Origin of the sequence: Polyangium sp. 15x6 (assembly GCF_029960785.1) — a bacterium.
Classification (GTDB): domain Bacteria; phylum Myxococcota_A; class Polyangia; order Polyangiales; family Polyangiaceae; genus Polyangium.
The window spans coordinates 57,672-115,342 of record NZ_JASBQE010000024.1; the positions used below are offsets into that span (position 1 = coordinate 57,672).

General features: G+C 69.3%; 43 protein-coding genes (2 of these 43 cut by a window edge). 23 read left to right on the plus strand and 20 right to left on the minus strand.

Annotation, left to right across the window (positions count from 1 at the left end):
* The 4 genes from QHF83_RS19525 to QHF83_RS19540 all read right to left on the minus strand — a co-directional run.
* Positions 1 to 1,622: the 5' portion of an efflux RND transporter permease subunit gene (locus QHF83_RS19525; RefSeq protein WP_282419381.1), read on the minus strand. It extends 1,570 nt beyond the left edge of the window; only the first 1,622 of its 3,192 coding nucleotides appear in the window; it begins with the start codon at positions 1,620 to 1,622; its stop codon lies beyond the left edge, outside the window.
* 2 nt (positions 1,623 to 1,624) lie between these two features.
* Positions 1,625 to 2,857: an efflux RND transporter periplasmic adaptor subunit gene (locus QHF83_RS19530; protein WP_282419382.1), complete on the minus strand. Its 1,233-nt coding sequence runs from the start codon at positions 2,855 to 2,857 to the stop codon at positions 1,625 to 1,627.
* Complete coding sequence (locus QHF83_RS19535) at positions 2,854 to 3,543, minus strand: TetR/AcrR family transcriptional regulator (RefSeq protein WP_282419383.1); 690 nt, start codon at positions 3,541 to 3,543, stop codon at positions 2,854 to 2,856. Before QHF83_RS19535 ends, QHF83_RS19530 begins: the two co-directional genes overlap by 4 nt.
* Positions 3,544 to 3,631: 88 nt before the next feature.
* Positions 3,632 to 4,723: a hypothetical protein gene (locus QHF83_RS19540; RefSeq protein ID WP_282419384.1), complete on the minus strand. Its 1,092-nt coding sequence runs from the start codon at positions 4,721 to 4,723 to the stop codon at positions 3,632 to 3,634.
* Positions 4,724 to 4,835: 112 nt separating this feature from the next.
* On the opposite strand from QHF83_RS19540, the gene QHF83_RS19545 reads away from it, so the two are divergent.
* From QHF83_RS19545 to QHF83_RS19590, 10 genes are all read left to right on the plus strand, one after another.
* Positions 4,836 to 5,531 (plus strand): TetR/AcrR family transcriptional regulator, encoded by a 696-nt coding sequence (locus QHF83_RS19545; RefSeq protein ID WP_272426659.1) that lies wholly within the window; start codon positions 4,836 to 4,838, stop codon positions 5,529 to 5,531.
* A gap of 5 nt (positions 5,532 to 5,536) precedes the next feature.
* A complete protein-coding gene (locus QHF83_RS19550) occupies positions 5,537 to 6,724 on the plus strand; it encodes an efflux RND transporter periplasmic adaptor subunit (RefSeq protein WP_282419385.1) in 1,188 nt (395 codons plus the stop codon).
* Positions 6,725 to 6,758: 34 nt separating this feature from the next.
* Positions 6,759 to 9,857 carry an efflux RND transporter permease subunit gene (locus QHF83_RS19555; RefSeq protein WP_282419386.1) on the plus strand — a complete coding sequence of 1,033 codons (3,099 nt, stop codon included), beginning with the start codon at positions 6,759 to 6,761 and terminating at the stop codon, positions 9,855 to 9,857.
* 98 nt (positions 9,858 to 9,955) lie between these two features.
* Positions 9,956 to 10,429 (plus strand): pyridoxamine 5'-phosphate oxidase family protein, encoded by a 474-nt coding sequence (locus QHF83_RS19560; RefSeq protein ID WP_272426656.1) that lies wholly within the window; start codon positions 9,956 to 9,958, stop codon positions 10,427 to 10,429.
* A gap of 170 nt (positions 10,430 to 10,599) precedes the next feature.
* Positions 10,600 to 13,752, plus strand: a complete 3,153-nt coding sequence (locus tag QHF83_RS19565; protein ID WP_282419387.1) for a lamin tail domain-containing protein — start codon at positions 10,600 to 10,602, stop codon at positions 13,750 to 13,752.
* Positions 13,753 to 13,875: 123 nt separating this feature from the next.
* The gene (locus tag QHF83_RS19570; protein ID WP_282419388.1) at positions 13,876 to 14,889 is read left to right on the plus strand and encodes an SUMF1/EgtB/PvdO family nonheme iron enzyme; all 1,014 of its coding nucleotides are present in this window, start codon (positions 13,876 to 13,878) and stop codon (positions 14,887 to 14,889) included.
* Entirely contained in the window at positions 14,874 to 15,677 is an 804-nt protein-coding gene (locus QHF83_RS19575; protein WP_282419389.1) for an SUMF1/EgtB/PvdO family nonheme iron enzyme, read from the plus strand. Before QHF83_RS19570 ends, QHF83_RS19575 begins: the two co-directional genes overlap by 16 nt.
* Before the next feature lie 185 nt (positions 15,678 to 15,862).
* Complete coding sequence (locus tag QHF83_RS19580; protein WP_282419390.1) at positions 15,863 to 16,666, plus strand: hypothetical protein; 804 nt, start codon at positions 15,863 to 15,865, stop codon at positions 16,664 to 16,666.
* A gap of 82 nt (positions 16,667 to 16,748) precedes the next feature.
* Complete coding sequence (locus QHF83_RS19585) at positions 16,749 to 17,888, plus strand: SUMF1/EgtB/PvdO family nonheme iron enzyme (RefSeq protein ID WP_282419391.1); 1,140 nt, start codon at positions 16,749 to 16,751, stop codon at positions 17,886 to 17,888.
* 27 nt (positions 17,889 to 17,915) lie between these two features.
* Positions 17,916 to 18,605: an SDR family oxidoreductase gene (locus QHF83_RS19590; RefSeq protein WP_282419392.1), complete on the plus strand. Its 690-nt coding sequence runs from the start codon at positions 17,916 to 17,918 to the stop codon at positions 18,603 to 18,605.
* Here QHF83_RS19590 and QHF83_RS19595 read toward each other — a convergent pair whose 3' ends face one another.
* The 4 genes from QHF83_RS19595 to QHF83_RS19610 form a co-directional block, all read right to left on the minus strand.
* A complete protein-coding gene (locus tag QHF83_RS19595) occupies positions 18,606 to 21,485 on the minus strand; it encodes a hypothetical protein (protein WP_282419393.1) in 2,880 nt (959 codons plus the stop codon).
* A 19-nt stretch (positions 21,486 to 21,504) separates the two neighbouring features.
* Positions 21,505 to 22,146: a serine protease gene (locus tag QHF83_RS19600; protein WP_282419394.1), complete on the minus strand. Its 642-nt coding sequence runs from the start codon at positions 22,144 to 22,146 to the stop codon at positions 21,505 to 21,507.
* Positions 22,147 to 22,277: 131 nt separating this feature from the next.
* Positions 22,278 to 23,843, minus strand: coding sequence for a family 1 glycosylhydrolase (locus QHF83_RS19605; protein ID WP_282419395.1), 1,566 nt, complete (start codon positions 23,841 to 23,843; stop codon positions 22,278 to 22,280).
* 84 nt (positions 23,844 to 23,927) lie between these two features.
* Positions 23,928 to 24,665, minus strand: coding sequence for an SDR family oxidoreductase (locus QHF83_RS19610; protein ID WP_282419396.1), 738 nt, complete (start codon positions 24,663 to 24,665; stop codon positions 23,928 to 23,930).
* Positions 24,666 to 24,823: 158 nt separating this feature from the next.
* On the opposite strand from QHF83_RS19610, the gene QHF83_RS19615 reads away from it, so the two are divergent.
* On the plus strand, positions 24,824 to 25,156 hold the full coding sequence (locus QHF83_RS19615; protein ID WP_282419397.1) for an FKBP-type peptidyl-prolyl cis-trans isomerase: 333 nt from the start codon (positions 24,824 to 24,826) through the stop codon (positions 25,154 to 25,156).
* Between the two features lie 337 nt (positions 25,157 to 25,493).
* On the opposite strand, the gene QHF83_RS19620 is transcribed toward QHF83_RS19615, so the two are convergent.
* Genes QHF83_RS19620 through QHF83_RS19630 form a run of 3 tightly spaced genes read right to left on the minus strand, consistent with a single transcriptional unit; the run spans position 25,494 to position 33,592 of the window.
* Positions 25,494 to 30,035, minus strand: a complete 4,542-nt coding sequence (locus QHF83_RS19620) for a protein kinase (RefSeq protein ID WP_282419398.1) — start codon at positions 30,033 to 30,035, stop codon at positions 25,494 to 25,496.
* Between the two features lie 7 nt (positions 30,036 to 30,042).
* Positions 30,043 to 30,285, minus strand: a complete 243-nt coding sequence (locus QHF83_RS19625) for a hypothetical protein (protein ID WP_136927810.1) — start codon at positions 30,283 to 30,285, stop codon at positions 30,043 to 30,045.
* A 25-nt stretch (positions 30,286 to 30,310) separates the two neighbouring features.
* The gene (locus QHF83_RS19630; RefSeq protein WP_282419399.1) at positions 30,311 to 33,592 is read right to left on the minus strand and encodes a serine/threonine-protein kinase; all 3,282 of its coding nucleotides are present in this window, start codon (positions 33,590 to 33,592) and stop codon (positions 30,311 to 30,313) included.
* 228 nt (positions 33,593 to 33,820) lie between these two features.
* Here QHF83_RS19630 and QHF83_RS19635 point away from each other — a divergent pair, with 228 nt between their 5' ends.
* The 6 genes from QHF83_RS19635 (at position 33,821) to QHF83_RS19660 (ending at position 40,438) form a co-directional block, all read left to right on the plus strand.
* Positions 33,821 to 34,132 carry a hypothetical protein gene (locus tag QHF83_RS19635; protein WP_282419400.1) on the plus strand — a complete coding sequence of 104 codons (312 nt, stop codon included), beginning with the start codon at positions 33,821 to 33,823 and terminating at the stop codon, positions 34,130 to 34,132.
* Positions 34,133 to 34,173: 41 nt separating this feature from the next.
* Complete coding sequence (locus tag QHF83_RS19640) at positions 34,174 to 35,394, plus strand: hypothetical protein (RefSeq protein WP_282419401.1); 1,221 nt, start codon at positions 34,174 to 34,176, stop codon at positions 35,392 to 35,394.
* Between the two features lie 34 nt (positions 35,395 to 35,428).
* Positions 35,429 to 37,726: a hypothetical protein gene (locus QHF83_RS19645; RefSeq protein WP_282419402.1), complete on the plus strand. Its 2,298-nt coding sequence runs from the start codon at positions 35,429 to 35,431 to the stop codon at positions 37,724 to 37,726.
* 63 nt (positions 37,727 to 37,789) lie between these two features.
* Complete coding sequence (locus QHF83_RS19650) at positions 37,790 to 39,055, plus strand: serine/threonine-protein kinase (protein WP_282419403.1); 1,266 nt, start codon at positions 37,790 to 37,792, stop codon at positions 39,053 to 39,055.
* A gap of 100 nt (positions 39,056 to 39,155) precedes the next feature.
* Positions 39,156 to 40,067 (plus strand): hypothetical protein, encoded by a 912-nt coding sequence (locus QHF83_RS19655; protein WP_282419404.1) that lies wholly within the window; start codon positions 39,156 to 39,158, stop codon positions 40,065 to 40,067.
* Positions 40,067 to 40,438, plus strand: a complete 372-nt coding sequence (locus QHF83_RS19660) for a hypothetical protein (RefSeq protein WP_282419405.1) — start codon at positions 40,067 to 40,069, stop codon at positions 40,436 to 40,438. The genes QHF83_RS19655 and QHF83_RS19660 overlap by 1 nt, the downstream gene beginning before the upstream one ends.
* Positions 40,439 to 41,045: 607 nt before the next feature.
* Here QHF83_RS19660 and QHF83_RS19665 read toward each other — a convergent pair.
* The 4 genes from QHF83_RS19665 to QHF83_RS19680 form a co-directional block, all read right to left on the minus strand.
* The gene (locus tag QHF83_RS19665) at positions 41,046 to 41,474 is read right to left on the minus strand and encodes a biopolymer transporter ExbD (RefSeq protein ID WP_282419406.1); all 429 of its coding nucleotides are present in this window, start codon (positions 41,472 to 41,474) and stop codon (positions 41,046 to 41,048) included.
* A gap of 41 nt (positions 41,475 to 41,515) precedes the next feature.
* A complete protein-coding gene (locus QHF83_RS19670) occupies positions 41,516 to 41,929 on the minus strand; it encodes a biopolymer transporter ExbD (protein ID WP_282419407.1) in 414 nt (137 codons plus the stop codon).
* An 87-nt stretch (positions 41,930 to 42,016) separates the two neighbouring features.
* A complete protein-coding gene (locus tag QHF83_RS19675) occupies positions 42,017 to 42,730 on the minus strand; it encodes a MotA/TolQ/ExbB proton channel family protein (protein ID WP_282419408.1) in 714 nt (237 codons plus the stop codon).
* A gap of 123 nt (positions 42,731 to 42,853) precedes the next feature.
* Positions 42,854 to 43,609 carry an energy transducer TonB gene (locus QHF83_RS19680; RefSeq protein ID WP_282419409.1) on the minus strand — a complete coding sequence of 252 codons (756 nt, stop codon included), beginning with the start codon at positions 43,607 to 43,609 and terminating at the stop codon, positions 42,854 to 42,856.
* A gap of 483 nt (positions 43,610 to 44,092) precedes the next feature.
* Between QHF83_RS19680 and QHF83_RS19685 the strand changes: the two genes are divergently transcribed.
* Both QHF83_RS19685 and QHF83_RS19690 read left to right on the plus strand, forming a co-directional pair.
* Positions 44,093 to 47,353, plus strand: coding sequence for a TonB-dependent receptor (locus QHF83_RS19685; protein ID WP_282419410.1), 3,261 nt, complete (start codon positions 44,093 to 44,095; stop codon positions 47,351 to 47,353).
* A gap of 26 nt (positions 47,354 to 47,379) precedes the next feature.
* A complete protein-coding gene (locus tag QHF83_RS19690; protein ID WP_282419411.1) occupies positions 47,380 to 48,267 on the plus strand; it encodes a hypothetical protein in 888 nt (295 codons plus the stop codon).
* 115 nt (positions 48,268 to 48,382) lie between these two features.
* On the opposite strand, the gene QHF83_RS19695 is transcribed toward QHF83_RS19690, so the two are convergent.
* Positions 48,383 to 49,861: a thioredoxin family protein gene (locus tag QHF83_RS19695; protein ID WP_282419412.1), complete on the minus strand. Its 1,479-nt coding sequence runs from the start codon at positions 49,859 to 49,861 to the stop codon at positions 48,383 to 48,385.
* Between the two features lie 86 nt (positions 49,862 to 49,947).
* Between QHF83_RS19695 and QHF83_RS19700 the strand changes: the two genes are divergently transcribed.
* Positions 49,948 to 50,637: a hypothetical protein gene (locus QHF83_RS19700; RefSeq protein ID WP_282419413.1), complete on the plus strand. Its 690-nt coding sequence runs from the start codon at positions 49,948 to 49,950 to the stop codon at positions 50,635 to 50,637.
* Between the two features lie 19 nt (positions 50,638 to 50,656).
* The gene (locus QHF83_RS19705) at positions 50,657 to 51,058 is read left to right on the plus strand and encodes a hypothetical protein (RefSeq protein ID WP_282419414.1); all 402 of its coding nucleotides are present in this window, start codon (positions 50,657 to 50,659) and stop codon (positions 51,056 to 51,058) included.
* On the opposite strand, the gene QHF83_RS19710 is transcribed toward QHF83_RS19705, so the two are convergent.
* From QHF83_RS19710 to QHF83_RS19720, 3 genes are all read right to left on the minus strand, one after another.
* Complete coding sequence (locus tag QHF83_RS19710; RefSeq protein WP_282419415.1) at positions 51,048 to 52,295, minus strand: hypothetical protein; 1,248 nt, start codon at positions 52,293 to 52,295, stop codon at positions 51,048 to 51,050. The two genes, QHF83_RS19705 and QHF83_RS19710, sit on opposite strands and share 11 nt — an antisense overlap.
* Positions 52,296 to 52,365: 70 nt before the next feature.
* The gene (locus QHF83_RS19715; RefSeq protein ID WP_282419416.1) at positions 52,366 to 53,463 is read right to left on the minus strand and encodes a matrixin family metalloprotease; all 1,098 of its coding nucleotides are present in this window, start codon (positions 53,461 to 53,463) and stop codon (positions 52,366 to 52,368) included.
* A gap of 1 nt (position 53,464) precedes the next feature.
* Complete coding sequence (locus QHF83_RS19720) at positions 53,465 to 54,013, minus strand: hypothetical protein (RefSeq protein WP_282419417.1); 549 nt, start codon at positions 54,011 to 54,013, stop codon at positions 53,465 to 53,467.
* A 236-nt stretch (positions 54,014 to 54,249) separates the two neighbouring features.
* On the opposite strand from QHF83_RS19720, the gene QHF83_RS19725 reads away from it, so the two are divergent.
* Together QHF83_RS19725 and QHF83_RS19730 are read left to right on the plus strand one after the other, a co-directional pair.
* A complete protein-coding gene (locus QHF83_RS19725; RefSeq protein WP_282419418.1) occupies positions 54,250 to 55,014 on the plus strand; it encodes a hypothetical protein in 765 nt (254 codons plus the stop codon).
* A 202-nt stretch (positions 55,015 to 55,216) separates the two neighbouring features.
* Complete coding sequence (locus QHF83_RS19730) at positions 55,217 to 56,074, plus strand: hypothetical protein (protein ID WP_282419419.1); 858 nt, start codon at positions 55,217 to 55,219, stop codon at positions 56,072 to 56,074.
* A gap of 18 nt (positions 56,075 to 56,092) precedes the next feature.
* On the opposite strand, the gene QHF83_RS19735 is transcribed toward QHF83_RS19730, so the two are convergent.
* Positions 56,093 to 57,671 carry the 3' portion of a hypothetical protein gene (locus tag QHF83_RS19735; protein ID WP_282419420.1) on the minus strand. 83 nt of this gene lie beyond the right edge of the window, so only the last 1,579 of its 1,662 coding nucleotides appear in the window; the start codon falls outside the window, past its right edge; the stop codon is at positions 56,093 to 56,095.

Consider the following 57,671-nt stretch of genomic DNA (forward strand, 5'->3'; position numbering starts at 1 on the left):
GACCAGCGGAGGATCCGCACGTAGGCGCGCTCGATGACCCCGTAGATCCCCTTCGCCTCGCCGTGGCCATGCCCGTGGCCGTGGCCGTGGCCGTGGCTCGGGGCCGCGGCGGCGTTTTCCTTGGCGTCGCTCCCCTTCTTCGCGTGCTTGCGCAGCCACCGCGCGCACATCATCGGCGTCAGGGTGAAGCTCACGACGAGGCTCACCATGATCGAGAACGACATGGTCAAGCCGAACGAGCTCATGAAGCGGCCGACGATGCCGCCCATGAACGCGACCGGGAGGAAGACGGCGACGAGCGAGAGCGTCGTCGCGAGCACGGCGAGGCCGATCTCCTTCGTCCCGTTGATCGCGGCCTGCATGGGCCGCTCGTTGTTCTCCTCGATGCGCTTGAAGATGACCTCGAGGACGACGATGGCGTCGTCGATGACGATGCCGACGGCAAGCGTGAGGGCGAGGAGCGTGATCGAGTTCAGCGTGAAGCCCGCGGCGCGCATGACGCCGAAGGTGCTGATGACGCTCGTGGGGATGGCGACGGCCGCGATGACCGTGGACCGGGCATTGCCGAGGAACGCGAACACGATGAGCGCCGCGCAGATGGCGCCGAGCACGAGGTGCTCCTTCACCGAGTGGATCGAGTTCTCGATGAACTCGGACTGATCACGGGCGATGTCGATCGTGTAGCCCTGGGGCAGGCGCTTGCCGAGCTCGTCGAGGCGCTCCTTGACGGTGTTGACGACCTCGACCGTGTTCGTGCCGCTCTGCTTGCGGACGTTGAGCACGACCGTCGCGCGCTGGCCCTTGAAGCCCACGGACTCGGGCTCGGCCGTGCCGTCCTCGACCTCGCCAATGTCGTTGAGGCGCACGCCGTACCCGTCACGCGTGGCCACCACGATCTCGCCCATCTCCCGGACCGACTCCACGCGGCCGCGCGTGCGGAGCGTGAGCTGGCGGGAGCCCTGCTCGACGCGCCCGCTCGGCAGCTCGATGTTCTGCGTCTTCAGCGCGCGCTCGACCTCGGGGCCCGAGATGCCGTACTTCTGGAGCTTCTCCGGGTCGATCCAGACGTTGATCTGCCGCGGGCGACCGCCGATCAAGGTCACCTGGCCGACGCCGTTGATCGACTCGATCTGCCGGCGCACGACCTTGTCCGCGGTCTCCGTGACGTCACGCACGTTGCCCGGGCCCGAGAGCGCGAGCGTGAGGATCGGCGCGGCGTCCGGATCCATCTTCGCGATGACGGGCTGCTCGATGCCCGGCGGCAGCTCGTTGAGGACCGCGTTCACCTTGTCGCGGACCTCCTGCGAGGCGACGTCGACGTCCTTCTCCAGGACGAAGGTCACGATGACCATGCTCACGCCCTCCGAGGAGGAGCTGCGGAGCTCGTCGATGCCGCTGATCGTGTTGACCGCGCTCTCGATCTTGTCGCTGATCTCGGTCTCGATCTCTTCAGGCGCCGAGCCCGGGAGGATCGTGGTGATCACGACGGCCGGGAAGTCGACCTTCGGGAAGCGATCGAGGCCGAGCTGCGCATAGGAGAACACCCCGACCACGGTCAGGATGAGCACGATCACCGTCGCGAAGACGGGTCGTCGTACACAAATCGCTGCGAGCCATTGCATGGTTACTTCGCTCCGGACGCGGGCGCGACGTTCACGTCGACGCCGTCCTGCAAGAGGTCGACTCGCTCGGTCGCGACCTCGTCCGTCGGGAGGACGTTGCCGCGGATCTCGACCTCGCCGTCGATCTCACGGCCTAGCGTCACGATGCGCTCGACGACGCGGTTGCCCGAACGAACGAAGACACGATTGGCGCTGCCGCTCGATCCGATGGCGGCGCGGGGGACGAAAAGCGCGTTCGTCTCGGTCTCGCCGAGCTCGACGTACGCGCGCGCGAAATAGCCGGGCTTGAGCAGGCCGTCGCCGTTCGCGACCTCGGCCTCGATCGGCAGCGTGCGCGACTGCGCCTTGAGGCTCGCGCCGACGCGCTTGACGAGACCCTTGAAGGTCTTGCCCGGGTGCGCGGAGACGGTGAGCGTCACCTCCTTGCCGATGGTGACCTTCGACGCGTCCGTCTCCGGGACGTCGATGCGCAGCCGCAACGTCTCGTCGCGCACGACGACGGCGATGACCTTGCCCATCGGCGCGAACTCGCCGACCGTGGCGCGGCGCTCGGCAACGGCGCCGTCGAAGGGCGCGCGGATGCTCGTGTCGGCGACCGATTTGCGCGCGAGGTTCGCCTGGGACTGCGCGGCCGCGAGGCCGGCCCAGCCTTGCGCCGCGCCGTTCAGCGCGGCCTCGTACTGGGCGCGCGCTTGTTCGGCGCGGGATCGGGCCTGATCCCACTGGGACGCGGCGACCGATCCGCCCTCGTAGAGCTTCTTCGTCCGGTCGGCCTCGGACACGGCGAGGTCCATGCTCTCCTTCGCGGCGCGGACCTCGGCCACGTTGTTCGGATCGAACTTCTCGCCCTTCTTCACGCCGAGCTTGGCGAGCGCCTGGGCCGCGGAAGCGTCGGCGGCCTGGGCGCGGAGGGCGGGATCGCTGCTGTCGAGCTGCACGAGGATGTCGCCCTTTTTCACGCGCGTTCCCACGTCGATCACGACCTTCGTGACGATGCCGGAGGTCGCGGCGGCGACCTCGCTGGTCTCGTCGGCGGCGAGCGTGCCGGTCAGCTCGAGCGTGGGCGACAGCTTGCGCTCGGTGACCTTCGCGAACTTCACCGCCGGCGCGGGCTCGGCGGTGGCGCTCTCCGCGGGTTTGGCCTTCTGCTCGGCGCTCTTTCGTGCGCACGACGGCGTGAACGAAAGGAGCAGCGCGAGCGCGGCGACGTACGCGGATTGATCAAGACGCATCATCGTTCTCCAAGATCGTTTTCATCACGCGGGCGCCTGGGGCGATCGGCCCGGCCCGCGCCGTTCAAATAGAGGTCCACGAGAAGCGAAGCCTCGGCTTCGAGGTTCGGATGGCTCTGCTCCATGAGCATGCCGATGGAGGAAGAGCGGATCAGGCCGCCGAGCGCGCGCGCGAGGGGCACGGGATCCATCGGCCGAAGCGCGCCCGACTGGAGCCCTTCGTTCACGAGCGCGAGCATCGTGGCGCGGAGTTTTTCGAAGTGCTCCACGGCCTTGTCCTTGAGGATGCTCGACGCCGAGGCCGTGCCCTTCGCGAAGAGCCCGCAGTCGAGGGCCACCTGATGGAAGTCGCGGTGCGTTTCGACGAACTGGAGCGTGCGCATGACGCAGCACGTCAGTTTCTGGTCAAAGGGTTCCGGATCGGTGGGCTGCGGCCGGAGGCTGTCGATCATCTGATCGAGCCGCACCTCGAGCAGCGCGTGGAGCACGTCTTCTTTCTGCTCGAAGTGGTTGTAGACGGTGCCGACGGCGATCCGCGCGTGGTCGGCGATGTCCTGGATCCGCGCGCCGTGGAAGCCCTGCTTGGCGAAGACGTGCTCGGCGGCGTCGAGGATCGCGTTGCGGAAGAGCGCCTTGGCCTCGTCACGGCGACGTGGAAGCGTTGTTCGTCGATCGGACGAGTTGCTCACGGGATGAACCGTCGCTCATCTTTTGAACGTGCGCAACGACCGTTCGTAACAAATGTGGGGATCTCGGGGGATGGCTAACGGGGCGGGGTCACGACGAGGCAGGGCGGCGGCGGCGATTCCGTGAGGCGAACAACATCAGTCCGAGGAGTCCGAGCACCGCGACCCCCGAGCGCGCATCCCCCGGGGCGGAGACCACGCAGGACCCGTCATCGCCGCTGCTTCCGCCGCTGCCACCGCTTCCGCCGGCGCCACCGCTTCCGCCGGCGCCACCACTTCCGCTCCCGCTTCCGCCAGCGCCGCCGCTTCCGCTTCCGCTTCCGCCAGCGCCGCCGCTTCCGCTTTCGTCACAGACTCCGCCGGGGTGGACGTCGGCCGCGGTCCACATCGGCTCGTCGGGGGGCCACTGCGAGGTGCCCGGCGGGTCGACGCGCACGTGGCAGGGCGATGAAACCACCCATGATCCGCCCTTGTTTCCCGCAGCGTCGTGCGTGGTCACGCGGAACTTGAAGGCCGTCGCCGGATCGGCGCCTTGGAGCTCCAGGGCGAGCTTCTGGAACCGGATCGCGCTGCCCGCACGCACGGACCGTTCGAATGCGAGGTCCTGCATCGCCGCATCGCGGAACGCCTCGACGCGCCACACCTCGAGCGCCGCCCCCGCCTCGGGCGCGTCCGCGTCGACGTGCAGAAAATACGCGAGATCACTGTCGATCTGGCAATCGCCGCCGCTCGACTTGAAATCGGGGTAGTCGTAGACGTCGAAGAGCAGGCTCTTCACCGGCGCGGGCGACGTCGTGTCCGGCGCGCTCGTCGTGAACGCAATTGATTTGGGTTCACACGTCACGTCGGGGGTGCAGAAGTTGCCGCTGACCTTCACGACCTGACCGACCGCCGGGGTCGGGTCGATGCGCACGGCGAACCCGCCGAGCGCCGTGAGCGCGACGTCCCCGGTTGGCACGAACGACGCGGGGGTTCCGTCGACCGTGACCGTGACGGCGTCGAGGGAGATCGAATGACCCCAAAAGAATAGTGCAGCGTTCGCGGGGTACGTTGCCCCGCTCTCGGGGATGTGGTTGGAGAGGCCCGGCAAGGGCGGTGGGCAGGCGCGGGCAGGCTGCGGGGCAGCGGAGAACAGCGCGGCGGCCGCCACGAGAGCAAGCGACAAACGGGGGAGCATACGCATGGAGAGCCTCCTCGAAGAAGCAAGGACGCCCCATCGTATCGCGGTCGCGATGGGGGTCCGAGCCCTCTTGACCGGCAAGGGGCATCCCCCCATAGTGACCCACCGGTCAGGAATGCCTCGCATCGCCGATCCACGCGCGCGTATCGACCTCCTCCGAGCTGCCGAAGCGATCTTCGCGGAGAACGGCCTCGCCGCGGCCAAGGTCGAAGACATCACCATCCGAGCAGGCGTGTCGAAGGGCGCCTTCTACCTGCATTTCAAGAGCAAACAGGACTGCTTCCGGCAGATCGTGGAGGGCGTCGTGGCTCGGCTCTCGGCATGCATCGAGGCAGCGCGCTTCGACGAGTGCGCGCCACCCGAGAGCATGGAGGCGCTCTTCGAAGGACGACTCGCGCACGTCGTCGACCTGCTCGAGTTTTGCTGGCAAAATCGCGGGATTTTGGGGATGATCCTCACGGGCGGCGGCGGGACGCCCTACGCGTACCTCATGGACGCGTTCGCGGAGCGCATCGAGCGGCAAGCCGAGACCTGGCTGCGGCACGGCGTGGAGGTGGGGCTTTACCGCGATGACATCGAGCCGGCGATCGTCGCTCGGCTCGTCGCGGGCACGCACGAGCGGCTGGTGCGCGAGATCATCAAGCAGCCGCGGCGCCCAGACATCGAGAGCTGGGCGCGTCAAGCGCAGGATTTGCTCGCGCGCGGGCTCTTTTCCGCCGCGTCGAGCGCGGTTGTTGACCGGACGGTCACGAAGAACCGGGAGCGGGACGAACGTCCGCGAGAACCCAGGGCGAGAGCGAAGACAGGATGAGCACCGTGGCAACGACGGGTACGACGAAGAAGTTTGGCGCGGGCAAGCTGATTGCCCTCGCGATCGTGCTGGGCACCGGGGGTCTGATCGGCGTCCGGGTCAAGGCCAAGATGGACCAGAAAAAGGCCATCGAGGCACAATCGGCCGTCACGGCCGAGCACGCCGCGACGCCGGGAAATGCGGCCGCGCCGCCGAAGGTGACAGCGCACGGCGGCACGCTGCTCGCGAAGCCCGAGCCGATGCGCTGGCAGCCGAGGGTCGCCGTGACGGGCACGCTCGAGCCGATTCAGCAGGCCGACGTGGGCTTCAAAGCAGGCGGGCGGCTGCTCGCGATCAAGGCGAAGATCGGCGACGTCGTGAAGCCGGGGCAGGTCCTCGGCGTGGTCGACGCGTCGGAGTCCTCGGCGCAGGCGAACGTGGCGCAGACGGGCGTACGCGTGGCGGAGATCTCGCTCGAAATGGCGAAGGACGCGCAAAAACGCTCGGATACGCTCTACCAGCAGAGCGCGGTGCCCGAGGCCGAGAAGACGACGGCGACGCAGCGGGCGCTGCTCGCGGCGGCGCAGCTCGAACAGGCGCGCGCGCAGGCGCGGCTCGCGTCGGTGTCGGTGGGCAATGCGACGCTCGCGGCGCCCTTCGGCGGGCTCGTGACGCGCGCGCCGAACGGCATCGGCAAGATCGTCGCGCCGGGCGAGCCGCTCTATCACGTCGAGGACACGTCCGTGCTCAAGCTCTCGGCTTCGGTCTCGGAGAACGACGCGAACGTGTTCGAGGTGGGCGCCGCGGTGTCGATCGACGGCGCGCCGAAGGCCGCGGGCAAGGTGACGGCGGTGCTCGGCTCGCTCGATCCGCAGACGCGCAGGGTCCCGGTGATCGCGGAGATCCCGAACGGGCCCGAGGTGGGGCTGCTCTCCGGGTCGTTCGTCCGCGCGCAGATCGTGGCCGCGGAGACGATCGAGGTGCTCAGGCTCCCTGCTTCGGCGCTTCGGCCCGGGGCGCAGGACGAGATCGTCGTGGTGCAGGACGGCAAGGCGCACATCGTGCGGGTCTCGTTCACGATCGCGCCGGACGGCTCGCTGTACGTGCGCAAGGGGCTCGAGGCCGGGGCGTCCGTCGTGGCAAACCCGAGCCCCGAGGTGAAGGAAGGCGAAGCGCTCGATCTCGGACCCGCGGCGCCGGCGCCCGCGAAGTGATCGGCACCCATTTCAAGGCGAACGAGGACCTCTCATGAACCTCTCGGCGATCGCCATCAAGCGCCCCGTCTTCACGGTGATGGTCGCGGTGGCGCTGCTCGTGCTCGGCATCGTGGGCTACAAGCGCCTCGGCACGGATCTCTTCCCGGACGTCTCTTTCCCCGTCGCCAGCGTCACGATCGTCTATCCGGGCGCGAGCCCGGCGGAGATCGAGACGCAGATCTCGAAGCCCATCGAGGACGCGGTCGTGTCGCTGAACGGTATTGACCGCGTGCGCACGTTCTCGCGGGAAGGCGTGTCGACCACGGTCGTGATCTTCAAGCTCGACGTGGACATCCAGGAGGCCGCGCAGCTCGTCCGCGAGCGCGTGGCGCAAGCCCGCTTCAAGCTGCCCAAGGACATCGAAGAGCCCGTGATCTCGCGCCTCGACACGGGCGCGGCGCCGGTGCTCATCTACACGCTCCGCGGCAAACGATCGCTGAGCCAGATCCGGAATTTTGCCGATGACGTGATCCGGCCGGCCCTCGAACAGGTCGACGGCGTGGCGGCGGTGAACATCCGCGGCGGCGCCGAGCGCGAGGTGAAGGTGCTGCTGGATCGGGCGCGGATCGACGCGCTCGGCGTGCAGCCCGCGCAGATCGTGGCGGCGATCAAGGGCGCGAACCTGACGGTGCCCGCGGGGCGTTACGAGCAGGGGACGCGCGAGATCAGTGTGCGCGCGATGGGCGAGCTCGAAGCGGTGGATACGCTGCGTGATCTCGTGGTGTCGATGGCCCGCGACGGCTCGTCGGTGCGGCTCCGGGACGTGGCCGACGTGCAGGACGGCTTCGAGGACATGCGCACGCGCATCCGCGTGAACAACGAGGAAGCCGTCGCCTTCGAGGTCGTCAAGCAGAGCGGCCGCAACACGGTCGAGATCTGCGAGGGCGTGCGGAAGAAGCTCGCGGCGCTGGAGAAGACGTTCCCCGAGGACCTCAAAACGTCGCTGATCATGGATCAGTCGACGTTCATCGAGGAGAACGCGCACGAGGTGCAGATCGCCATCTGGTTCGGCGGCGCGATGGCGATTCTGATCATCCTGATCTTCATGCTCGATCTGCGCTCGACGCTCATCAGCGCGGTCGCGCTGCCGACGAGCGTCGTGGCGACGTTCTTCCTGATGTACGTGCTCGGCTTCACGCTGAACATGATGACGCTGCTCGGCCTTTCCTTGGCGATCGGCCTGCTCATCGACGACGCGGTCGTGGTGCGCGAGAACATCTTCAAGCACCTGGAGCGCGGCGAACCACCCATGGAAGCCGCGCTGAATGGCACGAAGGAAATCGCGCTCAGCGTGCTCGCGACGACGCTGACGATCGTGGCGGTCTTCGTGCCCGTGGCGTTCATGGGCGGCATCGTGGGCCAGTTCTTCCGCCAATTCGGGCTCACGGTCTCGGGCGCGGTGCTCGTATCGCTCTTCGTGGCCTTCACGCTCGATCCGATGCTCTCGTCGCGATTCTCGAAATCGATCGAGCACGGGGCGAAGGATCCGTTCGCCTGGCTCAAGCGGCCATTCGAGTGGGTCTTCCGCGCGATGGACGATTCCTACCGCGACGTCCTCGGCTGGGTCGTGAAGCACAAGCTCGTGGTCGGGCTCGTCGCGTTCGGCACGTTCATCGGATCGTTCTTTCTCCTGGCGCTCATGGGCTCGGACTTCGTCAACCCGGAGGATCGCGGGGAGATGATGGTCGAGATCGAGCTGCCGGCGGGGACGGCGCTCGACGAGCTCGCCACGCAATCGCTCGAGGCGGAGAAGAAGCTGCTCGCGCACCCGCAGCTCAGGACGCTCTACGTGACGCTCGGGCCGAACGGCGAGGTGAACAAGGCGCACTACCGCATCCTGACGACGAAGAAACACGAGCGGACGGTGCCGCTCGACGCCATCAAGGACGACGTGCGCGCGATTGTGAAGGCCGTGCCCGGAGCGAACGTGGTCATCACGGAGCCCGAGTTCGTGGAGGGCGCGGGCGTACAGGCGCCTATCATGATCAACGTGCGGGGCGAGTCGTACGACGACATCCGCGCGCTGGCCGATCAGGTCGCGGGCGTTCTCAAGACCACGGCGGGCGTGACGGACGTGCAGGTGAAGTTCTCGCCCGGCAGGCCCGAAATGCGCGTGAAGGTGGACCGGCAGCGCGCGGCCGATCAGGGCATCAGCGTGGCGCAGCTCGCGATGACGCTGCGCACCGCAATCGAGGGCGAGGAGGCGAGCAAGCTCCGCCAAGGCAAGGACGAGGTGCCGATCCGGGTGCAGATGCGCGAGGAGGACCGGGCCTCGCCGGCCGAGCTCTCGCGGCTCACGTTGTGGTCGCCGCGGGGCGCGGTCGCGCTCTCGGACATCGCGCGGCTCGAAATGGGCGAGGGCCCGCAGGTGATCGAGCGCGAGGATCGGCAGCGGCAGATCGCCGTGTGGGCGACGCCGCGTGGCCGCTCCCTCGGCGAGATCGTGGGCGAGCTCATGCCGAGGATCGACGCGCTGCAAAAACCGAAGGGCACGTCGCTCAGCTACGACGGGCAGATCGAGCAGATGAACGATACGAACTCGTCGATGGGGACGGCGCTCCTGCTCGCGATCATCTTCATCTACCTCGTGCTCGCGTCGCAGTTCGAGAGCTTCATCCACCCGCTGACGATCATGATGACCCTGCCGCTCGCGCTCGTCGGCGCGATCCTGGGGCTCTTCCTCATGGATACGTCGATGGCCATGGGCTCGCTGATCGGGATCATCCTGCTCATGGGCCTGGTCACGAAGAACGCGATCTTGCTCGTCGACCGGGCGATCGTGCGGGTGCGCGAGAACGGCGAGACGCCCTTGCAGGCCATCCTGGAGGCCGGCCCGGAGCGGCTCCGCCCGATCCTGATGACGAGCGCGGCGATGGTGCTCGGCATGCTGCCGACCGCGCTCTCGAACGGCGAGGGCAGCGAGTTCCGCGCGCCGATGGCCATCGCGGTCATCGGCGGCGTCGTGAGCTCGACGTTGCTATCGCTGGTCGTGATCCCTGCCCTGTACCTCGCCATCGAGAATGCGAAGGCGTGGCTGCGAGCGCGCGGCATCGTGAAGGGCGACGCCGAGCCCGCCCCGGCCGCCGAGTGAGCAGGCGGGGCCCGCGCGGCCCCGCGCGTTGACGTCATTGCCCGAGAGCCCCAAGGAGCCCGCTGCCCTGCCTGCGAGGGGAGGAGGCGCGCGCTCTCATGGTCGGCAAGCTCAGCCCAGACGAGATTGAAAGGGTCCTTGGGACCCAAATGATCGCCCACCTCGGCTGCCACGCGGGCGGCCGGACCTACGTCGTGCCCATCACGTACGCGTACGAAGACGACTACGTCTACAGCCACACGAGTGAGGGCCTGAAGCTCGCGATGATGCGCGAAAACCCGGAGGTCTGCGTCGAGGTCGAGAAGATCGACGGACCCGCGCACTGGCGCAGCGTGATCGCGTGGGGCACGTTCGAGGAGCTCACGGGACGGGACGCCGCGCATGCGCTGCAGGTCCTTCTCGAGCGTTATTTCTCGCGCGAGGCGAGCGAGACGGCGCGCGGCCCGCTCGGCCCGCATCGTCAGGGCGCGGTTCACCCGGACGCACACCTCTATCGCATCCACCTCACCGAAAAAACGGGGCGGTTCGAGGACGGAGCGCGAAAACATCCGCGCCCCACCCTCGTTCGTTAAGTTCGTCACATCAAAACATCGTCAAAACCATGGCTCCGCGCGGGTTTCACCGGGGACATGCGGGGGTTCGTCCTCGTGCATGACATTCGGGTGAAGCCGCCCAGGCCGTCTCTGGTTTTGCGTTCGTCCCGACCGCCCTCCGTGGTAGACGCGGTACGGAGGGACAAAAGATGCGCAGGACCACGAAGCTGACCTTGATGGCATTCGCCATCCTTTCCACCGGTACGGGGTGTGAGATCATCGCGTCGGTGGATCGGAGCCAGATCGACCAGTCGCCGGGCGCCGGCCCGGGAGGGACCGGCGGCGCTGGCGGGATGGGCCCCGGCTCCGGCGGGATGGGCCCCGGCTCCGGTGGCATGGGCGGCGTCGGCGGGATCGGCGGCGCTGGCGGGATCGGCGGCATCGGTGGGATGGGCGGCGCTGGCGGAATGGGCGGCATCGGTGGGATGGGCGGCGCTGGCGGGATCGGCGGCATCGGTGGGATGGGCGGCGCTGGCGGAATGGGCGGCGCCGGCGGAATGGGCGGCGCTGGCGGAATGGGCGGCGCTGGCGGAATGGGCGGCGCCGGCGGAATGGGCGGCGTCGGCGGAATGGGCGGCGCTGGCGGAATGGGCGGCGGCAGCACACAGTGTACCATTCCTGCGGATTGCCCTCCGACGGGGAACGAATGCATCGTCACCACCTGCGACGCGGGGATCTGCGGCACGGCATTCGTGAATTCCGGCACGCAGGTCGCGACCCAGCAGGACGGCAATTGCAAGGTCGATCAGTGTGACGGCGCCGGAAACGTGGTCAGCGTCGACGACGACAGCGACCTGCCCGACGACAAGAACGAGTGCACGAGCGACTCGTGCTCGGACGGCACGCCGACCTACACGAACCTGATGTCCGGCGCGGCATGCGGCGCCAGCATGAACCTGTTCTGCAACGGAATGGGCGCGTGCGTCGGCTGCGTGACCGTGAACGATTGCCAGGGAAACGACACGGCCTGCCAGACCCGCACCTGCACGGAAGGTGTTTGCGGCTTCAACAATGCCGCGCAGGGCACCGCCGCGGGCGATCCGACGGACGGTGATTGCAAGCGCGACGTGTGCGACGGCAATGGCAACATCGTGGCCATGGACGACGCCGCCGACCTGCCGGCCGATGACGGCAATGCGTGCACGGTGGCGGCGTGTGACCCGACGAACGGGCCGGTCCAGAACCCGGTCAACGTCAACGACAACGACGCTTGTACGAGCGACGCGTGTGATCCGGCGACCGGCGTTTCGCATACGCCCGTCAACATCAATGACAACGACGTCTGCACGACGGATGCGTGTGATCCGGCGACCGGCGTTTCGCATACGCCCGTCAACATCAATGACAATGACGCTTGCACGACGGACGCGTGCGATCCGGTGAACGGTCCCTCCCACACGCCCGTCAGCATCGACGACAATACCGTTTGCACCACGGACGCCTGTGATCCGGCGACCGGCGTCTCCCACACGCCCGTCAACATCGACGACAACAATGCTTGCACGGCCGACGCCTGCGATCCGGTGAATGGCGTCTCCCACACGAATCTTCCGTCGGGCACGGATTGCGGCAATGGCAATCAGTGCAATGGCATGGGGCAATGTGTCGGGTGCAGCACGGCCGCGGATTGCCCCGGCCAGGTCACCGAGTGTGGCGCGCCGGTCTGCGATGCCGGCGTCTGCGGCATGACGTACGCGCCGTCGGGCACGCCAGTCGCGACGCAGGTGCCCGGCGATTGCACGGTGGCCGTCTGCAACGGCATGGGCGGCACGGCGACCGCGATCGACAACAACGACCTTCCGATCGACGGCAACGAGTGCACGCTCGACATCTGCGACAACGGAACGCCGACGCACACGCCCCAGAGCGCGGGCACGCCGTGCAGCCAGAATGGGGGCACGCAATGTGACGGCAATGGGATGTGCGTCGGGCCGGCGGCGCCGACGGTCGTCAGCACGACGCCCGCCGACGGGGCGCTCGATGTCCCGATTGGCTCGACGATCGCCGTCACGTTCAGCACCGCCATGAACCCGGCCACGCTGACGGCGACGACCGAGACGGGGGCCTGCACGGGGTCGATCCAGATCTCGACGGACGATTTTGCCTCGTGCCTCGGATTCGCGTCGGCCGCGCCGACGATGAGCATGGGCAACACGGTCGCGACGCTCGTGCCTGCACCGACGCTCTCGTACTTCTCGGCGTACAAGATCCGTGTAACGACGGGGGCACAGAATGCATCGGGCACGCCGCTCGCCGCCGTGTACACGACACCGGACGGGTTCTTGACGGCAGAGCCAACGACGACCTCGTGCACGGGCTCGATCGTGATCAGCCAGGTGTACGGCGGAGGTGGATCCCCGAATGCACCTTATACCCACGATTTCGTGGAGCTCCACAATCGCGGCTCGTCGACCGTGAGCGTCGCGGGCTGGACCGTCCAGTATGCGGCCGCGGCGGGGACGAGCTGGCAAACGGTGGCCCTGACGGGTTCGATCCCCGCGGGTGGCTATTACCTGGTTCAATTCGGATCGAGCGGCGCGGTCGGCAACCCGCTGCCCACGGCCCAGGCGACGAGCGCAACGAACATCGGCCAGAGCGCCGGCAAGGTGGCCCTCGTCAACACGACCACGGCTCTCTCGGGTGCCAATCCGACGGGCGCGCAAATTCAGGACCTCGTAGGTTACGGGACGACCGCGACCGGCTACGAGGGGACGGGGCCGACGCCGGCGCCGTCCGTTTCGCTCGCCGTCGTGCGAGCCGGCGCCGGGTGCACGGACACGAACCAGAATGCGACCGATTTCTCGACGGCCGCGCCTGCGCCCCGCAACTCCGCGACGGCCGCGCTCATCTGCACCTGCCCTCTCGTGGGCGCGATCAACGAGTCGGGCGACGCGGCGGAAATGGATTATTGCGTCGTCCAGTACCCGATGAGCACAACCACGACCGCCGGCCAGATGACCGAGACCATTTACGGCCGCGTCTACGAGTCCGGCTTCACGGATGCGGCCGGCGCGAACGCCGCCATCGTGGCCGAGCTCGGGTTCGGAGCCGCGAACATCAACCCGACCACGCAGAGCGGGTACACGTTCGTCCCGGCGACGTTCAACATCCAGGTGGGCAACGACGACGAATACCAGGCATCCTTCAGCGCGCCCGCCACGCCCGGCTCCTACCGTTACGTCTATCGCTTCAGCCGCAACGCCGGGTCGAGCTGGACCTATTGCGACCTCAATGGCGCCGGCTCGAACCCCGGCCTCTCCTTCGAGGTCACCGAGCTCCCGGTCCTCAGCGTCACGCCTTGACGCCGCACCTTTCCGACGAGGGCCCCGCGCGGGCCCTGCTTCCTCCGGACGAGCCCTTCTCGCCGCGCCTCCGATAGGCTATCCATCGGTCTTCGCCGTATGCTTCCGCAGCGCGAGGGATCGATGCGCACAGACCTTCTACGCCGTGCCGTGCTCCTGGGCTTCGCCACCCTGCCCGTCGCCGTCGCGGCGAGCCAGTTCGCCGCGGGTTGCGGCTCCGAAGAGCCCCTTGACGTCATTGGACAACCCACCTCGTCGTCTTCCTCGACCGGCTCCGGCGGTAACGGCGGAAACGGGGGCACCGGCGCCGCGAGCTCCGTCACCTCGGGCACGGGCGGCGCGGGCACGGGCGGCACGGGAAACGGCGGCACCGGCGGCACCGGCGGCATGGCCGGCGCGGGGGGCATGGGCGGCGCCGCGAGCTCCAGCAGCAGCGGGATGTTCATCGACGACGCGGGCGCGAAGACGTGCCCCTCCGTCGCGAACACGCCGGCCATGGTCGCGGTGCCCGGCTGGGACGGCAAGGCCTATTGCATCGACGCCACCGAGGTGACGAACGCACACTACGCGACCTGGCTCGAGAGCGGGCCGAGCGTCGCGAACCAGAGCTCGGTTTGCGCCTCGAACCTCTCCTTCACGCCCGCCACCGGCGCCCCGCCGAAGGACGATTACCCGGTCGGGTCCGTCGACTGGTGTGACGCCTTCGCGTATTGCAAGGCCGTGGGCAAGCGCCTCTGCGGTCGCATCGGCGGCGGCCCGGCGCCGTATTTCGCGGACGACGATGCCTCGCGGAACCAGTGGTTCAGCGCGTGCAGCCACGGCGGCACGCAAGGCTATCCGTATGGCCAGGCGTACGACGCGAATGCTTGCAACGTGAAGGACGCGGCCTATGGCGCGGTCCTGCCCGTGGGCACGCTCCCGGGCTGCATGGGCGGGTTCGAGGGGCTCGTCGACATGAGCGGGAACGTGTGGGAATGGGAGGATTCGTGTATCCCCGGGGATAGCGGCGTGGACCTCTGCCGTCGCCGCGGCGGATCCTTTTCGAGCTCGGCCGACAACGTCGATTGTGACGTCGCGAGCTCGCGGCCGCGGGACGGCGCCGAGGCGAACACGGGCTTCCGATGCTGCGCCGATTGAGCTTCGCGGCCTCCGCGCTCGGGTTCGTCGCCGCCGCCTCCGGCTGTGACGGCGGGACGGAATCGAGCGGCGGGACGACGGGCACGTTCGTCGACGACGCGGGCGCCTTGACGTGCCCGGACGTACCCGGGACCCCGCCGATGCTCGCGCTCGGCGGCTGGGACGGTCGGGCGTATTGCATCGACACGATCGAGGTGACGAACGCGCATTATGCCGCGTGGCTGGAGACGTCCCCGGACACGAGCGGGCAGCGCCCCGATTGCGCCGGGAACACCACGTTCGTCCCTGCGTCCGGGCCGCCGCCGAAGAACGACTATCCCGTCGTGAACGTGGATTTCTGCGACGCGCTCGCCTTCTGCGCGGCCTTCGGCAAGCGCCTCTGCGGGCGCCTCACCGGCGGGCCCACGCCGTATTTCGGGCACGACGATCCCGCGCAGAGCCAGTGGCACAGCGCCTGCACGCACGGCGGCGCGAAGCCATTCCCCTACGGATCGACGTACGATCCGAACGCATGCAATGGCGCCGACGCGAAGTACGGGGCGCCGCTCGTCGCGTTCGCGCTCCCGGGATGCGGCGGCGGTTCGTCCGGGCTCGTCGACATGAGCGGCAACGTGTGGGAATGGGAAGACGCGTGCATTCCGGGCGACGGCGGCGTCCCCGAGTGCCGGCGGCGCGGCGGATCGTTTTCGAGCTCGGCCAAGTACATGAGCTGCGACGCGAGGAGCTCGCGGCCCGTCGACGCCGCCGAGGACAACACGGGCTTCCGCTGCTGCGCGGACGGCGCATGATCCGGGTCATCCTTCCCCTCCTGCTCGTAGGGGCGGCCGGTTGTGGCGGCGGCGAGGTGACCCCGTCTCCGCGCGCGGCATTCACGCGGCCCGCGCGATCCCCCAGACCACGGCATGATCGGGCACGGGCCGAGCGAAGCGACGCGGAGGACGACGAAAAGTCCGCCTGGCGGCCCGGTCGATTCATGACCCAGGCCGTCGGGCTCGTGACGGGCGCGGCGCAACGATTCGAAAAACAATCGAGCTTCGGCTTCGACGAGGACGCCTCCTGCGTGCTCGGCGCCTTCCTCGAAAATGGCCGCGAGGTCTCGGTCACGCGCCCGCTCCGGGCCGGCGTGAGATATGTGATCCTCGGCGGAGGCTCGGACGGCGTCGAGGATCTCGACCTCGCCGTGGACAGCCCGGAGGGAAAGATCATCGCGGCCGATACGATGGACGACGCGCAGCCCGTCGTCGAGCTCACGCCGAAGGCGGAGGGCAAATACCGCATTCGCCTGGCGAACGCGAAGAAAGGCGAAGGCGGCGGGTTTGGCGTGGTCGCCATCATGCGCGAGGGAGGCCTGTCGATCCCGGTGCACCGTTTCGTCGAATCCTTCGGCCGCACCCTCGCGAATGCGGCGCAGGCCTCGCACCTCGTCGCGCGGCGGATGCAGGGCTCGCAGGGTCTCGCGTTCCACGCCGACGGGGAGTGGTCGTTCTTCGGGACGATCCTCGCGGAGGAGGAGAGCATCCGGACGGGCGGGCTCGAGCTCGAAGCGCCGCTCAGCGTGATCCTCGCGGGCGCCGATCGTATGGCCGACGACGTCAATCTGGAGGTCCTCGACGCGACGACGAACGAGATCGCCGGGCGAGACGAAGCCGACGACGCCGCGCCCGTCGTCGCGCTCGAACCCACGAAAGGACACACGTACAAGGTCTCGGTCGCGAACGTGAAGGGCCGCGGGACCTCGCTCGTGACGATGCTCGTCCTCGACCTCGACGTCCCGTGACGAGCGGCGCGGCTCGGGGTATAGCTTGCCCGCCGTGGCGCCCGGGAAGTCGACCGCGCCGCCCACGCGTCTTTCGTGCCCCATGTCGCCCCTCTCCGCTCCCTCGCTCCGCCGCGCCGCCTTCGCGCTCCTCGCTTCGGCCCTCGCCGCGTGCTCGTCCCCCGAGGCCGGCGAGAACGAAGCCGCTCCGGCCTCGTCCCTCCCCTCCCCGTCCGGATCCGCCGCCGCCGCGCCTGCGCCGCCCGCGAGCGAGCCCGCGCCGCCCGCGCCGAAGGTATTCGCGCCCCTGCCGCCCTTGCCGGAGGAAGAGCTCTATCCGGACACGATCGAGGAGCAACGCGAGGCGCTCTTCCGGCGCATGGTCTCGATGCTCCACGTCACGGACGAGCAAATGGCCGCGGTGCGCGCCATTTTCCAGCGCTCGTCGGTGCTCGGCCAGGGCAACCCCAAGGTCACGAAATACCCGATGACCCGCAAGGAATGCCGCGAGGCGCGGAACAAGGCCGGGGGATTCGAGCAGGACGAACCCGCGTGCGGCGCGCCGTTCATGACGCCGATCTACGACGCGCTCGCCGGTGAAAAGGAGGCGGACGCGCGGGTCTGCATCGACCGGTACGAGTTTCCCGGCATTCCGTGCGAGCACCCGATCACGGGCCCGAGCGCGAAGGAGGCGGCCGAGCTCTGCGCGGCGATCGGAAAGAGGCTGTGCGACGCGCACGAATGGGAGGGCGCGTGCGCCGGCGCCGTGCATGCGCCGGAGAGCGAGTATTCGTTCGGCAAGGCGCGCAAGGAATCGAAGGACCTGCACAACCGCGATCGAGAGATCGTCTGGGCGTACGGGCGCGAGAAGGACCATTCGAAGTGCGCGACGAGGAGCCGCAAGACGAAGGGGTGCACGTCGAGCGGATGGAAGCGCTGCGGGACGAACACGTTCCCGGCCGGATCGTTCCCCGAATGCAAGAGCTCGTTCGGCGTGTACGATCAGCATGGGAACGTGGCTGAGCACATGAACTTACCGCTCCGCCCCGAGGAGATGACGAGCCGCGGGGGCACGGGCCAGACCGAGATGAAAGGGAGCTGGTTCATCTTCTCGGACTTCGAGGCGCACCCGGACGATTGCCGGTGGCGCGCGCCCGACTGGCACGGCACGCGCGTGACCGATCCCAACAGCCACGGCAATTACCACCTCGGTTTTCGTTGCTGCAAATCGACCGGGAAATGACGGAGAAGCCGTGCTAGACCCCACGGCATGCGAGTCGTAATCACTGGTGCGAACCGAGGCATCGGCCTCGAGCTCGCCCGTAGGTATCTGGAGCGCGGCGACCATGTGGACGCCGGTGTCCGAAATCCCGAATCCGCCCACGATCTCGCCGCGCTCGGCAAGGGCGCGAGCGGGCGGCTGCGCGTCCTCGCCTGCGACGTCGTGGACGACGCGAGCGTGCGGGCCTTTGCGGCCGCGCTCGGCGATGTGCCTGTGGACGTGCTCATCAACAATGCGGGCGTCATGGGCAAATGGCTTTCGCTCGCGGACCTCGATTTCCAGGACGTGACGCGGACCTTCGACACGAATGCGGTGGGGACGCTGCGGGTCACGTCGGCGCTGCTCCCACACCTCAGGCGCAGCTCGGTGCGCAAGGTCGTGAACATGTCGAGCCGCATGGGCTCCATCGCGGAAAACACGGACGGCGGCGCATACGCCTATCGCATGTCGAAGGCGGGGCTGAACATGGCGACCAAGTCGATGTCGATCGACCTGCGCGGCGAGAATTTCACGGTGGTCTCGCTCCACCCGGACTGGGTGAAGACCGATATGGGCGGGGCGAACGCGCCGATGTCCGTCGAGGAGTCGGTCACTGGCATCATGAAGCTCGTCGATCGCCTCTCCCGCGCCGAATCGGGCGGGTTTTACCATTTCCGCGGCGATCCCATTCCGTGGTGATCATTCCGCGGATCGGCCTGTAAAAAGATCGAAGAGCGTGACGTCCACGCTCGCGGCCACGCCGAGCTGCAAGGCGTGCGCGCCCGGGATGCTGAGCCCGGACTCCCACGCGCGGAGCCCGGGCCGGAGCACGCCGTACACGCCGAGATTGAAGGGGCTGTCGAACAGGCCCGCTCGCAGGTACAAGCCGGGCGAGAGCAACGTGAGGACCTGCGCCCCGGGCAGACGGCCGCTCTGCTCGACGTCGTATTGAAGGTAGGCCGCCGGATCGATGAGCGAGATGAACGCGCCGAGGTTGTAATCGCCGCGGCCGGTCGCGAAATCGAGGCCGATCGGCATGGCCAGCGTCGGCGCGACGACGTGCGGAACGCCGCCGCGCTCGGTGGTGGTCCCGTACGTACCGAAGCGCAGCTCGCCGCCGACGAACATGCCCGGGAATGCGCCGAGCGAAATCGTGGTCACGCCGGGCATGTTCTTCCGTCGCCAGCCGCCGATGGGCATGGCGGCCGCGTCGAGGGCCTCGGCGATGCGCGAGGGGTCGGACTCGAAGGCGATCGTCGCAAAGAGGCCGCTATGGCGCGCGATGGCGTCGAGGAGGCGGCACTGCTCCTTCCCCGCGGCGCAGAGCTTCTTGCATTCCTCGTTCTGGCACATGCGCTCGAGCTCGGCCCGCGCGGCCGCGACGACCCGCGCGACGACCCGGCCCCAGTCCTCGGCGAGCGCCGCCTCCAGCGTCTCGAGGCCCGCCACGAGGCGCGCGAGCTCGGCCCGCGCCTGGGCGAAGCTCGGCGTGATCTCGCCGGGCGAACAGGTGGCGGCCTTGCAGAGGCCGGGGAACGAGACGGCCTCGGAGAGCTGCTCGCCGGCCGCGACGAAGGCGAGGGCGAGATCGAGCGACGCGCGGGCGAGGACGATGGCCGCGCGCTGGAGGGCGAACGAATTGGTTTGGCTTGCCAATCGGGAGGTGTCGCGGGCGTACGCTTCGAGGGCCCGTACGATCTCGCCGATCTTCTTTCCATCGACGTCGACGCCGATCTGGAGGGCCGGCGGGTTCACGATTTTGGGATCGACCGTGGCCCGGAGCGCCTCGGCGGCGGCGCGATAAGCCTCGAAGGCCGTGAGGACGGCGCTCCAGCGGGAGCCGATCTCGGCCGCGGGAAAACGCACGAAATTCGACCAGCGCACGATCGTCGAGAGTCTTTCGAGCGGTCCGGCGGCTTCGAGCGCCGAGACGAGGGCCGCGTCCACGTCGGCCGAGGCGGCCTGGTCTTTCCGATGACATGCGTGGGATCCGGTCGCGTCGGGGTTTTCGGAGAACGCGGGGCAATCGTTCCGGGAAAAACCTCGGCCGACGAGGGTGAAACACGCAGGGGACGTGGTGAGCGCGGCGAGGAGGAGCGCCTCGGTCTCCTCGGCTCGGCCGGGGCGGGTCTGGCGGACGAGCTCGCCGTACTCCTGGAAAACGTGCGGCAGAGACGCGGCGCACGCCGCGATTTCGAGGCGCTGGCTGAAGAGTTGCCGCGGGCCGTTGCGAAAGATGCGATATCCGTTCGCGCGGTCGAGCTCGTCGCCGAAATGGGAGAGGCTCAGGGCGGCATTCGCGCCGGTCGAGAGGCCGGAGACGAGCTTCGACGCGGCCCCGCGCAGGCGTACTTCCGCGCCGCAAACGAGCTGCCGCTGGACGCGGGCCTGGCAGGTGACGCGATCGGGCGCGCCGGCGTCGCAGATCTCCGGGGCGGAGGGGTCCTCCGCGCATGAAAAGAGGCTCCCGCCGAGGTTCACGTCCGCCCATAACGAGGCGCCGAAGCCGAGGCCGAGGGCGACGCCGGGCCAGCTCTTCACGTCGGAGGCGACGGCGCCGCGGAGCGCGCCGAGCAGGCTCTCGCCGCCGCCATATTGCGCGAAATCGAGGCGGCGCGTGGAGAGCGCGCAGGTCGTGGGGAGCCAGAAGGACCGGATCTCCCGGTACGAATCTCCCTGCGCGCCGGCGGGCGTCATCGCGGGGCCGCAGGCGTCGTCGTGCAATCGCTCGAGGAACCACACGAGCGCCTCTCGCCGGGCCCGATCGCCGACGAAGCTCGCGAGCGCGCGCACGCCGACGTCGAGCGTGGCGGCCGTGAACGCGGCGACTTCCAGGCCGGTGTGCTGCACGGTGAAGACACGCGTCGCCGCGGAGGGAAGCTCGAGAATGGGGGATCCACGGGTGAGGAGCGGATCGGCCTCGCCGATCTCGGCGAGGGAAAGCACGCTCCGATCCGCGAGGACGACCCGGATCGGCTCGAATTTACGCGCCACGTACCGCGCGACGGCCTCGACCGAGCGTTGATCCGCGATGACCGCCGCATTCGCGAGCGCGGGCGCCGAAAATGCGCAAAGGTTGACCGGAGACGCGGCCGTATCCCCGCCGGCGCAAAGCTCGGCGCAGAGCTCGGTCCGCAGGCCCATGAGGCTCCGCGCGGGCCCGTCAAGCTTCCCCGCGACGTCCCGCGCAGCGTCCTCGATGGTCTTCTTCTTTTGCCGCGCTTCGACGGCCTCGATGCCATTTCGCTGGGCCACGAGGCGCGCCGCGGCCTTTTCGAGCGCGGCTTTCGGATCGTCCGTCGCCGGCGCCGCGCAGGTCGCCCGCAAAACACGCGCGAACGAAGCGAGCGATTCGACGCGGCCCACGTGGACCTGAAGGGGATCTCCTGCCTCGGGCGCGGTCGCGGCCGCCGCGGCGGGCGTCACGGGCGGCTTGATGGGCGCCGGGGTCGAGAGAGGCGTGGGCTGATCCGAGGGGGCGACGACGGGCGTGACCTGGGCGCTCGCATCCGCGAGCGGAAGCAAGGCCGAAAGCGCGAGCCCGAATCCGACGATCGATGGTTGGGTCCTCGTCCTCATGGCGTCTCTTTGCAAGCAATCAAGCGCAACCCATCGCAGCTTCCATGCAGGTGAGCACCGACGGGGCGGCGAGGGCCTGCGCCCGTCCGCCTCCCGTCGGGGCAGGTCCGAGGTAAATGCCGACGACCGCGGTGGGCGGTCCGTCGCCAACGACGGCGACCACGGGCCCGCCGCTCATGCCGATGCGGCCCTGGCGATCGAGCAGGACCCTCCCCTCGCTCGGTCGCGCCCTCGCCGGCACGACCAGAGGCGCGCGCGGCGCCTCGCTCCCGAGCGGATACCCCCATATCTGGCCGGCCACGGGCGCGTCGAGCGTGGCCATGCGCAGCGCGCTCGTGCACCGCGCGTTCACGCGGACGATGGCCACGTCGTCGGCCGCGACGCCGCCCGACGGATACGCGATGGCGACGGCCTCGATCTCGACCCAGCGCCCGCCGGCGAGGACGCGCACGGAGACCTCCGCGGGCGTCGCGCCGTCCGCGAGCGCGACGACGTGCCGCGCCGTGACGATCGAGGAGAGCCAGTCCGCGATGAAGAACCCCGTGCCCGAAGCCGCCCAGGTCTTGCCGAAGCGCGCGCGGATCCGCACGACGGGGCCGTCGAGCGGAGGCTCGATCGGCTCGGCGGTCGCAGCCCGGAGCTTCTGCGCGACGAGGCTCATGAGCCACGCCTCCGAGCGAGGGCGCCTTCGCGATGGGGAGAGCGGGGCGAGGCGTGGAGCACACCTCATCTTAACGCGCCTCGGGCCGGATGGCGCGTTTGCTGTGAACGGTGGAAATGGTGGCCGGGCCCTCATCGCGGCGCCGGAAACGCGACGAGGAGCTCGGGCGGAATCCGACGCTCCTCGGCGATGATGCCATAGGTCTCGGCCGTCTTGCGCGGCGTGCGGTTCTTCTGCGGATCGGACGCGTCCACCGCATAGAGCCCGAAGCGCCTGTTCATGCCCTGGTTCCACTCGTAATCGTCGACGAGGCTCCAGAAGAAGTAGCCGCGGAGATCGACGCCGTCCTGCATCGCGCGGTTCGCCCAGGCGAGGTGACGGACGAGGAAGCTCGGGCCCGCGTCCTCGTCGTCGAGAGGGTGATCGAGCCCGTTGCCCGTCACGTAGAGCGGCAATCCATACTCGCGATGGGCGAGCATCAGCATCTCGTGAAGGCCCTCTGGATCGACCTCCCCGCGGCGCACATCCAGCGGATCGAACGTGCCGAGCGGCGTGAGGTCCGGCATGAAGGGTCCGCTCGTGCCCCGCACCGTGGCGCGCGTGTCATAATTGATGCCGAGCCAATCCATGCGGCCCTCGAGGTCGGCGCGCCGCGCGCTCTTGCCCGCGAGCTCCGCATCGAGCCTCCCCTTCGCAACCGCGTCGAGATAAGCAATGTTGTACAGGTAAAACATGTTCTCGGCCGATTTCACGTCGAGCTCGCTCGCCGGATCGGCCGGGGACGCGGGGGTCATCGCATAGACGAGGCCGATGTCGGAGGGGATTTCGTCGCCGTCGGCGTCGAAAGTGTCGTTTTCCTTCACCGCGTCGTACATGCGCGCGTGCGCCTCGACGAGCGCGAGGAACACCTCTTTCACCGCGCCCGACGCGAGCGAGACGGCCGGCGGATGGCTGCGCTCGACGCTCGGGGCGAGATAGCCGGAGAGGAGGACCGCGAAAGGCTCGTCCAGCGTGGCCCAGCGATCGACGTCCGCGCCGAACTCCCGCGCGACGAACCCCGCGTACTTGGCGATCTCCGCGACCGTTCGCTCCCGATCGAGCCATCCCCGCGGTTTGCACGCGGCGAGGTTCAGGTGGCACCCGACGGCGTCGTGAATCCACGCAGGGAGCGTACCGTGATTCAGGGTCACGATGGGGGACATCCCACGCACCCGGAGGCCATTCAGCATCGCATGGTAATGCGCGAGCGCCGCCGGATTCGCGACGGCGCGTAATGCCTCGTACCCCTCGATACCGTCGGTCGGCCCGGGAAAGATGCGGCTCCACTCGATGCTGAACCGGAATGCATCATTGTGGAGCTCCCCCCGCGCGCGATCGAGATCCAGATCGTGGAGCTCCCAGAAGCCCGGGCCGACGTCGGCGGGATCCTGCCCGGACAGGTATGCCATGGTAGAGTGCACCGTTTCGGGCGAGGTGGCGAACGCATACCAATCGGATCCGTTATCGACGCAACCGGGGAGATCGGGCGTCGGGCACCCCATGTCGGCCTGGAATCCGCCGATCGCGGTCCCGAAGAGAAATCCCTCGGGAAACGAGAGATCCTCGGCCACCTCGGGGACCTCGGTCACCGGAGGGTCCTCCCCGCACGCGGCCAGCAACAGCGTCATCGGTATGGCGAGGCGGAAATCGGTTCTCATGAAGGGGAAACCTAACATGGATCGGAAAAACCGCTGGGTGAGGTAATTCGGAAAAACGGTGTATGATCCAGCCCCGACGAACCCTCAAACAATCGAACGTCCACCGTCCACGGCGAGCACCTGCCCCGTCACGAAGTGGTTTTTCGCAAAAAACAGCACCGCGCGCGCGACATCCCCAGGATCGCCGATCCGCCCGAGCGGTATCTTGCGGCGCAGCCGCTCGCGCACCTCGTCGTCGACGCCGTCGGGCGGGAGGACCGTGCCCGGTGAAACCACGTTCACGCGTACGTCGGGCGCGAGCGCGAGGGAGAGGCCCTGCATGGCCGAGACGAGCGCCGCCTTCGAGATCGAATACGGGATGTAATGCTTGAACGGCCTTTCAGCGCTGACGCAGCCTATTGCCACGACGGACCCGCGCCGAGCCCGGAGCTCCGCCGCGAGCGCGAGCGTGAGCAGATAAGGCGCAGTCGCGTTCAGCGTCATGGCCCGATCCCAGGCGCCCGCGTCGAGCTCGTCCGGACGAACACGCTCGAAATTGGCGGCATTGTGCACGAGGAGGTCGAGTTTGCCCGCGCCGAACCGGCGCGCCCGCGCGGCGAGGCCGCTCACACCGGTTCGATCGGAGAGATCGGCCCGGTGGAGCTCGACGCGCGCGCCGCGCGAAAGGAAGTGCTCCCGCGCCTCGCGCGCGCTCTCCTCGCTCGCCGCATAATGAATGAGGACCTCGTATCCGTCGTCGACGAGCGCCTCCACGATCGTCCGCCCCACACGCACCGCGCCGCCCGTGACGAGCGCGATACGTCCGCTCCCTTGTTCGCTCATGCCGAAGATGCTACCGCGCTCGCAAGTCCGCCGCGCATCTAGAATCGAGCGGGGTCGGAAAAAGACACCACGATTCGCAAAGCCCGCGCTCGATTCGCTTGACGAGCGCCCCGCCGATCGGTCGAATACCGGCCCACTACAGAGAGAGGAGAATCGACATGACGACCGCTGAGCTCCAAAAGGAGACGCTCAAAGAAGGAAACGGCGACGAAGCCAAGGTCGGACACAAGGTCCAAGTGCACTACGTGGGTACGCTCACGAACGGCAAGAAGTTCGACAGCTCCCGCGACCGTGGCGAGCCCTTCAAGTTCCAGCTCGGCGCCGGGCAGGTGATCAAGGGCTGGGACCAGGGCGTGGTCGGGATGAAGGTGGGCGAGCTCAGGAAGCTCACGATCCCGGGGCACCTGGCCTACGGCGAGCGCGGCTTCCCGGGGCTCATCCCGCCGAACGCAACGCTCGTCTTCGAGGTCGAGCTGATCAGCGTGTCCTGAGGGGGCGCTCCACGACGTAGCGCCGGGGTTTCACCCCGGACCCGACCAGGGGCTGTCCGCCCCTGGACCCGGACCAGCGCAAGCGCTGGACCCAGGGTCGATGAACTGCGCGATGCGCAGTTCATCGAACAGGTCGAGGCAAGACCAGCTACGACCCTGCCAATCAAGACAGCCGCGCTGCCCTTTCGACGGGCAAGGCTCCCTCACGGGCCCGTTGGAAGAACTGCGCGGAGCGCAGTTCTTCCACCCCGAGTCCAGCGCTTGCGCTGGTTCGGGTCGAGGGGCGAACAGCCCCCGCGGGGTCCGGGGCGGCGCCCCGGCGCGGCGGCCCCAGACATCACTGCTGAAGGCCGAGCCGCCCGCCATCGACGCGCAGGTTCGAGAGAGCCCGCGCGACCGCGTCCGCGAGCGGCCGACCCCGGGGGATGACCTCGCCTTCCACGCCCCCCGGCCGATCGAACGACCACACGAGCACCGATCCCGCCGCATCCCAGGGCACGAACCGCGTGCGACCCCGGAGCGGCATGCTGCCCACGATCTCGCGGCGCGCGACGTCGAGCGCCGCCACGCGATCCGCCGAGAGGAGGAGCATGGAGCGGCCGTCGGGCGCGACGGAGACGTCCTCCCAGACGGTGGCGCCCGAAGCTTCGAGGAGGCGTTCGGGGCCGCGCTCGCGGAGCACGACCACGCCCGTGTCGTCGGCGTAGACGAGCTCGCCCGGCGAAGGGCCGTCACCGAGCGCCGTCGCGCGCGGGCTCGCATAACCGAGGACGCGGACCTCCGACGTCGCCTCGTCGATCCGCGCGAGCGCGCCGGAGCTCACCGCGATCCACGAGCCCGCGCCGACCCCACCGCGCGCCGCGCTCGGGCGCACGTCGTACACGTAGCCGTCCGCCGAGGCGATCACGCGGGGCGCGGCGGGCGCGCCGTCGAGGGACGTCGCCACGATCGCGCCGTCGAGCCGCTGCGTGTAGAGCGTGCGGCAAGTGGTGTCGACGGCGAGGACGAGGCCGGCCTCGTGCGGAACCTTGCCGATGGTGGCGCCGCTGCGGGCGTCGAGCACGTGCCAGGCCTCGCCCTCGCGCTCCCACGCGGCGACGCGGCCGTCCTGGCAACGGCGGAGCAGGTTGCCCTTGCGGCTGAGCTCGCGCTTGCCATCGGCGACGCGATAGAAGCGGACCTCGTCGTCGACCTGGAACGCGACGACGTCGTTGCTCTCGCGGACCACGGCGCGCACCGAGCTCGTGGACGAGGGCGCGGGGCCGTCCGCGGCGCGGAAGCGGACGAACGAGTCGACCGCGCCCGTCGCGCCGGAGAGGAGGACGAGGTCGCCCGTCACGACGTGGCCGTCCTCCAGGCGATGGCCGCCGAGGAGATCCCGCGGGCCGATGGGGACACGCGCGAACGCGGGCACCTCGTCGGGCGAGGTGATGGGCGCGGGGCGCTTGGGGCGAGGCGCGGGCGAGCAAGGCGCGCCCTTGGGCAGGGCGTCGCCGGGCGCGCGGCCGCCCGGGCGGAGGTAGTGGAAGCGGCCGACGATCGACTTGTCGGGGCCCGTGGGGTCGGTGCCGCAGACCGCGAGATCGAGGCCTCCTTCGTCCCAGCGCAGGAACGAGGGCGCCTCCACGCTGGGGCCGCGGAAGAGCGGAGTTTCCGGCCGCGCGGGATCGACGATCTCGAAGGCGCCATGCTCGGCGAGGGCGAGCAAGGGCTCGCGCGGACCGAAACGCGCGAGGACGACCGCGCTCGTCGGCTTGACCTCCGTGATGCTGCCCTCGGCCGGTCGCCAGACCACGAGCTTCGATCCGGAGGCGGCCGCGACGAGGGAGCCGTCCGGCGAGACGTCGAGCACGATGCCCTGGAAGGCGTGCGTGTCGACCTCGCCCGAGCGGCGGAGATCCCAGCGGACGAGGCCGTTCTCCGAGGCGCACGCGAGCACGGGCGCCGCGTCCGCGACCTCGAGCGCGCCCGTGCAACGGCGCGGCGCGATGGCCGCGAGCATGACCTCGCCGTCGGGACGAAGCCGGAAGATGCGCACTTCGCCGGTGACCGAGCGCGTCGCGAGCGCGGTGTCGAAGGGGAGCGGGACACGCTCGACGAACGGAGCATCGTGCGGGCGCACGACGAGCGCGCGCGGATGGAGCTCCGCGGCCGCGGTGGGCTCGGCGCCGTCGGGCGGCGTGGCCTGGTAGAAGGGATCGAAGCGGAGATCGACGACGACGAGGCGCGTGGAACCCTGCGTGGCGACGAGCCATCGATCGTCCCAGGGGAACGCGGGATTCGTCGAGGGTTCGAGCGTGAGGAACTGCGCGCGCGGCAGGCCCGTGCCCGCGCGGAGCAGATCGAGCGGCAGCGCCGGATCCTCCGCGCCGAACTCGATCGCCTCCGCGATCCAGGCGGCGCGATGGTACGGGTCGTCGACGCGGCGCGATCGGAAGAGGACCTCGGCGATGTAGGCGCGCTCCTCGGCCTCGACGCGCGCCTGCTCGGCGCGTGCTTGCCGATCGTCCATCGCGCGCTTCAGCGCGGCGGCGCCGAGGACGATGGCGAGCAAGAGGACGATCGAGGCGCCCTTCAGGATCTTGCGCCGCCGCGCGAGGCGCCGGCTCCTCGCGACGAGCTGGCGTTCGAGCGTGGTGAGCGAGCCGCGCGTCCAGGTGGGCCTGCGCTCGACTTCCTCGAAGAGCCAGCCCGTGAGCAGGAAGTCCGGGTGATAAGCCGCCCGATCCCAGGCGATCGCCGCGTCGCGGAGCCGCTCGAGCAAGACGAGCCGCTCGGCCTCGCGGCTGCGGACCAGCTCGATCTGCGGGACCACGGCGATCGAGGGGTGCGAGAGCTCGACGCGGCCGTCGCGCCGCCGGAGGAGCCCCTCGCGTTCGAGGCGCGCGAGCACGCGCCGCGCGAGCGCCGTGTCCTCGCCGAGCACCGAGACGAGCTCCTCCTCGTCCCAGCGGACGGGCTTGTGATCGGTCGTGGAGAGGCGCAGCACGGCTTCGATCGCGATCTCCTGCTGCGCGTCGTCGAGCGAGGCCAGGAGCTTCTCGGCGTGCTTGGCGAGCGCGCCGACGAGCCCCCCGAGCGCGCGCCATGCCTCCGCGGAGAGCACGAGGCCCGCGCGCGCGCCTGCCTCCGGCGCGCGTTTGTCCCAGAACGCCGCGAGCGCCAGCGCGACGAGCGGCAACCGATCGTCCGCGCCGCGCAGCTCCCGCTGCACGTCGGCGACGACCGCGTCGGCGCCGAGCATCCGCACGCCGGCGATCCGCGCCGGCCCCGTCACGATGTCGTGCACGGCCGCGGCCGGCGGCGGCCCCACGAAGCGGAGCGCGGCGCGCAGGGACGCGAAGGGCGCGGTGGGATCCGAGAGGTTCGCGACGTGCTTTTCGCCGAGCGTCGCGAGCACGCGCAGGCCTGGCCGCTCGCCGCCCCCCGCGAGCTCCGCGAGGAGCTCTGCGAGCCGCGTGTTCGTGCCTTCCGGCGCGGAGAGCGCGTCTTCGAGCGGATCGACGAGCAAGACGATCCCGACGGACGAGCTCGCCGCGTGGCGCGCGATCTCCGCGGACGACGCGCCCACGAGCGCCGCGTCGACGGCGCCGAGCGCCGCGTCGAGCGCGTGATCCGGATCCTCCCCGGGACGCACGGCCACCGCGATCCAGTCGTCCTTGCCGTCCACCGCGGCGCGCGCGAGGTGCGGGACGAGGCCGGCAGACGCGAGGGAAGACTTTCCCGCCCCCCGCGGCCCGTACAGCACCACGACCGGCTCGAACGCGAGCTCGCGGCCGAGCCGCGCCACGTCGTCATCACGCCCGTAAAGCTGCCCCTCGGCCTCCTTCGGAAGCGCCGAGAGCCCTGCATATGGCGGATCCATCACGCCATACGGCCGCTCCCAGGCATCGTCGAACAGCGCCGCGAGCTTGCCCGGGCTGACCCCTCGTTGCAGCGGATCCACGGAGAGGAGCCGCACGAGCAGCGCCACGATCCCGCGCGGAAGGCCGGCCGGATCGGCCGCGAGATCACGCAGACGGCCGCGGAGCGTCGCGTCGCGCAGATCCGACCACCACGCGCTCATCGCAGCGGCATCGGAGAGCTCCCTCGGCTCGTCTGCGACGTCCTCGTACGGCATGCGCCCCGTCGCGAGCTTCACGATGGTCGCGGCGAGGGCGTACGCGTCGGCCGCGGGCGTGGGCTCGGCGAGCTCGAGGATCTCGGGCGCCATGTACCCCGGCGTGCCCACGACGGCGCGCCCCGAGCTCTGCGCGCGGGTCGGGTGCGACGATCGCTCGTCCTGCGCCGCGACGAACGCCGCCGTCTCGAGCCCTGCCGCGTCCCCGCCGTCGAACACCGGCGGCGTGATCTCGGGCGCCTTCGAGCCGGCCCGCCGCGAGATGCCGAAATCGAGCACCTTGAGCGCGCCGTCGTTCGAGACGAACAGGTTCGCCGGCTTGAGATCCAGGTGCACCACGCCGCGCGTGTGGATCACGTCGAGCGCCGCCGCCGTCGCGCGCGCCCAGCCGAGCACGCGCCGCCAGGGCACGCGCTTTCGCTCCCGCAGCACGTCCGCGAGGTTTTTCCCCTCGAGCAGCTCCATCGCGACGAACGGGACCGCTTCGGGCGCGTGGAGCACGCCCGCGGCGTAGATCGTCACGAGGGAGGGGTGCCGGAACGAGGCGAGCAGCTTTGCTTCCTCGGCCCAGTGCGCGGCGTCGTACGCCGTCCGCTGCAGGAGCTTCAGCGCGACCGTGCGCAGCGGCACCCCGTCCGGCAGAAGCTCCTCGGCTCGCCAGACATCGCCGAACCCGCCACGGCCGAGCCGCTCGAGGAGCAAGAACCGGCCGTCGAGCAGCTCCCCCGGCGCGTGGTCCCGCGGCGCTTTGGCGCTCATGCCGGGGCTACGAGGCGGCCTTCCCCCGCGCGAATTGCTCGGCGTGGGCCATGGCGACCTCGGCCTCCTCGAAGAGCTCGTCCGGCGGCTGCACCTCCTTGCCGTCTCGCTCCGCCTCCCAGCGGAAGCCACGCCGCTCTCCCGGGGCCTCGGGCTTCCACGTGAGCTTGAGCTTGTAGCCGTTCAGCTCGGCCACGTACGTCCCGTCGTGCTCCAGCTGCCAGATCGAAACCGTCGCGTGAAGATGCATCTCTCCCTCGTCCTCGTCCCGCTCCTCAGGAAGCCCGTTCCATCACGAGCCGCAAGAGGGGCGGGAGCCTTCGCACGTCGCCAGGCACCTTGATGGAGGGGCCGCCGACCACCGAGCTCATGACGCACGTCCCGGCGCGCGGCAGGTGCTCCATCCAGTACACGTCGAACTTGTCCTCGTGCGCCACACGCCGCAAGAACGGTTCGAGCGGCAAGACGAGCCCCTCGCGCCAGCGCGCCAGGTACGTCACGTTCGCGAGGCGCATCGGGCTGTTCAGCCCGAGCCGCCGCCGCGTCCCCGTGTTGAAAGGGCCCGTGTGGTCGATGAACTCGACGGTCTGCAGATCGCCGTAGAGATCCGGCTCCGTCTTCTCGACCGTGACGAGCGTCCACGCGCAGAGCGGCCGGAGCGCCCGGAGGAGCGTGCGCGTCATCTGCTCGAACTCCGGCAGATCGGCCGCCGCGCGCGCCTCGTTGTAGTGACCGTGCGCGAAGCTGTTGCGCTCGACCTGCATCAGGTTCGAGAGCGTCTCGAACGTCTGGTTCTGCGACAGCCGGACGCCGAGCACGTCACGCACGAGCGCGCCGATCGGATCGTCGCGCCCGTCGAAACCCTTCGCCGCGGCCCGCGCGATCTCCCGCCACGTCCCGAGCGCGAAGCCATCGCGGCTGCCGTGACGCTTGTAGAGCTCCACCATCGCGTCGAACCCCGGCGCGGCCCCGGCCGAGCCTTCGGCCGGCCGACGCGCGAAGTACGCCGAGAGCAGCACGGTCGCGATGAACCGCCAGGTGCCTTCGAGCACGTCGAAGAGCATCTTCACCCGCTCGATCGCGCTCGACGCGGCGATCGCCGCGTGCACGCGCCCCGAGATCGGATACGGCAGCCCGCCGCTGAGCGCCGAGAGCACCCCGTGTGGATCGGCGCACTCGCGCGCGAGCTCCTGCGCCCGCGTCTGCACGTCCCCGTGCAAGACCTCCCACGACAGCGTCCGCGGCAGCTCCACCTTGCCGTCGAGGATCGGCGGCCGCGCGTGCCAGTCGCACTGCACCGCGCTGCCGAGCGCGACCGCGTCGACCTTCCGCGTCACGCACGCCGCCACCACGCCCGGCGCCATCGGCGCGACGAGCGCGGCTTGCCCCGCGTGCGTCGCCGCCACGGCCGCGAGCTCCTTCTCCAGCGCCGCGATCACGTGCGGCCCCACCGCCTCGAGCGCCTTCTGCTCCTCGATCGCGAAGAGCAGCGTCGTGCGCTTCGTGTCGATCGACGCGCCGAGGACCTCCTGCACGCTCGACACCCGCGCGCCCGGCACGCTCGACCGCAACGCGGCGACCGCTTGCCCCGACGTCTCCGAGAACGCGGTCATCGCGTGCAGCGCGAGCTCGAGCTCGCGCCCCGCGTCGCTCCCGTCGCCGGACAGCGTCCAGTACCCGCAGGCGAACGATCGCCCCCCCGCCGCCGTGCGCGCCGACGCGACCGCCGCGCGCCCCTTCTCCGCGACCTCCGCGGCCTCGCCGGTCACGAGCGCCACGGCCGACTCCTCGACGAGCCCCGCCGCGACGCTCGGCGACGCGCGATGGATCGCCACCGCCGCGATCGCGCCCGGCGGATACTCCGCGCCGCCCGCGCGCACGGCCGACGGCTGGGCCTTCATGAGCAGGAGCGCGCCGCTGCGCTTGCGCTGCAGGAACGACGCGATCTCCTGTTCGAGCCCCGCGCGCCCGAGCAGGCCCGTCGTCGGGTCCACGGTCCCCGCGGGCACGGTCGGCGTCACGTAGCGCCGATCCACCATCGTCGCCCGCATGCCTCCGACCTGCACGAACGTCCCGTGCACGAGCGCCGCCTCTTCGCCTCGCGCGAGCGAATGCGCGCCGACCTGCACGGGCACGCTGCACTCGGTGCGCCGCCTGAGCCACCAGCGCACGCCGTCGTGCCGCAGCGTGGCGGCGAGGCGCGAAGCCACGTCCGGATAGACGAGCTCGTTCCGCTCGTCGCCCACCCGCTCGACACGGCCGAGCCGGAGCACGCCCACCGGCGAAAGCCTGAGCTCGAACAAGCCGCCGTCCCGCGTCTCCACGCGCAGCCGATCCGGCGCGTTCACCTCGCCCCGCCAGAGCGAGAACGCGGGCGACGCGCTGACCCACAACGTCGCGCCTCCCACGGTGTACGTGCGCAACTCCGCGCCCGGCGCCTCCGCGCCGCTGTCGCTCTTTTCGTTCGGCGCCTCGACGTCTCCCGGCGCGGTCGGTCCCGGCCGAACGTTCATCGGCGTATCGGCGTCCGAGGTCGGCATCGGCGGGCGCGGCGGCGCTTCGTCCGTGCGCCGCGACCCGGGCCCTTGCGAGCGCTCGAGATCCGGCACGGCCTCGAGCAGCGCCGTGAGAAACTCCTCGGCCGTCGAAAACCTCACGCCGCGATCCCGCGTCATGGCGCGCTGCACCACGCTCCGGATCGCCTCGGGCAGCCCCGGCACGAGCGTCCCGAGATCCGGCGGATCTCGATGGCAGATCGCGATGACGAGCCGCGCGAACGTCGGCTCGGAGAACGGCGGCGCGCCGGCGAGCGCCTCGTACAGGATCGCGCCCATCGACCAGATGTCCGTGCGCGGATCGATGTCGTCGAGTGCCTCGATCTGCTCGGGCGACATGTAAAACGGCGTCCCCACGGGCGTCCCGACCCGCGTCAGCGGATCCTGCGCGGACAGGTTCGACGCCGCCACGAGCTCGGCCTCGCTGCCGAGCACCTTCGAGAGCCCGAAGTCGACGATCTTGACGTGCGTCTTTCCGTCATCGGCGTCGACGAGGAACACGTTCTGCGGCTTCAGATCACGATGCACCACGCCCGCCGCGTGCGCGCGCCGGAGGCCGCGCAGCGCCTGGGCCGCGATCGCCACGGCTTGCGGCACGTTCATGCGCCCGAGGCGCCGGAGGCGCGTCGCGAGATCCTCGCCTTGCAAGAGCTCCATCACGAGGAACGGCTCTCCGGCCTCCGTCTCCCCCGTGTCGAAGATCTGCACGATGTGCGCGCTCTCGATCGCCGACACCGCGCGCGCCTCCCTGTGGAAGCGCGCCCGCACCGAAGCATCCGCGCCTGCGGGCGTGCGGAGGAACTTGAGGGCGACGCGCTTGCCGATCGCGACGTTCTGCGCCTCGTAGACGCTGCCCATCCCGCCGCGCCCGATCAGGCGCAGGACCTTGTATTTCCCGGCGGCAAGCGTACCGATTCGAGGGTCCGTCCCGCTGCTCTCCGCGCCCGTCACACGTAGGCCCGTCCCTGCGCGGCTCCGTGCCGCCACTCTGTATCGGGCCACCATTCGCCCTTCGAGGTCAACGGCATAGTGGGGGGGACTTCCAGGACCTCAACGCGTCGAGGTTCGAGTCGTGGGGGGGACCTCCGGAACCCCAACGCGTTGAGGTTCGGGTCGTGGGGGGGACCTCGAGGACCTCAACGCGGTGGACCAGCGCAAGTGGACTTCCGGTATGCTCATCGGCCGGCGGTGGGATGGGAACGCCCCTGCCGCGACGTTGTCAGGAGCCGTATGGGAGACACGCACAAGGATTTGATCTTCTTGATCCCCCTGCCCGGCGGCCGTGTCGCGCGGGTGCCGATCGACGTGCTCGAGCACTACGTCGACCCGAGCGCCCGGATCTCGCACGGCGGCGAGGCCGAAGAAGAGGACGTGACGGCGCACTCCATGTCGGTCGATCCCAGGACCGGCGCCAGCATCTGGCACACCGACTGGGAGCTCGGGCAATGCGATTACACGGACGAAAACGGCTTCCCGCAGTCCGCGTACGCCTGGCACCGCCACCCGCTCGGCAACGAGTACACCGAAATCTACCAGAAGTGAGCTCTCCCCCTCGCTCCTCCGCGCCTCGCCGGCCTGGCCGCATGCTGCGTGCGGCGCTCGGCGCTTCCGTCCTCGTCCCGCTCGCGTTTTCGGCCTGCATCGCGCCGGGATATCCGCTGGCCCCGAGCGGGCAGGTCGACATCCGCGTCCACGTCGCCGGCTCCCTCTTCGCGGCGGACACGCTCGACGAAGCCGGAAAACCCGTCCTGCCGCGCCAAAAGCCCTCCGAGACCGGCGTCACCTTGTTCCTCGTGGAGGGCGGCGCGCCGGCGTACGGCGGGTTCGTCACGGTACGCGTCGACCCGCCCGAGGCCCTCGTCCTCGGGCCCTACCCCGGCGAAGCCGACCCCTCCTGCCAGGAGGTCGAGGGCGCGTTTCGCTGCACCGCGTCGAGCGAGGGCTACGCGCGCTTCATGGTCTCCTCGCAGAGCGACTGGTCCGGCAGCGCGTCGATCATCGTGAACTGGGCCGAACAGACGAAGGAAGAGCCCATCGAGATCCTGCCGGCCGGACTGCCGAACGCCGCCACGAACTTCACGATGCTCGTCGCCGGCCTCGACGAGTCGCTCGACGGCGCCCGCGTCCTTCCGACCTTCCTCGCGCTCAAGTGCACCGTCGGTCCGCTGCCCGATGATTTGGGCTCCAAGTGGCGGCCCGGCGCCATCCGCTCCCGCGAGGCGTTCGTCCGGGCCACGCCGCCCTCGAACGCGCCCGGCGTCGTGGAGAACGCGCCCGTCATCGTCGAGTCCCTCTTCAGCGAGGTCGCCCTCTCCACCGCGTCCGATTGCGCCGATCGCAAGACGCGCCTGCGCGTCCTGCTCGGCTCGACCGGCGAGAGCGAGCGCTTCTTCCTCTGCTTCAGCGACATCGGCGGCGAGGCCGAGTTCGCGGTCACCTCGGGCCAGAAGCAGATCGATCCCGGCCCGAAGGTCCTCGTCGATCCGGAGCCGCGCCTGCTCCGCGTGCGCGCGCTGCAGAGCGTCGTCGGCATCGGCTCCGGCGAGGAGGTCGATCTCTTCGAGGTCAGCGCCTTCGACGTGAACCGCGTCCGGCTCGCCATGCCCGTCGATCTCCGCGTCGACGACGATCAGCTCCTCGGCATCGATCAGGTCAGCGTGACGCTCGACAAGGAGCCGACCCCCGCGACGGTCATCCCCGCCACGCCGAAATCCCCCGGCCAGGTTCGCCTCCACGTCACGCCGCGGCTGCTCTCGAGCCCCGACTGCGCCTCCGATCCGATCAGCGTCGTCGAAGCGCCCTGACCTTCGCCCCGCCCCCACCCGAGCGATGAACCCCATGCGACAAGCCCCCCTCGCCGCCCCTCGCGTCCCCGACGAAAGCGCGCCGCGCGCCCGCGCCGCGTTCCTTCGCTTCCTCGCGCTCTTCGGCGTCGCAGCTTCGCTCTCGCTCTCGGTCGCGGGCCCCGTCGCCGCGCAGGACGAAGACGCCGACACGGCCAGCGACGACACGGACACGCCCGAGCCCACGACCACGCGCACCAACAGCACGACCTCGGGCTCGGCCCCGATGCCCGCGGATTTCAGCGGCAGCCTGCAGATCGTACGCGGCCCGGCGAGCGCGAACGGCGGCGCCACGCCCGGGACCGCGCCCGAGATCTTCCCCGAGGCGAGCCGGGTGTTCATGAGCGTCCGCGACACCGACCCCGTCCCGATCGAGACGGCGCGCCGCGGCGGCCCGTGGCTCTGCTCCACGGGGCAATGCTCGACCACGCTCGGCGAGGCCGGGCAGAGCCGCATCGGCGACGACATGCTGCGCTCGATCAAGCTGCAGACGCCCACGCTGCCCTTGCCGCTCACGATCTGGGGGCGCCTCGACGAGCAGGGGAAACGCACACTCGACTTCGACCCCGTCCTGCTCGGCCGCCGGGACTACCGCCACGTCTGCGCCTACGCGCCCATCGGGCCGAACGACAAAGCCGGCCCGCGCAAGGTCGAAAAAGCCCCGCTCTGCCGCGACGACATGCCCGTCCCGCCCCTGCCCGACTCGGCCGAGGTCCTGCTCGGCATGCAGTGGCCCAAGCAGTCCGAGATGGCCGACTTCCGCTACCTCGCCATCGTCGATAGCTGCGGCAACGCCCGCGTGCAGCCCTTCCAGCGCACCTTCACCGTGCCCGTCTTCGAGGTCGCCTCCGGCGGCTGCGGCAAGGCCGACGGCAAGGTGCTGCGCATCTTCCCGAGCGGCGGCTGGCTGCGCGTGACCGCGTTCAACCTCGACAACACCGCCGCCGGCACGGTCGTCAACGCGACCTACCGCGTCTCCGTCCCGCCGCTCGAGAACATCGTCGAGTCGAACCCGGCGCGCATGCTCTTCCCCGATCCGCAGCTCGAGGATCTCAAGGTCGACTGCGGCCCCGCGATGCGCAGGTCCTCGGGTCTGCCGTCCGCGCCGCCCTCGAGCCCGTCCTCGCCCCCGCCAGGCGTGATGCTGAAGCAGGCCGCCGCCGCGCCTCCGCCGGATGCCGCGCCGAAAGCCGCGCCCCGCGAACCCGAGGCCTCGGGCCTCACGCCGCGCACGGCCCCGAAGCCCGGGGACAAACCCCAGGTCCAGCCCGCCGCGAAAACCCCTGCGGCCAAAGCTTCGCCCGTCGCGCCGAGGACCTCGCCGATGGGGCCGCCGCGTCCGTCGCTCCCGATGAAGGCCACGGCGCCCGCGGGCCCCGGGCCGCAGCCGCTCGCGCACATGTCGCTCGTCATCGCGCCCGAGCCGCTCCGGCAAGGCGTTTGTCGCGTCCGCCTCTCCGGCTCGACCAAGGGACGCCTCGTCGCCCCGCTCGCGCTCTACGTCTCGCTCACGCGCACCGATCGCACCTCGAACGGCGCGCCGATCGAGCTGCTCACCGATCACAAGTGGATCGTCACGCCGAACTCGGCCGAGTTCCAGCTCCCGCCCCTCGCGGAGAACTTCGACGGCGACTCGCGGCTCCGGCTCGCGGTGTACAGCGATCCGTTGAACACCGACGGGAAGGTCGTCCTCGTCTCCGACGCGACGCGCGTCGCGGCGTCCTTGCGCTCGGGCGGCGAGGCCACGCCCGAGGCGGCGCGCAGGCTCATCGGCTCGGCCACGATCCACTCCGTCCCGCTCTGCGGCGAGTCGAACTTCGAGACCCTCGAAGCCGCCGGGAGCTGCCTCCGCGCCTACCTCACGATCCCGGCCATGCTGGCCACGCTCCAGATCACGCGCGCCCCCTGGCTCGAACGACCCCTCGTCACGCGCAGCGTCCTCAGCGCCGTAGGCGTCGCCCTCGCCGTCGACAGCTACGACCCGGTCCGCCGCCGCGCCTTCCCCATCGCCGGCCAGCTCGGCGGCTCCATCCAGCAGCTCGGCGACGGCCGCGTGGGCCTGCTCGGTTACCTCGGCGTCGCCCCGACCATCCCGGTCCTCGGCGACGGCGGCAATACCACCTCCTTCGGCTTTTTGGCCGGCCTCGGCCTGTCCTACATCACGAACGAGAGCGGCCCCGACGAAGGCCTCAAGCCCGCGGCCTTCCTCTCGGTCGTGGTTCAGGTTGGACAGGCCACACCACAAGTCTCCAGTTCTGGAAGGGCTGTGTTCGGCACTTACCAGGGGGAGTGATAAGCTCGTGGACCAGGGTAGCTGCTCTTCCCCATACCCCTGCCGACTCCCACCCAGCATCACGTGAACGAAGGAGACCTCGTCGCCGGACGTTACCGACTGCTGCGCCCCATCGGGCGGGGCGCGATGGGTACGGTCTGGGCCGGTCGGCACGAGCTGCTCGGGCGGGACTTCGCCCTCAAGTTCGCGAGCCTGCCCGTCCGCGCCGGCCCGGACGCGCGCGCGCGTTTCCTCCGTGAAGCGCAGGCCATCGGTCGTCTCCGCCATCCGAACGTCGTCGACGTGGCGGACTTCGGCGAGGTCGCCCCCGGCGGCGGGCTCTACCTCGCGATGGAGCTGCTCGAAGGTCAGTCGCTCGCCGCGCGCATCGAGGAGCAAGGCGCGCTCCGCCCCGCCGAGGCCGTCGCGATCGCAGCCGAGATCGCGCGAGGCCTGGCCGCCGCGCACGCCGCCGGCATCGTGCATCGCGACATCAAGCCCGAGAACATCTTCCTCGCGCGTGGAATGCGCGGCGGCCTCGTTCCGAAGCTGCTCGACTTCGGCATCAGCAAGCAGCAACAAGCCGACGAGACCCCCTCCGCGATGAACGGCGTGACCTTCGGCACGCCCGCGTACATGAGCCCCGAGCAAGCCCTCGGCGAGCTCGACGTCGATCACCGCTCCGACGTGTGGTCCCTGGGCGTCGTGCTGCACGAGATGCTCGCGGGCAAACATCCGTTCGTCGCGCCAAACTATCAGGCGCTCATGACGAAGATCGCCGAGTCGCCTGCCGCGTCGCTCGACGCGTCGGTGCCCGAGGTCGTTCGCAAGATCGTGACGAGGTGCCTGCAGAAGGCCCCCGCAGACAGGTTCGCCGACGCCGACGCGCTCGCCGCTGCGCTCGAAGATGCGCTCGCGAGGATCGGCCCGGGCGAGGTCGCGATCGAGCGTCCGCGCGCCCTGCCTTCGTTGCGCCCGCCCACGAGCGCCGACGCGGCGCGGCCTGCATTCTCGTCGCGACGTGGACCCGCGCTCGCCGCCGCCGTCGTCGCGGTGGGTCTCCTCGCGGGCCTCGCCGTGGTGGCTCTCGCAGGAAAGCGCGACGCGGAGCCCGCCGCGCCCGCGCCTGCCCCGAGCGCGTCCGCGGCCGAAGCTCTGCCCACGCCGCGCGAAACCACGCTCCCCGCGACGCCTCCGAGCGCTACGGCCGCGGCCACGACGACGCAGGCTCCTCTCGCGCCACGCAGCGCCAATACCGTGACGCACGCTCCCTCGGGATCAGCCTCGGGAAAGGCCTCGGGCACCACGGGGAAGCGCCCCACGACGAACGTCAACGACCCTGGTTTCTGAGGTCCACGTGCACCCAGCCCCTGGAGAAGCGTGGTACCATCTTGCCCGAGGGTCCATTTTGCGCCGGTTTCACTCTCAGGCAGCCTGCGTGGGGATCGCCTTGCTCGCTGGTACCTCGTGGCCGACGCGTGTGTGGGCGGACGAACCTCCCACGGCCGAAGAGCTGAAGGAGGCGCGGGAGCGGTTCACGCGAGGGCGAAAGCTCGAAGACGAGGGCAAGTTCGCCGAGGCGCTCGCGCTGTTCCAGGAAGTGGGTCAGGTGAAGATGACCCCGCAGGTGCGCTTCCACATCGCGCTCTGCCTGGAGCACACCGGGAAGCTGGTCGACGCGCTGGAGACGTTCCGGCTCGCCGCGCGCGAAGCGACGTCGACCGCGCCAAACGTGGTGGCCGAAGCGAACCAGCACATCGATACGCTCGAAAAACGTGTGCCGACCCTGACGGTCCTGGTCGCGAAGAGTCGTCCCGGGGACGCGATCTCGCTGGACGGGCGGCCGGTGACCGCGGGCTCCGCGCTTCGCGTGGATCCAGGGGAGTACACGCTCACGTTGAAGCGGGACGGCGCGATCGCGAGCGAGCAACGCATCACGCTGGAAGAGCGCAAGAGCCTGCGGGTGGAGCTGGAGGCGACACCAGGCGGCGAGGGCGGTGGGGCCGCGCCCTTCTCGCTTCAACGAACGCTCGGCTGGACAGCGGTCGGCGTCTCGGCGGCGTCGCTCGTGACGATGGGCGTGTTCATCGGGCTGCGCGGGGATCGGCTGTCGAAGGTCGAGGCCGCTTGTCCGACGCTCACGAACTGCGATCCATCGGTCGCGCCGATCGCGAACGAAGGCGCGACGTACGCGACGCTGGTGAACGTGTTCGCCGGGCTCTCAGGGGCGGCAGCCGTCGCCGGCGTCGTGCTCTTGTTCACGGCGCCCGCGCCCGCCGCGAGCGCGCCACGCGCGGGCGTGCGCTTGAATCCCGTCTTCGCTCCGGGGGTCGGATTTTTATCGGTCGAAGGGAGGTTCTGATGCTGCGAACGAGCCGCGAGCGCTCTCCGTTTTCGTTCTTCTGCTGTCTGCTCCTCGGCATCTCTGCGTGCACGTTTCCGGCGATCGATTACGACGAGCCGGGCGAGGCCGCGAGCATCGCATGCGCGGCCACGCCCAAATGCGCGAGCGACGTCGAGTCTTGCTCGAAGCAGGCCTATGGGGACCGAAGCATGTGCATGTCCCAGTGCGGGAAATCCGGGCCGATGAACTTGAACCCGGATTGCAATTCGTGCGAATCCGCACATGAGACGGCCATGAACATCTGCGTCGCAGAATGCGAGTCGTGCAACGCGGCCGATGGCTGCCCGAACGCGACCGACAGCTGCCGCGCCCTGCTCGGCCTCCCCTGACGCGCGCTGTCTTCTCGGGCCGCCGCGCCGGGGCGCTGCCCCGGACCCCGCGGGGGCTGTCCGCCCCTCGACCCGGACCAGGGCAAGCCCTGGACTCGGGGTGGAAGAACTGCGCTCCGCGCAGTTCTTCCAACGGGCCCGTGACAAGACCAGGGACAGCGTTGCCAGTCACGGCGGTCTTGGTTGGCAGGGTCGTAGCTGGTCTTGCCTCGGCCTGTTCGATGAACTGCGCATCGCGCAGTTCATCGAACACGAGTCCAGCGCTTGCGCTGGTCCGGGTCCAGGGGCGGATAGCCCCGGTGGGGCCTGGGGCGAAGCCCCAGCGCAGCGGCGACGGCTTCGGTGACGAGCGCGCCAACCACGTGTGACAGCCGTGTGTCAATCCTTTTTTCCGTGCGCCCATTGAGCGGTTTCGTCCGGAATGAAATATACTGGTCACGAGAAAGACCAGTAGACCGGAAATATCCTGCAATGAACGGTTTGGCAGGGATGGTCGCGGTAATGACCACACGTTGAAATACCGGATTCGTGCAGTAGGGGCTGAAAAGAAGAGAGCCCCGACGTGCACGGGCACGCCGGGGCTCTTCGCGAACTGCACGAAGACGCTTTACTTCTTCTCTTCCTCATCGGGGGGCGTCGTCATCATGCCGAGCACCTTCGCGCCGGCTTGCTTGGCCCCGTCGAGCGCGGTGATCAGGCGCGCGTAGTTCGCTTTGTCGTCGGCGATGAAGAAGACGATCTTGTCGTCCTCTTTCCGCCGCTCGAGCTTCCCCTTCAGCTTGTCGACGTATTCTTCGTTCGTGACCTTGTCGAAGTTGATCCGGAAATCACCTTCGGTCCCGATACGAACCACGAGCTGATCGGGCGGCACTTCCGTGACCGTCTCGACCTTCTCCGTCTCCGGCACGCGCACGTCGATGTTCTTCTCGAGCAGCGGCGTGACGACCATGAAGATGATCAACATCACGAGCACGACGTCGATGAGGGGCGTGACGTTGATGTCCGAGTTCGGCGGATTGGCGGGTTTGATCGCCACCCTTCTCGTCTTTCTGCTCATCTCGTTCGGCTCCGCTGGCTCTACTTCTGCTCTTCAACGCCGAGGGCCACGCTCTTCGCGCCTGCCTTCCGCGACATCTCCATGACCTCGCGCACGTCGCCCACGGTCAGCGAGTCGTCGCCCTTGAGTAGGATCTTCCTCCCCGGCTTCTCCTCGAGGACCACCTTCAGCGCAGGCGAAAAGCCCTCTTTGTCGTACTCGCTGCTCTCGATGAAGATGTGCTTGTCCTTCGTGACCGAGAGGATGATCGGATCGCTTTCCTTGTTTTCCTCGTCGATCGACTTGGACTGGGGCAGCTTCACGTCCTTGCCACGCTGGAGCATGGGCGTGATGACCATGAAGATGATCAGAAGAACGAGCACGACGTCGACGAGCGGCGTGACGTTGATGTCGTTCTTTACGCTGCCCTTCTTCGGGCCGACTGCCATTCCCATGAGAACACCTACTCCCTCTCAGGGGCGCCCTCGCTGGACCCGCGCGCGCCCCGAGAGGCGCGCCCATTTCCGCGAGGGCGGGCTTTTCTAGGCCGCGGCCTCGCTCTCCTCGCCCTCTTCTTCCTCCTCCTCGCGCGGCCCCTCGGCGAGGCGACGCGCCACGAGATCGAGGAACTCGTTCGAGGACTCGGAGATGTCGACCGCGCGCGCGTCGACCCAGCCGGCGAGGAAGTTGAAGGCCATGACGGCCGGAATCGCGACGAGGAGGCCGAAGGCCGTCGTGATGAGCGCTTCGGCGATACCGGCGGAGACCGTCCCGAGACCGCCGGAGCCGCTCGCGGCCATCTTTTCGAAGGCCGTGACGATACCCATGACGGTACCGAGCAGACCGACGAACGGTGCTGTCGAGCCGACCGTCGCCAGCCAGCCGTGGCCACGCTTCAGGACCGCGAGCTCGCGGGCCTGCTGACGCTCGAGGGCGCGCGCGACGGACTCGAAGCAGAGGTCCTTGTCGCCGTGAACCGAGCCCTTGTAGGCCACGAGGCCCGCGCGAATCGTGCGACCGAGGTAGCCGATGTCCTTGCCGAACTTCGCGTCCGCAGCGCTGTCGAGATCGCCGTTCGCCAGGAGGGAGGCCATCTTCGCCGCGAACACCTTCGAGTCGGACATCGACTTGAACGACATCACGAGCCTCTCGCCCAGGACGAGGAGCGACGTGAGGCTCATGACGCCCATCACGATCACGACCAGGCGGGCAAAAAGCCCCATTTCACGCCAAAGTCCACTCAGTGAAAAATCCATGGTTTCGGTCGCGCCTCCCTCGCGCGCTCAATTTCGATGTCGGCAGTAACCGCTCGAACAGACGATTACATACCGAACGAACTTTCCTGGGCCAGATGTCCTATCAAGCGGGTTGCATGGACCTTAGTCCAGCTTGAAGCGGAAGTTGTACGTGTAGCTCACCCGCGCGGGCTTGCCGTTGAACATGATTGGAGTCCCGCGATGCCGTGCCAGGCCGGCGAGCACCGACTCATTCAGGTGCGGCAGGCCCTTGATGATGCTGCAGCCCTCGAGCGAGCCGCTCTCGGTGATGGTGCAGCGCACGATCATCAGACCCTCGACGCGGGCGGCGCGGGCCGCCTGTGTGTAAAAGGAGCTCACACTCGGCTGCGAGGGCCGGGTCATACCCGCGCCGAACGGGATCGTCACGTTCTGCGGAGGCGGAGGAGGCGGCGGCGGATTGCCGAGCACGCCACCGACCACGCCACCGACCACGCCACCGGGAACGCCGCCCGGCACGCCGCCGGGAACGCCACCCTCCTCGCCCTCGCCCTCCGGTTCTTCGGCGGGCTCGGGATCCTTCTCCGGTGGCTTCTCGTCCGGTTTTGGCTCCTCTTTGGTCTCGACGATCGTCTCCGGCTTTTTCACCGGCTTCGGTTTCTCGATCGGCTTGACTTTCTTTCCACCCGCAGGGGGCGGCGGAGGCGGAGGAGGCGGCGGTGGTGGCGGGGCTGCCGCCATGAACGTCACCTCCGGGAGATCCACCTTCTTCTCCACGGGTCTCGTCGTGATGTACAGGACGAGCGCGAAGATGAGGGCGTGAACCACCACCGACAGCACGGCGCCCGTGCCGAGGCGGCTCTTGGGAATGTTGTCGCGGCCTAGAACCGAGTCGAACATGAGCCTTGAGCCCTAGTAGTCGAAATCGTCTGCCGGCGCGAGCCAAAGAAGAGGGCACCCCGCACAAATTGCGGTTGGGGGGGAAACGAATTCTAGAGAGCCCCCCCAGCCCGGGTCCGGGCATGGGTGGTTCCGGGTCCTTCCCACTTCCGGACGCCCCCCGAACGGGGGTGGGTTCGTAAAAGAGGGACCAACCGAGGGACCAACCGAGGGACCAACCCGCGGGTGCGTCAGGCCCGACGGGTATGTCGGAGGCGCGCGACGGGCCGCGTCAGGGTGCGTCCGGGAACGTCGACGCGGAGGGGCTCGACGGGGGGTGTGTCCGGGCGTGTCTCAGAAAGAGTTACGCGGAGCCCGCAGAAAGTGTTGTTGACGGTCACGGAACATGAGTATAGTCGGCCGCCTTTTCGACACTTGGCCCACTTCTGGAGGGATGGAGGGCTCGTGATACTCAGAGACAGACTAGGCCTATTGGCCGCGATTGTGCCGTCAGTCGTCATGGTCGCCGGCTCGGCGTATGCAGCCGACGGCGTGATCACCGGCCAGGTGCGTAACGCGGCCACGAAAGCACCCGTTGCGGACGTCGTCATCACGGTGACGTCCCCCGCGCTGCAGGGTGAGCAGATCGTCGTGACGGATGCGGGCGGTAACTTCCGCATTCCGCAGCTGGCCCCCGGTGAGGGCTATACCGTCCGCGCAGACAAGGAGCAGTACAAGCCCTTCTCGCGCGGCGGCATCAAGCTCACCAGCGGCTCGACGATCCGCGTCAACCTGGAGCTTCTGCCGGAGAACATCCAGACGGGCGAAGAGATCGTCGTCGTCGGCAAGCCGCCGGTCATCGACGTCGGATCCTCGCGCGTCGCGGTTACCATCGACAGCGAGTTCACGCGTCGCGTGGCCGTGAACCCCCCTGCCGCCAAGGGCGGCGCGACGCGCTCCTTCGAGAGCCTCGCGGCCGTCGCGCCCGGCACCAACGCCGACACGTACGGCGTGTCCGTGAACGGCACGTCGTCGCCCGAGAACGGCTTCATCATCGACGGCGTCTCCGCGAACGACCCGGCGTTCGGCATCCTCGCGGTGCCGCTCTCGGCCGAGTTCGTGAAGGAGGTCAACGTCATCACGGCCGGCTACCTGCCGGAGTACGGCCGCAGCATCGGCGGCGTCATGGACGTCGTCACGAAGAGCGGTTCGAACGAGTTCCATGGCTCCGTGTTCGGGGCGATCACGCCCGGCGCGTTCGAGGGACAGCGTACGCTGATCCCGCGCGCGGGACAGACGATCAACACGAATCCGACGCTCGGCTCGGTCCGTGACTTCGGCTTCGAGATCGGCGGCCCGATCGTGAAGGACAAGCTCTGGTTCTTCGCGGGCTTCAGCGTGGCGCTGCAGCGCTACCGCCTCGAGCGCGTCCTCTCCCGCCTCAATCACACCTACGAGGATCGGACGATGCCCGATCCGATGAACCCGAACGGTCCCCCGATCGCGGGCCAGGACGGCATCAACGACACGGCGGTCCCCGTGCTCGACGAGTCGACCGGCTACCAGACGGCGACACCGCTCCGGGGCATCCCGCCGCAGACCTACTACGCCGATCAGCAGATTATGCAGTACATCGGCAAGCTGACCTGGAACATCAACCAGGACCACAACATCAGCGTGACGGTGTTCGGCGCTCCGTCGAACTCCGGCGGCAACGGCACGTACGGCTTCGACGCGCAGGACGGCGGCATCGGCGTCGGGAACCTGGTCGGCACGTACGACTCGCTCGGTCAGACGGTCGACATGTTCAACAACAGCGTCGTCATCAAGAGCTCGTCGGCGTTCGCGAACAAGAAGTTCCTCATCGATGCGACCCTCGGCTGGGTCTACAACAGCGTCGCGATCGGCGCGGCGGACGGCTCGAACGTCGACGACCTCAACGACCCCACGAAGCTCGCCTACATGCCGGGCATGACGTGGCGTCGTACGTCGAACCCCGGCCTCCACCCGATCACCGACTTCGAGACGCTCCCGCAGTCGGCCATCGACGACTGCAACCAGGGCGGCGCGCAGTTCGCGGCGATCAACTGCCCGGTGGCGACGTACCGCACCGGCGGCCCCGGCCAGATCAACATCGCCACGAGCCACCGCTACCAGGGCCGCGTGATCGCGACGGCGCTGCTCAACGCGCTCGGCCAGCACGTCATCAAGGCCGGCGTCGACTTCGAGATCCTGAACTACACGAACAGGAAGGCCTTCGGCGGCGGCGTGTTCTTCCGCGAGAGCACGAACGGCAACAACGTGGCGGACTTCCGTCGCTATGGCTTCCTCCAGTCGCCCGACAACGTCGTCAACCTCGACGTCTTCGAGGCGAACTCGACCTCGACGACGATCGGCGGCTTCATTCAGGATTCGTGGAACATCCTCGACCGCGTCACGGTGAACCTCGGCGTTCGTTACGACGCGCAGATGGTGACGGGCAACGACGGCAACATCGGCATCGCGCTGCCGAACCAGTGGTCGCCGCGCATCGGCGCGATCTGGGATCCGACCCGCGAGGGCCGGGCCAAGATCACGGCGAACTTCGCCCGGTTCTACCAGGCGATCACGCTGAACATGGTCGATCGCTCGTTCCCGGGTGAGCTCGGTCTCCAGAAGAACCGCTCGCTCAACTACCCGAACGGCAATCCGCCCAAGAGCGGCGTCTGCAACCCGCTCGACCCGCTGCAGGCGCGTGGCCCCGAGTGCAACAGCATCGACAACCTGATCACGGTCAGCGGCCCGACGCCGTACGATCCGAACCTCAAGTACCTCATCACCGGCTCGGATCGCGTCCCGGTCGATCCGGATCTCAAGCCGCAGTCGTCGGATCAGATCGTCATCGGCGGCGAGTACGAGATCATCACGGACTCGCGCATCGGCGGCGCCTACACGCGCCAGTGGCTGAACTACGCGATGGAGGACATGAGTCGCGACGAGGCGACGACGTACTTCATCGGAAACCCGGGGTACGGCATCGCGAAGGACTTCCCCAAGGCCACGCGCGACTACGACTCCTTCATGGTGTACTTCCAGAAGGCCTTCTCGAACCAGTGGCTCGCGCAGGTCAACTACACCATCTCGTGGAACCGCGGTAACCTCGCGGGTCTGTTCCGGCCGGAGACGGGCCAGCTCGATCCGAACATCAACTCGGACTTCGACCTGGTCTCGATCCTCGCGAACCGGACCGGCGATCTGCCCGGTGACCGTCGCCACGTGATCAAGTTGTTCGGCGCCAAGGAGTTCCAGCTCCCGGCGAACGTCACGATCAACCTCGGCCTCGGCTACCTCGGCCGCAGCGGCACGCCGCTGAACGTCCTCGGCTCGCACGTCCAGTACGGCGACTCCGAGGTGTTCATCCTGCCCCGCGGCGCCGGCGGTCGTACGCCCTGGCTCCACAGCATCGATACGAACGTCACGTTCGGCTACCGGTTCTCGAAGGACAGCACGCTCACGGTCGGCGTGGACGTCTTCAACCTGTTCAACTTCCAGCAGGCCACGGGCTTCGACCAGCGCTACACCCTGGCGGACGTCTTGCCGGTCGAGAACGGGAGCGAGGCGAACCTCTTCGGCAAGAAGGGTGAGGCGCCGACGGACACGAGCAAGAAGCTGCTCTACGCCGATGGCTCGGACTTCGATGCCAAGGACGTCAACCCCAACTGGAAGAACCCGACCGGTTATCAGACGCCGCGGCAGATCCGCATCAACGCGCGCGTGACCTTCTGATGGTTGGACGGGAAAGGAAGCTCACCATGAAGCACCGAATCCACAATGTCCTGGTCGGCGCGATGGGGCTCGCCAGCGCGGCGTTCTTCGCGTTCTCCGGGGCGTCCTGCTCGCAACCCACCATCCAGTGCATCGCCAGCCATTTCCCGTTCTTCACGAAGTACGAGCTCGTCAGCGGTGACGAGGCGTGCCTCGGGCTGAAGGGCGAAGACATCGGCCTGGCCACGTACCTCGCGCCGAACGCCGACAAGACGCTCGCGAACTACGACGATCGCAGCGTCGCGATCCAGTCGACCACCCTCGGCCAGATCGCGCGTGAGCGCGAGGGCGCGGGCTACGACCTCGGCACGGACAAGCCGTACGCGTTCGGCAAGTACACGACCGCCCCGGATGCGAACAACATCTGCTACGCGGGCGGCGCGAACGGCACGGCGGCGCTCGCGGCCGCGGACATGAACATCACGGAGTTCGACACGGGCGAGGTGGATGACATGGGCAACCCCATCATCCTCCCGGCCATGCACCTCCAGCAGGAGTGGCGAAACGTCAAGGTGTACGTGACCGCGGGCGTGCCGGGCACGCAGGTCGTCGGCGAGATGGTCTTCCGTGACGTGCTCGCGGGCTGCGAAGCCTCGTACAAGTTCGTCGGCATCTCGCCGTCGGTGTACTGCGGCAAAGACGTCCACACCGACGACGACAACAACCCCGACACGCCGTCCGATAACGACGACGCCGACCCGGCCAAGAAGGACACGCCGATGGTGGTCCCGGAACCGCTCTTCTGCGATCCGAAAGCGCATCCCGATCTGGGCATCTCCGTCGGATCCGGCATCAACCCGGACTTCCCGGTAGCCTGCGATCCCGAGACGCTCCACTGCATCCTGACCGGCGATCCGCTCCCCGGCAGGCCGTAACCCTCCCTCTCGTTCCCTCCAGAAACGACACGAGCCTCCCGCCCGCGCGCTCCGCGGCGGGAGGCCTCGTGGCGTTTTCCATGACCCCGGGAAAACGCCCGCGCCCGCAGGCGCTTCACCGCTTCGGCGCCGCGCTCCCTTCGCCGAGCGCCTCGCCGAGGCGACGGCGCGCGTCCGCGAGCGCCGCTTCATTCCGTTGCCCCGGGCCGAGCGCCTCGTGCCCCGCGACCTCCTCGCGCAGCGTGGCGATCTGCCCCGGCTTGTCGCCCATCTTCGCCTGCAGATCCGCGCGTTGCTTGAGGTACGAGAGCCGCCGCGGCCCGTACGAGAGCGCCACGGCGCGGCCATTCGCCGCGAGCGCGGCGTCGAGGCGCCCCATCTTCGCGAGCACGCTCGAGAGGCGCGCCGGCGGATCGTACGACTTCGGCATCTCGCGCTCGCGTTGCTCGAGCATGCGCACGGCCTCCTCGCCGCGGCCGAGCGCCACGTACGAAATCGCCCGGCCGTAATCGTACGTCGCCGCGATCTCGGGCGTCTTCGCCTCGGCCGCGGCCTTCTCCATGAGCACGAGCCGTTTTTCGTGCGCCGCGCGCGCGCCTTCCGCGTCGCCGAGCTCGCTCTTCACGCCCGCCAGGATCGCCAGGGCGTCGGCGCGATCGTCGACCGTGGACTCGGGCGGCGGCGAGGCGACGAGCGCTTCGAGCCTCGCCATGGCCTTGCGACGCGCCTGATCTTGCGTGGAGCTCTTCGCGAGCCGGCTCGCGCAGCTCAAGAGCACGGCCGCGAAATCGGCGGGGGCCGCGGCGCCACGAATCTCGTCGACGTGCGCCGCGCCGAATCGCGCGCATCCGTCGACGTCGCCGCTGCCGGCGAGCGAGCTCAGCTTCCCGGCGAGCGCGTCGTCCCGGCGCGGCCAGCGCGCGTCGACCTTCGCGAGCAACTCGTCGTAGAGCGCGAGCGCCTTGCGATGATCGCCGGCCGCGCGCGCGGCGCTCGCCTGCGAAAGCGTGTAGAGCGGATCCGAGGGCGGCGCGGAGGCATCCATCACGCGCACTGCGTCCTCGATGAAGCCGCGCATCTCGCGCGCCGACGCCGCGCCCGGCAAGTAAGCGACGACGTCGCCCTTCGCGGGATCGATCACGAAGAACGTCGGCCAGAAGGTCATCTTGTATCGCTCGAGGAATGCGGCGCTCGAGGGGCGATCCGTGTCGATCGCCGCGAACACCACGCGATCGGCGAGCGGGCGGAGCGCCGGATCGACGAGCACGTAGTTCTTCATGCTGAGGCACGTGTGGCACCACGGCGCCCAGGCATCGACGAAGAGCGCCTTCTTCTCTGCGCGCGCGCGCGCCATCGCGCCGTCGAGGTCGTCCTCGATGAACACGAGCGGCGCCGCGGCCGCGTCCTTTCCGGCGGCCGCGCCTTCCGGCTTCGTGGGCTCGCCCGATTTCGTGTCGTTCAGCCCGGCCGCGCCGTTCGTGCGGACGGCCTCGGCCGTGGTCGGCGCATCGGGACCGGGCGTCGGGGCTGTGCCGCATCCTGTGGCGAGGACGAAGAAGAGGAGCGCGGAGATCCAGGTGCGAGGGCGGGCCATGCGGCCGAGTGTAGTGCCGAGCGGGCGCGTTCGCCCGAACGAGAGCGTGCTCGCCCCGGCGACGGATTGCGTTATGGTGAGCCCTCATGAGCGAGCTCGAGGGGCGCTGCGGAAGCTGTGCGGCGTTCATGCGTCCGCGCGAGGATTCGCGCCTCGGGCGCGTGGGGGACTGCGCGCTCGAGGTGTATCCCTCGCCGATCCGGCAGACGTCGACGTGCTCGCGATACCGGCCGAAGGGCGCCCCGGCGCCGCCGCCTCCGCCGCGCGCGGCGGGCGAGCCTCGGAGGGCGCGCTCCTCGGCCATCGAGCCACGGCGCCGTGACACGGACGTCACGCGACCTTCATCGTCCGAGACCACCGAGGGCGCGCGAGCCGCGATTGCCAGCGCCTCGCTGCCCAGGGAGATCGACATCGACATGGATATCGACGAGTTCAGGCGGGTCTTGCGCGAGGTGCTCTCGGAGGAGCTCGGCCTCGGCCGCACGGAGCTGGGGGCGCGCTGGCAGGGCGGGGAGATCGTCCTCAAGCCGGGCAAGGTGGGCACCGCGGAGAAGCGCATCCCGCTCGACACGTTCTTTCACAAGATCGTGATGGTCCGGGACAAGCTCCGCGTGCTCGAGGCGAAGCTCAACGCGCACGAGGGGCTCCCCGACACGGACAAGGTGCAGCTCCAGGCGTACATCACGGCCTGTTATGGCTCGCTCACGACGTTCAACGTCCTCTTCGCGGATCGCGAGGATTGTTTCGTCGGCGCGGGCAAGGACGGCGGCGACTGACTCGCATCGAGAGGGACCGATGAAACGCTTTGCTTCTTCGTTCTCGTGTGTGCTTTTCCTCCTCGCGGGCGCGTGTGCGAGCGAGGTGGACTCCCCGGATCCGGAGCCGACGGGCTACGCGACGGGAGATCCTTGGGCGGGCGGCCCCCTCGAAGCGCCCGTGCTCGAGGACGTGATCCCGATGTCGAAGGTTTTGCGCGTGCGCTGGAGCCTGGTTTCGCCCTGCGAAGAGGTCGAAGCCGAGCGGCGCACCGACGCGGAGACGTTCGCGCCGGCCTTCACCGCGATCGGTACGGATACCGATCACGTCGACGAGGGCGCGAACGAGGATCTTACCTACACGTATCGGCTGCGGTGCGTGCGCGGCGAGGAGGCGTCGGACTTCTCGAACACCCTGTCCGCGAATCCGTTCATCGAGTGACTTCGTTCAACGCGGCGGCGGCCGGGGCCTCTCCGGCTGCGCGCTCGCGCGCGCGTTTGCGGGCGGAGGCGCGGGTCCCCGGGTGCGCCATGTCGCCGAGCGCGCGGCGCAGGGCCGCGGCCCAGAACGCGGCGAGCGCCGCGTCGTCCGTGAGGAAGACGTCCATCGGCCCGTGATCGCTGTCGATCTCCACGGCCACGAGGTCGTCGCGCCGGGGCGTCGAGACGCCGCGGACCTCTTCCATCGCGATCGCCGCGCCAAGACGGCCTTCCGGCAAGAGATCCACGGCGCCCGTACGGCTCACCCATGGGGCGATGACGAACCGATCGCGGCCGGCCCAGAAGAGCGGCGCGGAGAGGGCGCGGTAGCGAGCGCCGAAGCGCGCGACGCTCACGAACGCGTAGCCGGTGAGCGTCACGAGCGCGGCGGCCGCGGCGAAGCCGATCGTGAGGTTGCGATCGCCCGCTCGGAAGGCGCGCGCGGCCTGAAGCCACAGAGCGAGCGAGACAGCAAGCAGGATCGTGCCGAAGACGGTGTCACGCCGGGCGTTCGTCCGAGGACCCCGGCTGTCGTGATCTCGCAGGACCAGGCGTTCGCCCTCGGGGCGCAGGGCGAACCGCGCGAGCTTGCCGGCCGGTAAAACGGGCCCCTCGGGCTGGGGATCCGGCTCGGCGGCCGGGGGGAGCGTGCCCTCGGCGGCGGTGAGCGCCGCGGCAAAGGCGCGGGCGAGCGGGGCCGCCGCGCGAACGACACGGGCGCGGGCGCGGTCTCCGTCGAGATCGACCACGGCCGCGACGAGCAGGCGGCGCGGCGACGCTTCGGCTTCCGTGCGTTCGAGCTCGACCCAGGCCGCGGCGAGGGTGCGGCGGTTCGTGCAGGAGGGCGCGTCGCAGCAGGGACGTTCCTCGGCGGTCACGACCAACCGGGCCACGCGGCCGGCGGAGGGGCGCTCTCCTTCGGCGAGGCGGAGCGGGGCGATGCGGACGTCGGCGCCGCCGAGGGTGCCGCGGATCCAGACGGGCGCTTCGGGGTCGGGCCCGTGGCGGCTCGACACGCTGCCGAGGGGCGGCGCGGCGCGGAGCAGGAAGGGTGCCGAGGGCGGAAGGCGGTCGAGGGCGGCGGCGACCGCGCCGGGGACCGCGACGGCGTCGAGGGCGGGCTCGGACGTCTCCGCGCCGAGAGCGGACAGCGCGCGGGCTACGTCCGCATCGAGATCCGTTCGAGGGTGGAGCGGCATGGCCGGCGAGCCATGCCAGGGATCGGGAGAGGCGTAAAGTCTTGGAATTGGTGGCGTTCGGGGAGGCCGCTCAGCGCCGCCTGCGCCGACGGGCGATCGCGGCGAGGCCGAGGCCGAGGGCGGCGAGGGCGCCGAGCTTACCGCGCTGCCCCTCGACGGAGCAGCCGCAGCCGCCGGGGTCCTCGATCGCGGGCCCCTCGGGCTCCTCGCCCCAGCCGCCGCCGCCTGCGCCGGAGCCGCCGGGGCATTCGATGGGGCACGATTTCGAGCAGAGGTTGCAGATGCAGCCCGCGTACGCCTCGTAGGCCTTCACGCCTTCCGGGAATTGCATCTTGCAGGCGTCGAGGCAGGCCTTGTAGTCGGCGGGCGTTTTCGCGATGGGGCAGGACGCTTCACAGTTGTAAATGCCGACGCACTGACCATTGCAGCCCATGGCGAGCGCGCTGCATTCGGTCTTCGCGGCGTTCGTGGTGCAGGCATTGCAACTCGGGACGCCGGAGCCGGGCGGATAGAGGGAGCAGACGCCGTCGATGTCGTCCTGCTCGATCGAGGCGATTGCATTGCCACCGTCATAATAGGGCTCCATCGTCGCGCCCATGACGTCCGAATGGCCGAGGCCGAGAAAATGGCCCTGCTCGTGCGTGGCGATGGAGAGCGTATCGACGGGGCTGCCGCCGACGCAATTGCCGCCCGGGTTCGTGGCGGAGTCGTACCAGCAGAACCCGACGTTGTTGAAGACGATGTCCGCGTCGGAGATGATCATGTTCTCGCCGTCGGGCGACCATACCGGCAGCGTGACGCCGATGACCGAATCCACTGGGCCGAGCTCGAGCGGCCACGGATCCGGTTTGTTGATCCAGAGCAGCACGTTCTTGTTGTCGTTCGAATTCCAGGTGCCGTCCGGGAGATCACCGAGGAGCTGCGTCGCGAAATCGGTGCACTCGGGCGTCGCCCAGGCGCCGAACCCATCGACGAGCCGCTGCTGCGCGGTCGCGGCGATCTCCGGCGGGAACGTGGACGCGTTGACGTAGAATTTGACCGGGAGGATGCCCCAGACCGGATACGGCGGGCCTTCGAGGCCGGTCCAGGCGCGCGCCTCGGTCGGCGCGGCGAGAATGCCGGCCGCGCACGCGGCGAGGAGGGCGGCTTTGCGGAGGAACGATTTCATTTCACTTTCCTCCGGCGAGGCGGACCACGTCCGTCATGAGAGATTCGACCGCCTCGGGCCGCTCCACGTGCCCGGAGGGCTCGAGCTTCTTGCCCACGTAGCGGACGAGCTCGACGCCGTCGAGCTCGCGGTGCGCCATTCCTTTGGCGTCCACGTGGTACACGGAGAGCGCGAGCGCCGTGAAATACATCGTTCCTTTCTCGTCGCGACGCAGGAATACCACTGCGTCTTCCCCCGCCTTGAGCGCCGCGTCACCGAGGACCTTCTGCGTCTTGCCCCGGTGTGTCCCGCCGAACTGCTGGACGACGATGCGTCCCTCGACTTTGCCCTTGAGGAGCTGCACCACGTCGAGCTCGGTGCGCGTCACGAGGCCACGGCCGTCCTCGGATTCGGCCGTGACCGCCCTCCCCACGCGCACGCGGACCACGAGATCCGAACGGTTTACGAGCTCCTCACGTGAAAGGAAGAGCATGGTCGTCGCGTCCGCCACGGCGCTGACGCCGAGCAGGACGATGGCCGCGAGCACGGCCAAATACTTTCTGAAGCTCATGAAGTGCCTCCTCGATCCGGGCCGCTTCGGCCTTTCGATCCACCATGCCAAGCGTCGCTCGGCGTGTAAAGCAACCCCCTCGCGAAGCCCGTGCGCGTCCAGCGACGATCCAATTTTGATTGCAGGCTGGAAGTCCGCGCGCCCGGTGCGTCTCCGTCATGACGAAATTGGGTGGCTGTTTCGCGCAACGCAGGCTACCTCGGGCGTGTACCTTTCGGGTATCTGAGGAGTCATCCATGAAACGAGCTTCGTTGCGATCGTTCGGCCTCGCCTCGCTCTTCGTCTTGGGCGCCGCGATGGCCGCTTGCGGGACGGACACCACGGGACTGTTTGCCTCCGGCGGGCAAGCGACCGGCGCCTCGGGCGGCGCAGGTCAAGGCGGCGCAGGCAACGGCGGCGCAGGACAGGGCGGCATCGGGAACGGCGGTTCAGGGCAAGGCGGCGCGGGCAACGGCGGCTCGGGCCAAGGCGGCGCAGGCAACGGCGGCTCGGGTCAAGGCGGCGCGGGCAACGGCTCGTCGAGCTCGTCGAGCAGCATGCAGAGCTCCTCGTCGGGGCCGCCGCCTCCGCCCGTCATGGTCGCGTGTGGCGACATGGCCTGTCCCGTGAGCGGCCAGAGCGCCTGCTGCTGGGACGAATACGACTACAACGATCCGCCCCAGGGCGAGTGCGTGAGCGGCCCGGACGACAACGACAACTGCTCCACGGACTTCGGCGGCAACGGCCAGCCGGGCTTCGAGTCGCGCATCGAATGCCAGCTCCCCGAGCACTGCCCCGCCGGCACCGTCTGCTGCGGTGACCTCACGCAGACGAACCAGGGCAACTGGTATCCGCTCCTCCGCTGTGCTGCCACCTGTACCTACCCCGATCAGCGCGTCGTCTGCGACCCGCAGGCGCCCGACACGGACTGCCCGGTGGTCCAGGTCGGCGGCAACCAGGTGCAGACGACCTGCCAGCCGAGCACCATCCTCCCGGACGGCTACAACATCTGCCGTCCTTGAACTTTTTGAGTAAGGAAACATCGCACATCGCGAAACGTGCGCTTCAAAGGACGAGGGCCCGCGGGTCCCGCGAACGCGTGTTCACGGGACAAACCCGCGGCCCTCGCGCCGTGCGACGAACGGGGATATCCTAGGACCCGGAGGCGCCCGGTGGACCAGGAGCCACGCGGTCGCCTCCTCTCGAGGAACCCAGGAACGAGCCATGCAGAGTGGAAAGAGTCTGCGCTTGATGCCCGACCCGGCAGGCATCTCCGGCGATCCCGCGGCGGTGATCCCTCTGCTGGAGGAAATCGAAGCGCTGCCCGAGAGCGCCACCGGCGCGCTCGTCTTCGGCCCCCCGACGCAAGGCACGGTGCTGGTCGAGAACGGTCGAATCTGCTGGGCCGCGGCGTCCGGCATGGAGCGCAGGCTCGCGGACCTGCTCCGAGCGTACGCCGACGAACCCCCGGAGTCGAAGCGGATCGAGGACGTATACAAGCGCTGCAAGCGTGATCAGATCCCCGTCGTCAAGGCGCTCGTCGACAGCGGTCTCGTGTCGCTGGACGGGCTCAAAGAGGTGATCCGGCAGCACACGTCGGAGGCGCTGATCGCCCTCACGCGCGAGCCGCTCCGGGAAGCGCCGAACTGGGCGCCGCACAAGCACCAAGGCTACGACGCGAAGTTCACGTTCGATCCATGCGAGCTCATCGTGAGCGTGGGCGGCGTGTTCCACCCGGATCTCGCAGGGCGCGCGCGGCTGGATTTCGACGGGCTTCTCCGGTCGGGCGTGTACGCGGTGTCGTACGCGCGCGCGCCGCAGTCGAACACGCCGGTGCCGATCTATCGATCGCCGGGCGCGTACTTCACGCTGCGCCAGGTGATGTCGCTCGGGCGATGGGCGTTCTCCGCGCTCGACGTGTGCAACGCCTACAGCGCGCGCGCGAGGATCGCAGCGACGCTCGTCGAGCCGGGCGAGTACCTCGTAGCCTGGCAGTCGCGCGGCGTGGTGAGCGTGGCGCAGTGCGAGGACTCGATGAGCTTCGCGTTCATCGTGGGCAAACGCGCGCGCGCAACTTCCTGACGCGCAGCTTCTCGACGCTCAAGGCGAGGCTTCGAGCTGGGGTTCGGGGCGTAGGGCGCCGTCAGGCGACCCGGAGCCCCGAGCGTCAACTTCGAGATCGAGCTCGGACGGGACGGGCCGCGGCGGCAGCGGCACCGACACGCGCACGCCGTCGTGCACCGGGACGACGACCGGCAACGCCGCGCGTTGAGAAGGCGCGTCGCGATCGGCGATGGTGCGCGCAGCGACGACGCGCTGCGGCGACAACGAGTCGTTGGAGAGACAAACCTCGAGGGACTCGGACGCTGGCGTGATGTCGCACGCGATGACGGGACGCGCGGCGCGCGTGATGCGCGCGAGGACGCTCTCCTCGTCGGGGCTCGGCGGGCCGAGCGAGGCGAGCACCTCGAGCGCGCGCGGATCACGGTGGTACGCGAGCATCTTCGCGGCGTGGATACGCACGACACGCTGGCGCGCGCGCGAGAGCTCGAAGAAGGCGTCGGGGGAGGCAGGCTCGCGCCCGGCTTCGAGGCGTCCGAGGCGCGGCGGATCGATACGCATCTCGGTGCCCGGCGCCTTGAGGTGCCACTTGATCGCGCGGCCCGGGTAGAGCGGCTTTCCCCAGTAGAGACCACGATCGGTGGCGCCGACGCGGCGGTTCTGATCGTCGCGGCGCGCGAACGTGACGAGGACGCTCACGTCGCGCAGCGGCGTCCCGCCGTTGTTCACGACCGAAAGATCGAAGTCGTACCCACGTCGCTCCGAGGGGACCACACGGCCGGAGCCATCCTCGGGCCGTGACGCGAGCAGGACTTCGAGCACCGGGAGCCCCTCGTTCCAGAGAGGAGAAGCGGCGCGCGCGCACACACATCGAGGCAGGCGTGGTTCGCCGGGAGATGCATCCGCGGGCGAAGGCGCGGGAAACGCAGAGGCGAGGCGCGCGACGAGGAGCGGCACGTTCGGCGCGACGGTCGCGGGATCGGGGGGTTTGCCGTAACGCTGGAAGAACGAGATGCCGAGCACGGAGAGCGCGGCCACGAGCGCGACGAGGAGCGGCGCGCGCGCCCACGCAGGGAGCGAGGCCTCGGGAACGGGAGGCGCGGGCGGCGGAGCGAAGGGCGCGGTCGCGACGGGGACGAAGCCGAGGCGCTGGCAAAGCGCGAGCTCGAATGTCTCCGCGAGGCGATCGGATCCAGGGCCGCCCCAGGTGGCGAACCGAAGGAGCTCACGCAGGAGGAAAAAACTCCCCGCCGCGACGACGAGCCCGACCGCGAGCCGACCGAGGAGGCCCGTCACGAGCGAAGCGGGCGAAGCGAGCGCGGCGACGAGGCCGAGCGGCGCGGGCAGGAGCGCGACGGCGAGCGCGGCGCGCCTCCGTGCCTCGTACGCGCGCGCGAGGGCCTCGCGTGGATCGTAGGTGAAGCGCGCGAGCGTGAAGCGCGTGTAGGGCGCGGCGATCGAGGGATCGAGCGCGAGGCAGAGCGCGCGGCCGCGCCGGACGAGGCCACGGACGGCCGTGTACGGCACGCGCATCTCCACGGACTCCGCGACGCTGCCCGGCACGAAGCCGCTTCGAAAGCCGGCCGCGCGCACGAGCTCGATCTCGAGGACGTCGGGC

Excerpts from the sequence above, each read along its gene's own strand:
- QHF83_RS19680 (WP_282419409.1), bottom strand. The coding sequence starts at position 43,609 with ATGTTCGACTCGGTTCTAGGCCGCGACAACATTCCCAAGAGCCGCCTC.
- QHF83_RS19545 (WP_272426659.1), top strand. The coding sequence starts at position 4,836 with ATGCCTCGCATCGCCGATCCACGCGCGCGTATCGACCTCCTCCGAGCT.
- QHF83_RS19705 (WP_282419414.1), top strand. The coding sequence starts at position 50,657 with ATGAAACGCTTTGCTTCTTCGTTCTCGTGTGTGCTTTTCCTCCTCGCG.
- QHF83_RS19590 (WP_282419392.1), top strand. The coding sequence starts at position 17,916 with ATGCGAGTCGTAATCACTGGTGCGAACCGAGGCATCGGCCTCGAGCTC.
- QHF83_RS19570 (WP_282419388.1), top strand. The coding sequence starts at position 13,876 with ATGCGCACAGACCTTCTACGCCGTGCCGTGCTCCTGGGCTTCGCCACC.
- QHF83_RS19625 (WP_136927810.1), bottom strand. The coding sequence starts at position 30,285 with ATGCATCTTCACGCGACGGTTTCGATCTGGCAGCTGGAGCACGACGGG.
- QHF83_RS19710 (WP_282419415.1), bottom strand. The coding sequence starts at position 52,295 with ATGCCGCTCCACCCTCGAACGGATCTCGATGCGGACGTAGCCCGCGCG.
- QHF83_RS19610 (WP_282419396.1), bottom strand. The coding sequence starts at position 24,665 with ATGAGCGAACAAGGGAGCGGACGTATCGCGCTCGTCACGGGCGGCGCG.
- QHF83_RS19540 (WP_282419384.1), bottom strand. The coding sequence starts at position 4,723 with ATGCGTATGCTCCCCCGTTTGTCGCTTGCTCTCGTGGCGGCCGCCGCG.
- QHF83_RS19575 (WP_282419389.1), top strand. The coding sequence starts at position 14,874 with ATGCTGCGCCGATTGAGCTTCGCGGCCTCCGCGCTCGGGTTCGTCGCC.
- QHF83_RS19695 (WP_282419412.1), bottom strand. The coding sequence starts at position 49,861 with ATGGCCCGCCCTCGCACCTGGATCTCCGCGCTCCTCTTCTTCGTCCTC.
- QHF83_RS19660 (WP_282419405.1), top strand. The coding sequence starts at position 40,067 with ATGCTGCGAACGAGCCGCGAGCGCTCTCCGTTTTCGTTCTTCTGCTGT.
- QHF83_RS19615 (WP_282419397.1), top strand. The coding sequence starts at position 24,824 with ATGACGACCGCTGAGCTCCAAAAGGAGACGCTCAAAGAAGGAAACGGC.
- QHF83_RS19585 (WP_282419391.1), top strand. The coding sequence starts at position 16,749 with ATGTCGCCCCTCTCCGCTCCCTCGCTCCGCCGCGCCGCCTTCGCGCTC.
- QHF83_RS19620 (WP_282419398.1), bottom strand. The coding sequence starts at position 30,035 with ATGAGCGCCAAAGCGCCGCGGGACCACGCGCCGGGGGAGCTGCTCGAC.
- QHF83_RS19560 (WP_272426656.1), top strand. The coding sequence starts at position 9,956 with ATGGTCGGCAAGCTCAGCCCAGACGAGATTGAAAGGGTCCTTGGGACC.
- QHF83_RS19690 (WP_282419411.1), top strand. The coding sequence starts at position 47,380 with ATGAAGCACCGAATCCACAATGTCCTGGTCGGCGCGATGGGGCTCGCC.
- QHF83_RS19635 (WP_282419400.1), top strand. The coding sequence starts at position 33,821 with ATGGGAGACACGCACAAGGATTTGATCTTCTTGATCCCCCTGCCCGGC.
- QHF83_RS19725 (WP_282419418.1), top strand. The coding sequence starts at position 54,250 with ATGAAACGAGCTTCGTTGCGATCGTTCGGCCTCGCCTCGCTCTTCGTC.
- QHF83_RS19605 (WP_282419395.1), bottom strand. The coding sequence starts at position 23,843 with ATGAGAACCGATTTCCGCCTCGCCATACCGATGACGCTGTTGCTGGCC.
- QHF83_RS19595 (WP_282419393.1), bottom strand. The coding sequence starts at position 21,485 with ATGAGGACGAGGACCCAACCATCGATCGTCGGATTCGGGCTCGCGCTT.
- QHF83_RS19700 (WP_282419413.1), top strand. The coding sequence starts at position 49,948 with ATGAGCGAGCTCGAGGGGCGCTGCGGAAGCTGTGCGGCGTTCATGCGT.
- QHF83_RS19600 (WP_282419394.1), bottom strand. The coding sequence starts at position 22,146 with ATGAGCCTCGTCGCGCAGAAGCTCCGGGCTGCGACCGCCGAGCCGATC.
- QHF83_RS19730 (WP_282419419.1), top strand. The coding sequence starts at position 55,217 with ATGCAGAGTGGAAAGAGTCTGCGCTTGATGCCCGACCCGGCAGGCATC.
- QHF83_RS19530 (WP_282419382.1), bottom strand. The coding sequence starts at position 2,857 with ATGATGCGTCTTGATCAATCCGCGTACGTCGCCGCGCTCGCGCTGCTC.
- QHF83_RS19555 (WP_282419386.1), top strand. The coding sequence starts at position 6,759 with ATGAACCTCTCGGCGATCGCCATCAAGCGCCCCGTCTTCACGGTGATG.
- QHF83_RS19580 (WP_282419390.1), top strand. The coding sequence starts at position 15,863 with ATGACCCAGGCCGTCGGGCTCGTGACGGGCGCGGCGCAACGATTCGAA.
- QHF83_RS19715 (WP_282419416.1), bottom strand. The coding sequence starts at position 53,463 with ATGAAATCGTTCCTCCGCAAAGCCGCCCTCCTCGCCGCGTGCGCGGCC.
- QHF83_RS19675 (WP_282419408.1), bottom strand. The coding sequence starts at position 42,730 with ATGGATTTTTCACTGAGTGGACTTTGGCGTGAAATGGGGCTTTTTGCC.
- QHF83_RS19670 (WP_282419407.1), bottom strand. The coding sequence starts at position 41,929 with ATGGGAATGGCAGTCGGCCCGAAGAAGGGCAGCGTAAAGAACGACATC.
- QHF83_RS19565 (WP_282419387.1), top strand. The coding sequence starts at position 10,600 with ATGCGCAGGACCACGAAGCTGACCTTGATGGCATTCGCCATCCTTTCC.
- QHF83_RS19645 (WP_282419402.1), top strand. The coding sequence starts at position 35,429 with ATGCGACAAGCCCCCCTCGCCGCCCCTCGCGTCCCCGACGAAAGCGCG.
- QHF83_RS19640 (WP_282419401.1), top strand. The coding sequence starts at position 34,174 with ATGCTGCGTGCGGCGCTCGGCGCTTCCGTCCTCGTCCCGCTCGCGTTT.
- QHF83_RS19720 (WP_282419417.1), bottom strand. The coding sequence starts at position 54,013 with ATGAGCTTCAGAAAGTATTTGGCCGTGCTCGCGGCCATCGTCCTGCTC.